At 55.7% G+C, this 57,671-nt stretch carries 48 protein-coding genes and 1 riboswitch (1 of these 49 running past the window's edge); of the genes, 23 read left to right on the top strand and 25 right to left on the bottom strand.

From position 1 onward, the window contains the following. Both thiB and ACR0MI_RS12860 read right to left on the bottom strand, forming a co-directional pair. Positions 1-418: the 5' portion of a thiamine ABC transporter substrate binding subunit gene (thiB, locus tag ACR0MI_RS12865; protein WP_170619319.1), read on the bottom strand. Its footprint begins 563 nt before the window's first position; only the first 418 of its 981 coding nucleotides appear in the window; its start codon is at positions 416-418; its stop codon lies beyond the left edge, outside the window. 32 nt (positions 419-450) lie between these two features. Further along, positions 451-555, bottom strand: a riboswitch (TPP riboswitch). An 85-nt stretch (positions 556-640) separates the two neighbouring features. Beyond that, positions 641-1,531 carry a LysR family transcriptional regulator gene (locus ACR0MI_RS12860; protein ID WP_170617134.1) on the bottom strand — a complete coding sequence of 297 codons (891 nt, stop codon included), beginning with the start codon at positions 1,529-1,531 and terminating at the stop codon, positions 641-643. Between the two features lie 115 nt (positions 1,532-1,646). On the opposite strand from ACR0MI_RS12860, the gene ACR0MI_RS12855 reads away from it, so the two are divergent. The 4 genes from ACR0MI_RS12855 to ACR0MI_RS12840 all read left to right on the top strand — a co-directional run bounded on the left by ACR0MI_RS12855 (position 1,647) and on the right by ACR0MI_RS12840 (position 9,728). Next, complete coding sequence (locus ACR0MI_RS12855) at positions 1,647-3,185, top strand: trimethylamine methyltransferase family protein (protein ID WP_170816995.1); 1,539 nt, start codon at positions 1,647-1,649, stop codon at positions 3,183-3,185. 61 nt (positions 3,186-3,246) lie between these two features. Next, complete coding sequence (locus ACR0MI_RS12850; protein WP_170816994.1) at positions 3,247-5,658, top strand: GcvT family protein; 2,412 nt, start codon at positions 3,247-3,249, stop codon at positions 5,656-5,658. Then, positions 5,655-8,066, top strand: a complete 2,412-nt coding sequence (locus ACR0MI_RS12845) for an FAD-dependent oxidoreductase (RefSeq protein ID WP_170619317.1) — start codon at positions 5,655-5,657, stop codon at positions 8,064-8,066. The genes ACR0MI_RS12850 and ACR0MI_RS12845 overlap by 4 nt, the downstream gene beginning before the upstream one ends. A 3-nt stretch (positions 8,067-8,069) precedes the next feature. After that, the gene (locus tag ACR0MI_RS12840; protein ID WP_170617142.1) at positions 8,070-9,728 is read left to right on the top strand and encodes a thiamine pyrophosphate-binding protein; all 1,659 of its coding nucleotides are present in this window, start codon (positions 8,070-8,072) and stop codon (positions 9,726-9,728) included. A 267-nt stretch (positions 9,729-9,995) separates the two neighbouring features. Here the strand turns inward: ACR0MI_RS12840 and ACR0MI_RS12835 are convergent, their stop codons facing one another. The 6 genes from ACR0MI_RS12835 to ACR0MI_RS12810 form a co-directional block, all read right to left on the bottom strand. Further along, on the bottom strand, positions 9,996-10,709 hold the full coding sequence (locus ACR0MI_RS12835; RefSeq protein WP_170617144.1) for a sulfotransferase family 2 domain-containing protein: 714 nt from the start codon (positions 10,707-10,709) through the stop codon (positions 9,996-9,998). Positions 10,710-10,867: 158 nt separating this feature from the next. Next, positions 10,868-11,458: a porin family protein gene (locus tag ACR0MI_RS12830; RefSeq protein ID WP_170617146.1), complete on the bottom strand. Its 591-nt coding sequence runs from the start codon at positions 11,456-11,458 to the stop codon at positions 10,868-10,870. 370 nt (positions 11,459-11,828) lie between these two features. Continuing rightward, on the bottom strand, positions 11,829-12,590 hold the full coding sequence (locus tag ACR0MI_RS12825; RefSeq protein ID WP_170617148.1) for an ABC transporter permease: 762 nt from the start codon (positions 12,588-12,590) through the stop codon (positions 11,829-11,831). Next, entirely contained in the window at positions 12,587-13,333 is a 747-nt protein-coding gene (locus ACR0MI_RS12820) for an ABC transporter permease subunit (protein WP_170617150.1), read from the bottom strand. Before ACR0MI_RS12820 ends, ACR0MI_RS12825 begins: the two co-directional genes overlap by 4 nt. A gap of 9 nt (positions 13,334-13,342) precedes the next feature. After that, positions 13,343-14,107 (bottom strand): transporter substrate-binding domain-containing protein, encoded by a 765-nt coding sequence (locus ACR0MI_RS12815; RefSeq protein WP_170617152.1) that lies wholly within the window; start codon positions 14,105-14,107, stop codon positions 13,343-13,345. Positions 14,108-14,145: 38 nt separating this feature from the next. Continuing rightward, a complete protein-coding gene (locus ACR0MI_RS12810; protein ID WP_170617154.1) occupies positions 14,146-14,937 on the bottom strand; it encodes an ATP-binding cassette domain-containing protein in 792 nt (263 codons plus the stop codon). Positions 14,938-15,029: 92 nt separating this feature from the next. Between ACR0MI_RS12810 and ACR0MI_RS12805 the strand changes: the two genes are divergently transcribed. The 5 genes from ACR0MI_RS12805 to ACR0MI_RS12785 all read left to right on the top strand — a co-directional run bounded on the left by ACR0MI_RS12805 (position 15,030) and on the right by ACR0MI_RS12785 (position 19,847). Beyond that, positions 15,030-15,677, top strand: coding sequence for a TetR/AcrR family transcriptional regulator (locus ACR0MI_RS12805; protein ID WP_480441181.1), 648 nt, complete (start codon positions 15,030-15,032; stop codon positions 15,675-15,677). Then, entirely contained in the window at positions 15,674-16,858 is a 1,185-nt protein-coding gene (locus ACR0MI_RS12800; RefSeq protein WP_170815850.1) for a pyridoxal phosphate-dependent aminotransferase, read from the top strand. The genes ACR0MI_RS12805 and ACR0MI_RS12800 overlap by 4 nt, the downstream gene beginning before the upstream one ends. Further along, the gene (locus tag ACR0MI_RS12795) at positions 16,855-18,459 is read left to right on the top strand and encodes a 5-guanidino-2-oxopentanoate decarboxylase (protein WP_170617158.1); all 1,605 of its coding nucleotides are present in this window, start codon (positions 16,855-16,857) and stop codon (positions 18,457-18,459) included. Before ACR0MI_RS12800 ends, ACR0MI_RS12795 begins: the two co-directional genes overlap by 4 nt. 3 nt (positions 18,460-18,462) lie before the next feature. Next, a complete protein-coding gene (locus ACR0MI_RS12790) occupies positions 18,463-19,245 on the top strand; it encodes an arginine deiminase family protein (protein WP_480854542.1) in 783 nt (260 codons plus the stop codon). Between the two features lie 413 nt (positions 19,246-19,658). Beyond that, the gene (locus tag ACR0MI_RS12785; protein WP_170617162.1) at positions 19,659-19,847 is read left to right on the top strand and encodes a hypothetical protein; all 189 of its coding nucleotides are present in this window, start codon (positions 19,659-19,661) and stop codon (positions 19,845-19,847) included. A gap of 226 nt (positions 19,848-20,073) precedes the next feature. Here the strand turns inward: ACR0MI_RS12785 and ACR0MI_RS12780 are convergent, their stop codons facing one another. Further along, complete coding sequence (locus ACR0MI_RS12780) at positions 20,074-21,141, bottom strand: ring-infected erythrocyte surface antigen domain-containing protein (RefSeq protein ID WP_170617164.1); 1,068 nt, start codon at positions 21,139-21,141, stop codon at positions 20,074-20,076. 204 nt (positions 21,142-21,345) lie between these two features. Here ACR0MI_RS12780 and ACR0MI_RS12775 point away from each other — a divergent pair, with 204 nt between their 5' ends. The 3 genes from ACR0MI_RS12775 to ACR0MI_RS12765 are packed head-to-tail and all read left to right on the top strand — an operon-like array spanning position 21,346 to position 24,004. After that, positions 21,346-21,957, top strand: a complete 612-nt coding sequence (locus tag ACR0MI_RS12775) for a hypothetical protein (RefSeq protein ID WP_170816992.1) — start codon at positions 21,346-21,348, stop codon at positions 21,955-21,957. Positions 21,958-21,995: 38 nt separating this feature from the next. Then, entirely contained in the window at positions 21,996-22,655 is a 660-nt protein-coding gene (locus tag ACR0MI_RS12770; RefSeq protein WP_170617166.1) for a response regulator transcription factor, read from the top strand. After that, positions 22,655-24,004, top strand: coding sequence for an ATP-binding protein (locus ACR0MI_RS12765; RefSeq protein ID WP_480854536.1), 1,350 nt, complete (start codon positions 22,655-22,657; stop codon positions 24,002-24,004). The genes ACR0MI_RS12770 and ACR0MI_RS12765 overlap by 1 nt, the downstream gene beginning before the upstream one ends. Positions 24,005-24,081: 77 nt before the next feature. Here ACR0MI_RS12765 and ACR0MI_RS12760 read toward each other — a convergent pair whose 3' ends face one another. Genes ACR0MI_RS12760 through ACR0MI_RS12750 form a run of 3 tightly spaced genes read right to left on the bottom strand, consistent with a single transcriptional unit; the run spans position 24,082 to position 27,055 of the window. Continuing rightward, positions 24,082-25,584, bottom strand: a complete 1,503-nt coding sequence (locus tag ACR0MI_RS12760) for a sulfotransferase family protein (RefSeq protein ID WP_170816991.1) — start codon at positions 25,582-25,584, stop codon at positions 24,082-24,084. Beyond that, a complete protein-coding gene (locus tag ACR0MI_RS12755; protein WP_480441185.1) occupies positions 25,581-25,838 on the bottom strand; it encodes a hypothetical protein in 258 nt (85 codons plus the stop codon). Before ACR0MI_RS12755 ends, ACR0MI_RS12760 begins: the two co-directional genes overlap by 4 nt. Beyond that, positions 25,838-27,055 carry an arylsulfotransferase family protein gene (locus ACR0MI_RS12750; protein ID WP_480854528.1) on the bottom strand — a complete coding sequence of 406 codons (1,218 nt, stop codon included), beginning with the start codon at positions 27,053-27,055 and terminating at the stop codon, positions 25,838-25,840. The genes ACR0MI_RS12755 and ACR0MI_RS12750 overlap by 1 nt, the downstream gene beginning before the upstream one ends. Positions 27,056-27,770: 715 nt before the next feature. Between ACR0MI_RS12750 and ACR0MI_RS12745 the strand changes: the two genes are divergently transcribed. The 3 genes from ACR0MI_RS12745 to ACR0MI_RS12735 all read left to right on the top strand — a co-directional run bounded on the left by ACR0MI_RS12745 (position 27,771) and on the right by ACR0MI_RS12735 (position 31,299). After that, positions 27,771-29,093 carry a mechanosensitive ion channel family protein gene (locus ACR0MI_RS12745; protein WP_170617174.1) on the top strand — a complete coding sequence of 441 codons (1,323 nt, stop codon included), beginning with the start codon at positions 27,771-27,773 and terminating at the stop codon, positions 29,091-29,093. Further along, entirely contained in the window at positions 29,090-30,712 is a 1,623-nt protein-coding gene (locus tag ACR0MI_RS12740) for a mechanosensitive ion channel domain-containing protein (protein WP_170617176.1), read from the top strand. The genes ACR0MI_RS12745 and ACR0MI_RS12740 overlap by 4 nt, the downstream gene beginning before the upstream one ends. An 86-nt stretch (positions 30,713-30,798) precedes the next feature. After that, the gene (locus tag ACR0MI_RS12735) at positions 30,799-31,299 is read left to right on the top strand and encodes a hypothetical protein (RefSeq protein ID WP_170617178.1); all 501 of its coding nucleotides are present in this window, start codon (positions 30,799-30,801) and stop codon (positions 31,297-31,299) included. 12 nt (positions 31,300-31,311) lie between these two features. On the opposite strand, the gene ACR0MI_RS12730 is transcribed toward ACR0MI_RS12735, so the two are convergent. From ACR0MI_RS12730 to ugpB, 11 genes are all read right to left on the bottom strand, one after another. Further along, entirely contained in the window at positions 31,312-34,020 is a 2,709-nt protein-coding gene (locus ACR0MI_RS12730; protein ID WP_480854524.1) for an AsmA family protein, read from the bottom strand. A gap of 148 nt (positions 34,021-34,168) precedes the next feature. After that, positions 34,169-35,623: a L,D-transpeptidase family protein gene (locus ACR0MI_RS12725; protein ID WP_480441192.1), complete on the bottom strand. Its 1,455-nt coding sequence runs from the start codon at positions 35,621-35,623 to the stop codon at positions 34,169-34,171. A 341-nt stretch (positions 35,624-35,964) separates the two neighbouring features. Further along, entirely contained in the window at positions 35,965-36,528 is a 564-nt protein-coding gene (locus ACR0MI_RS12720) for a molecular chaperone TorD family protein (protein ID WP_170617182.1), read from the bottom strand. Then, complete coding sequence (torA, locus tag ACR0MI_RS12715) at positions 36,525-38,990, bottom strand: trimethylamine-N-oxide reductase TorA (RefSeq protein WP_170617184.1); 2,466 nt, start codon at positions 38,988-38,990, stop codon at positions 36,525-36,527. The genes ACR0MI_RS12720 and torA overlap by 4 nt, the downstream gene beginning before the upstream one ends. A gap of 10 nt (positions 38,991-39,000) precedes the next feature. Next, positions 39,001-40,188, bottom strand: coding sequence for a pentaheme c-type cytochrome TorC (gene torC, locus ACR0MI_RS12710; protein ID WP_480441195.1), 1,188 nt, complete (start codon positions 40,186-40,188; stop codon positions 39,001-39,003). A gap of 31 nt (positions 40,189-40,219) precedes the next feature. Then, complete coding sequence (locus tag ACR0MI_RS12705) at positions 40,220-40,393, bottom strand: periplasmic nitrate reductase, NapE protein (RefSeq protein WP_170617186.1); 174 nt, start codon at positions 40,391-40,393, stop codon at positions 40,220-40,222. Between the two features lie 418 nt (positions 40,394-40,811). Then, on the bottom strand, positions 40,812-41,786 hold the full coding sequence (locus tag ACR0MI_RS12700) for a glycerophosphodiester phosphodiesterase family protein (RefSeq protein WP_170617188.1): 975 nt from the start codon (positions 41,784-41,786) through the stop codon (positions 40,812-40,814). Next, entirely contained in the window at positions 41,786-42,841 is a 1,056-nt protein-coding gene (locus ACR0MI_RS12695; RefSeq protein WP_170816989.1) for a sn-glycerol-3-phosphate import ATP-binding protein UgpC, read from the bottom strand. The genes ACR0MI_RS12700 and ACR0MI_RS12695 overlap by 1 nt, the downstream gene beginning before the upstream one ends. Positions 42,842-42,844: 3 nt before the next feature. Next, positions 42,845-43,681, bottom strand: a complete 837-nt coding sequence (gene ugpE / locus ACR0MI_RS12690) for a sn-glycerol-3-phosphate ABC transporter permease UgpE (protein ID WP_170617208.1) — start codon at positions 43,679-43,681, stop codon at positions 42,845-42,847. A gap of 20 nt (positions 43,682-43,701) precedes the next feature. Continuing rightward, positions 43,702-44,583 (bottom strand): sn-glycerol-3-phosphate ABC transporter permease UgpA, encoded by an 882-nt coding sequence (gene ugpA, locus ACR0MI_RS12685; protein ID WP_170617192.1) that lies wholly within the window; start codon positions 44,581-44,583, stop codon positions 43,702-43,704. A 60-nt stretch (positions 44,584-44,643) separates the two neighbouring features. Further along, complete coding sequence (gene ugpB / locus ACR0MI_RS12680; protein ID WP_170617194.1) at positions 44,644-45,954, bottom strand: sn-glycerol-3-phosphate ABC transporter substrate-binding protein UgpB; 1,311 nt, start codon at positions 45,952-45,954, stop codon at positions 44,644-44,646. A gap of 172 nt (positions 45,955-46,126) precedes the next feature. Between ugpB and ACR0MI_RS12675 the strand changes: the two genes are divergently transcribed. From ACR0MI_RS12675 to ACR0MI_RS12665, 3 genes are all read left to right on the top strand, one after another. Further along, the gene (locus ACR0MI_RS12675) at positions 46,127-47,041 is read left to right on the top strand and encodes a LysR substrate-binding domain-containing protein (protein ID WP_170617196.1); all 915 of its coding nucleotides are present in this window, start codon (positions 46,127-46,129) and stop codon (positions 47,039-47,041) included. Positions 47,042-47,429: 388 nt separating this feature from the next. Further along, positions 47,430-47,606, top strand: a complete 177-nt coding sequence (locus ACR0MI_RS12670) for a hypothetical protein (RefSeq protein WP_480813291.1) — start codon at positions 47,430-47,432, stop codon at positions 47,604-47,606. A gap of 85 nt (positions 47,607-47,691) precedes the next feature. Next, a complete protein-coding gene (locus ACR0MI_RS12665) occupies positions 47,692-47,862 on the top strand; it encodes a hypothetical protein (RefSeq protein ID WP_170619310.1) in 171 nt (56 codons plus the stop codon). A gap of 69 nt (positions 47,863-47,931) precedes the next feature. Here ACR0MI_RS12665 and ACR0MI_RS12660 read toward each other — a convergent pair whose 3' ends face one another. Further along, complete coding sequence (locus ACR0MI_RS12660) at positions 47,932-49,050, bottom strand: hypothetical protein (RefSeq protein WP_170619863.1); 1,119 nt, start codon at positions 49,048-49,050, stop codon at positions 47,932-47,934. Between the two features lie 163 nt (positions 49,051-49,213). Continuing rightward, positions 49,214-50,491 carry a tetratricopeptide repeat protein gene (locus ACR0MI_RS12655; RefSeq protein WP_480854515.1) on the bottom strand — a complete coding sequence of 426 codons (1,278 nt, stop codon included), beginning with the start codon at positions 50,489-50,491 and terminating at the stop codon, positions 49,214-49,216. A gap of 240 nt (positions 50,492-50,731) precedes the next feature. Here ACR0MI_RS12655 and gntH point away from each other — a divergent pair, with 240 nt between their 5' ends. The 5 genes from gntH to ACR0MI_RS12630 all read left to right on the top strand — a co-directional run bounded on the left by gntH (position 50,732) and on the right by ACR0MI_RS12630 (position 57,430). Beyond that, a complete protein-coding gene (gene gntH, locus ACR0MI_RS12650; protein WP_170617588.1) occupies positions 50,732-52,063 on the top strand; it encodes a guanitoxin biosynthesis MBL fold metallo-hydrolase GntH in 1,332 nt (443 codons plus the stop codon). 69 nt (positions 52,064-52,132) lie between these two features. Beyond that, positions 52,133-52,933, top strand: a complete 801-nt coding sequence (locus ACR0MI_RS12645; protein ID WP_480491956.1) for a hypothetical protein — start codon at positions 52,133-52,135, stop codon at positions 52,931-52,933. 40 nt (positions 52,934-52,973) lie between these two features. Then, positions 52,974-54,662 (top strand): hypothetical protein, encoded by a 1,689-nt coding sequence (locus ACR0MI_RS12640; RefSeq protein WP_170816987.1) that lies wholly within the window; start codon positions 52,974-52,976, stop codon positions 54,660-54,662. Positions 54,663-54,666: 4 nt separating this feature from the next. Next, complete coding sequence (locus tag ACR0MI_RS12635) at positions 54,667-55,926, top strand: HupE/UreJ family protein (RefSeq protein ID WP_170816986.1); 1,260 nt, start codon at positions 54,667-54,669, stop codon at positions 55,924-55,926. A 346-nt stretch (positions 55,927-56,272) separates the two neighbouring features. Then, positions 56,273-57,430 (top strand): MFS transporter, encoded by a 1,158-nt coding sequence (locus ACR0MI_RS12630; protein WP_170617594.1) that lies wholly within the window; start codon positions 56,273-56,275, stop codon positions 57,428-57,430. The last annotated feature ends 241 nt before the right edge of the window (positions 57,431-57,671 follow it).

Below are 57,671 nucleotides of genomic sequence, written 5' to 3'. Positions count from 1 at the left end.
AATTGGCCGGTGCTGCTGCGTCGGCATTATGGACAAACGCGAAATACCCCCAGTCGTAAGGCGCGAATACGTCATCGTTCCATTCTACGGGCAAAGTGTATTCGGCGCTGACCGAACTGGGCGCAAACAGGCCGGTTTCCTTTGCTGCCGCAATCAGGTTTGTGTCCAGACCCAAGACGACGTCTGCATCCGAGTTTTCACCTTCCAGACGGATGCGCGACAACAGGGCGGCACCGTCTTCCACTCCAACAAGGTTCAGTTCGCAGTCGCAGACCGCTTCGAATGCTTCCTTGACCTGCGGACCCGGACCCCAATCCGAGACGAAGCTGTCATAAGTAAAAACGGTCAGCTGAGGTTTGTCGGCGGCGATAGCCGAAGTCGCGCTCAGAATTCCCGCAGCAATCAGCAGATGTTTCATGTCATCCTCCATTGCGGCGAGAGGGCAAGGGTGGATGAAACCGTCACCTTTCCCTCCGCCGGTTCTAGCCGGTTCAGGTTCAACGGGTTCGCTATGGGCGTCTCAGCGCGGCATTCCGCGCACCCCGAGGTGAGGCCGTGATTAGGGTGATGTCGAAACAATTTCAACCAAATTCGCCCTTCACGCTTCACTGGCATGAAGGATGCTTCTCAACTGGCGGGATCAGGGCAGATCAGCCTGCGAGCCCAGGCTTTGAACCTGCAGCCATTCAATCGCGGCCCGGGTCTCGCGTCGCGATCGGCCAAGTCCTGTGCTCTCGACGAAGTAACCATGAGTGGGTGTTATTTTTTCATCAAACAGACGCACGACGCGACCTTCGGCCAGATCCTGATCGATCAAGGGCAGCCAGCCGACAATCGCGCCCTGCCCTTCTGCGGCACCCCGCAGCAGAACATTGGCATCTTCAAAGATCGGACCACGCAAAGGGCCATCAACCGGGACATTCATCGCCCGGAACCAGTCGAGCCAACCCCAGTGGTTCCTTTGATGCAACAGCGGACAGTGCAACAGGTCTTGGGGCTCATTCACCGGGCCGTGCTTCAGGACAAATGCCTCCGACGCTATGGCAACGGGGGCAAGCTCGATCAGCTTGATCGCATTTTCGGGCATCTCGGCCATTCGTTCCCAGCGGATCACGATGTCGATGTTTGCTCTGTTCAGCGTGCCGGGTTGATAAGAAGGAACCACCTCCAGCTCGATCTCGGGGTGGTCGTCCCAAAAATCACCGATCCGGGGCATCAGCCAGCGGGCGGTGAAAATCGGCCCCGCAGCAAGTCGGACCACTTTGCGGGAGCTGCGGCGAACCGAGCGCACCGCGTCATCCAGAATTTCAAATGCCTGAGCCGTTGCTGCCGCCAGACGCCTGCCATCTTCGGTCAACGCGACCTCGCGCCCGGCCCGTTCAAACAGCTTGACGCCCAGCTGCTCTTCCAGCCCTCGAATGTGATGGCTGATCGCCGTGGGTGTGACCGACAATTTCTCGGCCGCAATTCGAAAACTGCCCTGGCGGGCGGCTGCATCGAAGGCGCGAAGGGCGGGAAGAGAGGCGGTCACGAATTTCCCTAATGTAAGTTTTACTCATCAATTGCTGAGAAAACGGCTTTTGTAAACAAGCCCTATGGCTGTGTAGGCTGACTTTGAATGAAGCTGAGCTCATGATATTAGGCCCATGTCTACGCGCCGGCGCGGTCGCAAGGACCGTCTGACACAAGATAACAGCGACGAGGCCAGCCCTGCGGTATGGCCGGGTGTGATTGGCGGGTGCCTGAAACCGCTGTCCCCGAATGAAGTCGCTCAGACCGAGGAAGCCGCATTGCTGCTGCTTGAGACCCTCGGACTAAGTCAGCCGACCCCATCCATGGTCGACAAGGTGACGGCAGCGGGCGGGACGCTGGGCGATGACGGACGATTGTTGTTTCCGCGCGCCCTTGTGCGCAAGTCGATCAAGCAGGCAAGGCGGAATTTCGTCCTTTGCGGGCAAGTTCCTGAAAACGATCTGCGGATCGAAGGCACGCGGGTCCATATGTCAACCGGCGGCGCCGCGCCGGGTGTCTTCGACATCGATACGGGCCACTACCGCCCTTCAACCCTGGCCGACCTGTATGATGCCGCCCGACTGGTCGACAGGATGGAGAACATCCATCATTTCAGCCGTCCGGTCGTTGCGCGCGACGTTGACCCTGCTGCGGCAATGGACCTCAACACTGCCTATGCCTGCCTGATGGGCACGTCCAAGCATGTTTCCGTCTCGATTACCGAACCCGAAAACGTCCCGGCCATTGCCCGCCTTTGTTACAGGATCGCAGGTGACGAAGCCGCCTTTCGCGCGCGACCGTTCCTGACTGTCATGGTCTGTCATGTTGTGCCGCCCATGCGCTTCGCAGAAGAGGCTTGTGAAGTGCTCGAGGCCGCTATTCTTGCGGGTTTTCCGGTACAATTGATCAGCGCGGGACAGGCCGGGGCCACAAGCCCGGCCACTTTGGCCGGGTCACTTGTACAGGCCGTGGCTGAAACGCTCGCCGGATTGGTTTTTGCCCGCCTGGTCGATCCGCAGGTTCGCGCGGTTTTTGCACCCAAACCTTTGGTCGCCGACCTGCGCACCGGGTCGATGTCTGGTGGCGGAGGGGAACAGGCGATCCTGATGGCCGGTGCGGCGCAGATGGGGCGGCATTTCAACTTGCCGACTTCGTCCATAGCCGGGATTACCGACGCCAAGACACTGGATTCCCAATACGGGGCTGAGAAATGCCTGGCAGTCGCCATGGCGGCACATGCGGGATCGAACATTGTCACGCAGGCCGCTGGCAGTCATGCCAGTCTTCTGGGCGTTTCATTGGAAGGCTATGTCAGCGACAACGACCTTTTGGGCAATGTGCTTCGAACAATCCGTGGGATCGAAGTTACGACCGACAACATTGCAGCGCAGGTGATCGCCGATGTGTGTCGGGGTCCGGGTCACTACCTGGGTGAGGTTCATACCTACGACCGAATGAAATCGGACTATTTCTATCCTCATGTTGGCGACAGGCGCACACCGGTTGACTGGCAGGAAGACGGCGCGCGTCCAGTCGGTGAAGTTGCGAAAGCCAAGGCGCGTGAGTTGCTTGCAAATCACTTCCCCTCACATGTTCCGGATGCGGTCGATCGCGATGTGCGACAGCAATTCGACATTCGACTGAGCCGCCGCCGGATCGGGAGAGAGCCATGACCGATCGCACTGACGGCGCTTTCAGCGCGCTCGAAACAAGAACAATCCATGGGGCTACTGCATGACTCTGCCCCACCATGCCCGCACCATCGTGATAGGCGGCGGCGTGATCGGGTGCTCGGTCGCCTACCATCTGGCCCGTGAGGGTCGCAAAGACATAATCGTGCTCGAACGTTCCAAACTGACCTCGGGCACCACATGGCATGCGGCGGGTCTGGTGCGTCGCTTGCGCCCGTCGGCCACTCTGACAAAGCTGATCAACTATTCGATTGACCTATATGGGGCGCTCGAACGTGAAACCGGGCAAGCGACGGGCTGGGTTCAAACCGGGTCGCTGACGCTGGCCACAAATGATGATCGCCTGATCAACATCAAACGTCAGGTTTCACTGGGCCGTGCGTTCGGGCTTGAGGCCGAAGTGGTCGATACGGCCCGCGCGCAGGACCTATGGCCTCTGATCAAAGTGGACGACGTCCTGGGGGCAGTCTGGTCACCCGCCGACGGCAGGGTCAATCCAACCGATGTAGCGCTGGCGTTGTCGAAAGGGGCCCGGGCGCGTGGTGTGCAAATATTCGAGGACACCAAGGTAACGGGTCTGGAAAAAAAAGCCGGTCGGATTGCAGCCGTCGAAGTCGGTGACCACCTGATCGAAGCTGAGGAGGTGGTGATCGCATGTGGACTGTGGTCCCGCGAAGTGGCGGCCATGGCCGGCGCGCATATGCCCCTTTACGCCTGCGAGCATTTCTACATGCTGACCAAGCCGCTGCCCGAAGTGCAGGCGCTTGGGCCGGGCGCACATCTGCCGACACTCAACGATCAGGATGCGTTCCTGTACGCCCGCGACGATGTCGAAGGGCTTCTGGTGGGTTCATTCGAACCCCATGCCAAGGGCCTGCCGCTGGATCGCCTGCCTGCTGATTTCAGCTTCGACCTGCTGGACGAAGACTGGGATCATTTCATGCCAATGATGGAAAACGCGCTGCGACGCATTCCCGCGCTGGAGCGTGCCGAAGTGCGGATGCTGCTGAACGGTCCTGAGAGTTTCACCCTCGACGGCCAGTTCATGTTGGGAGAAAGCTCGGATGTTCCTGGCCTGTTTCTGATCGGCGGGATGAACTCCACCGGTATCGCGCTGGCCGGGGGCGCGGGCATGGCAATGGCCGAATGGATCATTGCCGGCGAGCCGACGATGGAACTAAGCGAAGCCGATATCCGGCGGTTCAGCCCGGAGATGAACGTACTGGGCGCGCTGGAGGCACGCATTCCCGAAGTTCTGGGACGCCACTACGACAATCCGTACCCCGGGCGCTCGATGGAGACTGCGCGGGGGCAGCGTCGCTCGCCTGTTCACGAGGGGCTGGTGGCCGCAGGGGCACGATTTGAATCCCGCGGCGGATGGGAACGTGCAGTGCATTTCGGCGGTGAAGCCGCCCACTTGCCGCTGACCTTCGGAGTGCCCGCATGGCGCGAGCAGGTCGGCCGCGAAGTGGCCGCCTGCCGCCAGGGTGCCGCCATTCTGGACCAGAGTGCGTTCGGCAAGATCATGATCCAAGGCCCCGATGCCTGCGCCTTTCTGAACCGGCTGTGTGCGGCGCAGATAGATGTTGCCGAGGGTCGGATTGTGTACTCGCAAATCCTGAACAAACGTGGCGGAATCGAGAGCGACGTGACGGTTCAGCGGCACGGCCCGCAAACCTTCCTGATGATCACGGGTGCAAGTGAAGTTGTGCGTAACCTGAAAAGGATGCGTGAAACGCGGGGCGTATTTCGTGTTGAGTTTACTGATGTAACAAGCGGATATGCCATCCTGGGTCTCGCCGGACAAAGGGCCTGCGATGTTCTTCAAGCGACCACAAACACTCCCCTGCCCGATCTTAAGAGATTTCAATTCAGGCCCGCTGAAATCGGCCTCGCCGGTAGCTGGGTCGGCCGCCTGAGCTTTACCGGCGAAGAAGGGTTCGAACTCTATATCCCTGCCGAAATGGCGATGGCCGCGCATGAGGCGCTGGTGAGGGCCGGCGCGACCCATGCTGGTCTCTTTGCTAGTGGTTCTTTGCGGATTGAAAGCGGCTTTCGGGTCTTTGGCCACGAACTGACCCCCGGCACCACACCCGTCGAAGCCGGGCTTGCGGCCTTTTGCGCCTTTGGCTCTGGTTTTGTGGGTGAAAATGCGCTGCTCGAGCTGGAGCCGAAAAAACGGATCGTTTCGCTGCTGTTTGATGATCCGGCCGCGATACCGATCCACGATGAGCCGATCTATCTGAACGGGCGCGCCATCGGGCAGATAACGTCGTCGGCCTGGAGTTATCGGTTCAACCGATCTGTGGCCTTGGCAGTTGTGCACGATATCCAGCGGTCTTTCGAAGAGAAATCCTGGACTGCGGATGGCACGCTGCCTGTTGAAGTTGAAATCGCCTGTGTGCTGTTTTCGGCGCAGGCCACTTTGAAACCCGCGAAGGAAGCATTTTCGTGACGGACGTGACGCGCACCACCCGTGTCGCCATCATTGGCGGCGGTATCATGGGGGTCGCTGCGCAATTTCAGTTGGCCGAAAACGGCTGGACAGATACGATTCTGTTCGAGAAAGCGGAATTGACAAGTGGCTCGACCTGGCACGCCGCGGGGCAGATCGCTCACGCCTTGAGCAGCCGTATCGCGGGATGGATCAACAAGACCTCGATCGCAACCTACAAGCAGGTTGAAAAAGAGACGGGCCAAAGCATCGGCTGGCATGAAGTCGGCGGTTTTCGCATTGCCACAACCGATGATGAGGTTGACTGGATGAAATCCATCATGGGTGTGGGCAAGATGCTCGATCTGCCGATGGAACTGGTCGGGCCGGATGAGGTTGCAAAAGGCAATCCGTTTTATAAGGTCGACAACGTCAAGGCGGCAGTCCGGACGTTCGAAGACGGACATATCGACCCGTCCGGCGTGACCCAGGCGCTGGCAGCGGCTTCCCGCGCGCGTGGGGCCAAAATTGACCGCCGCAATCAGGTTCTGGGCGCAAGCCGACGAGGGGACATTTGGCTGCTGCGCACGGAAAATGGTGAAGTACTGGCCGAACACGTGGTGATCGCCGCAGGCAGCTATGCCAATCAGGTTGGCGAGTGGTTTGGTTTGAAAATCCCCTCGGTCTCGTGCCTGCATCACTATCTGGTCACTGATGCCGTGCCTGAATTCGAAAACCGCCCGGAACTGCCGGTTATGCGCGACAACGCCTTTGGCGGGTATATCAGACAGGAACAGAAGTCCGGCCTGATCGGAATATACGAAGGCCATGTTTGCCCGACCGTCTGGACAATGCCGCAGGGTGCGACCTGGAAGGCCGAAAATGAACTGTTCGAGGCCGATTACGACTCGATTGGCGACTTCTTGATGATCGCCTTTGAAAAAATGCCTGTCCTTGCTGATCTGGGCATCAAGCGAGTGGTTCGGGGTGCAATCACACACACACCCGACGGGGGGATGCTGGTTGGGCCCTCGGGTGCGCCGAATGTCTGGCTGTCCTGTGGGTCGTCTATCGGCCTCGCGTGGGGCGGCGGTGCGGGCAAGGTGCTGGCCGACTGGATGGTTCACGGCGAAACGCAGATCAACACAAGGACGATGGACCCGCGCCGTTACGGCGATTTTGCCAGTGACACCTTTATCGTCGAACGCACCAAAGATGAATTCATGCGTCGCCATGACACGCCCTGCCCTGGCAAGCAGTTCACGTCCCTTCGCCCGATCAAGCGACATCCGCTGTATGATCGGTTGGCCGCCAAAGGCGCGGTTTTCGGCGAGATCGCAGGGTGGGAACGCCCACGGTATTTTGGCATGCCGGGTGAAGTCGAGCAGGTAGGCTGGGGGCACCAGCCATGGCACACCAACGCGATGACCGAGGCGCAAGCAACCCGTGCGTCTGCTGGCGTAATTGATCTATGCGCATTTGCTCAGTTCGAAATTTCAGGCCCGGATGCCTGCAATCTGCTGGACAGGTTGTCTGCAAACACAATCCCCTCCCGCGACGGAGGCATAAGCCTGAACCACCTGTTAACGCCCAATGGACGGTTCGAAACCGAGATGACGATCTGGCGCATTGCCCGGGATCGGTATTTCACAGGCTCCGCAATAGCCCGCGCCAAACCGGACTTTGATTGGATCCGATCGCACATTCGGCCAGGCGAGGACGTGCGGATGATCAACCGAACTTCGGACTGGGGGATGCTGGCCCTGTCCGGTCCGAACTCGCGCAAAATCCTGCGTGAACTTACCGACGCGGATCTGTCGAATGCCGCCTTCCCCTGGTTGTCGGGGCAGGAAATCACCGTGGCGGATGTGCCAGTCTATGCCCTGCGAGTATCTTTTGTTGGAGAGTTGGGTTGGGAGATTCACGCGCCGCTGCACCGGATCGCGGAGATGTATGATGCGCTCCACGCGGCAGGTGCCGGGCACGGCCTGATTGATCTTGGCAGTTACGCCTTCAACGGCATGCGAATGGAGAAGGCCTATCGCGCGTCGGGCGAACTGACCACCGATGTCGGTCCGCTGGATGTCGGTTTGGACCGTTTCGTTCGTGCAGAAGGGCGCGATTTCATTGGGCGGAATGCCTTGTTGGCCCACGTACCGGAATGGGAACTGCTTTATTGCGAACTGCACTCAGATCGTTTCGACATTCATGGCGGAGAACCCGTCTTGCATAATGGCGTTGTTGTCGGCCTGACAACGTCGGGTGGATATGGTTACACGATCGGAAAATCTCTGGGCTGGCTGTTCGTGCGCAGGGGTACGGCGCGAAGTGGGCTTTCGGTGCAGATTCTGAATCAGGACATACCCGTTACAGTCCATGACGAAGCGCTTTTCGACCCAAAGAACCTGCGCTCCCGATCCGAGGAGTAAATGATGACCACGATCAATGGCGGTGAGGCCGTCTATCGCGTTTTGAAGGCCAACCGGATCGACACGGTATTCGGATTACTCGGCGGCTCGATGCTGGAACTTTACGACGCAATGTATCGCGGCGGCGATATCGCCTATGTCGGCGCCCGGGATGAACGCGCGGCTGGGCACATGGCAGATGCCTGGGCGCGCATGACGGGCAAACCCGGGGTCGTCCTCGGCGCGCAGGCCGGCCCCGGCGTGGTCAATATTGTAACTGCCGTAGCCGAAGCTCATCTGGCCTATTCACCGCTTGTCGTCATAGCGGGGGCGATCAGCCGGTCCGATCAGGCCAAGGATACGTTTCAGGAAGTCGACCAGGTCGCGTTGTTTGCTCCGATCTGCAAGCGTTCGGTGATGGTGACCGATCCCAGCCGACTGGCGCCAATGCTCGAAGATGCGATCCGACTTGCAAGTTCGGGTAGACGCGGGCCGGTGGTCTTGCATGTCCCACGCGATCTTTTCGCGGCCCAGGTTCCGCCCATTGCGCCGGAGCCCGTCAAAATAGCCCGTCCCGGCCCGCCTGCACCCGAGGATGTGACCGCGATAACCAGACTGCTGTCCGGCGCAAAGCGCCCAGTGATTTTCGCAGGTGCCGGGTTTAAGTGCACTGCCGAGGATGACACGCTGACAAGGCTTGCCGAAACGCTCGAGGTTCCGGTGGTCGCTTCAACCGGGCATGCGGATGTCATGCGGCATGGTCATCCCTGGTTCGCCGGACAGGCGGGGCCACGTGGCAATCGCGTCGCCTCGCGCCTGACCAAAGAGGCAGACGTTATGGTCGTTTTGGGCGCGCGGCTTGGGTTCAACTCGACCTTTCACAGCAATGACTATGTCGGGGCCGATACCCGAATTGCCCATGTCGATATCGAAGGGTCCGCCGTCGGTCGCTATTTTCCGGCTGAGATCGCAGTTCAGGCAGACGCCTGCCAAACGGCCGTCGCATTGACCGAAAAATGTTCAAAGCCCGCCGCTGATCCATGGCGTATTTCTTTTCAGGACGACATGAAAACCTTGCGTGCTGAACGCGATGAAGAGGCCAGGATCGCCACGCGGCCAATGCACCCCAGACGCGCCTTGGCGGAAATTCGGAAAGTACTGCCCGAGAATGCAATTGTAACGCTGGATACCGGCAACACGTGTCTTCAGGCAGCGGACCGGCTGGCCCACTATGCACCCAGGTCCCTGATCACACCGCTGGACTTCGGATTGGTCGGTTTTGGTCTTCCGGCGGCAATTGGCGCCAAGGCCGCCGCCCCGGATCGACCGGTCGTGGCAATCATGGGCGACGGCGCGATCGGATACACGATGATCGAAATTCAGACAGCAATCTCATATGGATTGCCGATAGTGATCGTGGTCCTGGATAACGAGGCATGGGGAGCGGAAAAAGCATATCAACAGGAGTTTTTCGAAGGCCGTCTGCTTGGTGCCGAAATCGCCTCGCCCGGGTTCGACCGGTTCGCTGAGTTGTGTGGCGGCAAAGGAATCTGGATAGAGTCGCCGGAGGATCTGGGGCCAGCCCTGACCAGCGCATTTTCCAGCGGGGCAACAACTGTTATTCACGCCAAGATCGACGCCGAAGCCCTTACGACGTTGCGCAAGGATTTGTTTCAAAAGTGATTTGCAGAGGGTCGTTTGAAGCCAACCAATTTCCAGGGCTTAGCGAATTAATGGCACCAGTTTGGACCCATCTTGGTCTCGTGGCACTCCCATGACGGCGGGATCCAGACGCAAGGCTCTCGCGAGCCATTTGTTTGATCGTGTTGACTACGGTCGGGTTTGAACCTGCCTAAATTAAGGCATCGAGGCGGAGGATTCGTGCGCTTTGCGCGAACTCAATGCCCGGGTAGAAACCAACTCTATTTTACCATCAGTCACCCCTTGGGGCTACAACTTTCGAAGAGAGAAGTTCTTCTTGCGAACCAGGCCGTCGTTGAAATCATACCCGAAATTCTCAATGTCGCGGATGTAAACCTCACCAACCGCTTTACTGCTTTCATCGGAATAGTATTCCCGGTAATCTCGCCTTTTCGATTTCTTTCGATGCTTGAAGAACATACGCCTGCTGCCAATTTCCCGAAGCACGACTTTTAAGTCTTTATCGAGGGTTTCGAAGCGGCCCAGGAAATCCAACGGCATTTCACCGTCGTCATTTACGAGAAAACTGGATTGGGGTTTGAAGTAGGGTATGTCGAGGTACTTTGAAGGTTCTTCCGTGAATGAAGACAGGAAGCTCTCGAAATTGGGGTGACTGGCCACCAGTTCCAGTTCCTGACGCCGCGCGATGATATAGTGATAGGCCGAGACCAACCTGTCCCAAGGATTCCGAACAAAACTGAACTTGAAATAGTCTGCCGCCTCCGGCCCCAACTGCTCGAGATGCACAAATAAAGACGAGTGCTTGTCGATCGCAGGAGAAGGATCATGTTTCGTAAAATTCAGGAGGTTCGGGCGGCGCAAAATTGTTGAAACCGTCGATCCCGCAGTTTTTGGAATATGAATGAATACGGTCTTTAGCGTGGGATAGATTGGCACCGAATTGCTACGCCTCCTTGCAGACAACGCGTGGGGCGCAAGTGCTCCGAAGGACTCGCGCAACATGCGCAAGACCAATGGTACACTCCGACGGGTGGCAAGAAAAGCATATCGGTATCATGCAGATACCATGTGCCGCGCCTAACTAATGGGAAATCCACGCGACGCCCTTGCCGCGCTGCCCGGGCCGCATAATTGAATACGGGTCAGTGGCCTGTTCCGATTCAGAACCTGTAGTTCAAGGAAAACGAGAGTGTGGTTACACCCAAGTCTTTAAAGTCACGTTCAAAATCCGAGTACTCAGAATAGACCAACTCGGCGCCGAGCGTGACCTCCTCGCGGATGAAACGTTCATAACCAAGAGACACGAAATAACCATCGCCTTCGCCTGGATTGATATTGCCACTGGCGTGCGTGTCGAGCTCAGCATAACCGGCGCTGGCGTAGTACATGTTTAAGCCGCTGTCGATGCCGCCGCGCGCGCCAAAACGCTTGTACGAACCCAGTTCGAAACCAGGGTCAATGTCCAGATTCGTCCGGGTGTATTGCAGAAAATACCCGATTATGACCTTGCCGAAATCGTAGTCCCAGCCGAATTTCGCGCCGTAGATCGGACCGCTGGAGCCTTCCACGTCGGGGGCATAACCAAGTTCCAAACCAACGGAAAAACCTGTCCAGTCGACGCCTGATGCAGGGAGTACAGCTGGCTTTTGGAACGGCGCCATGACACGGGAAACTTCTGAATCACTCGCCATTGAAGCTGCCGGGTACATCGCAGCAAGGACAAGGGCGACGGCTTGGGTGCGAATAGTCATTTTGATCATATCCATAGCAACTGAATTAACACCTTACCTTAGCGCAGATGCCACGTAATGTTCCATGTGGGACCCTGAAATCCAGAAAATTTGCCATGGCTGTTGTGTCAATACGGCAATGGTCGCGAAACACAAAAGCCCCTGATGCGCTCTGCGTCCAAACGCTTACTCGAATGCCGTGTTGCCGCTGGGTCAGCAACCGTCATTCTTCAAAGAGTTGACCATTGTTCGGTTCTTTGCAGCCGCCTGGAAGTGAGCGGTTGTTTTCTTTGGCAGATCTTTAACGGACAAGACTTGGCAAGAAAACTGAAGCAGGCAAAACACTTACCTAGCCTAAAGTCGAGTTTAGGCTGAAAAGCGTCAAAGCGATTCAAACCCCTTCGAACCGCCGGAATGCCAGAGCAATCAGGCCCGCAATCGCCATATAAACCAGCGCCAGCAGCAGCAGTGGTTCGTAGACGATAAAGGTGTCCGCCCGGACCCGGGAAGAAACTGCATAGATTTCGACCACTGTTATGGTCGCCACCAGTGGGGTTGCCTTAAGTTGCAAAATTGTTTCGCCACCCAAAGTCGGCAACACGTTGCGGACTGCCTGCGGCAACCAGATTCGACGAAACATGGTGAAACGTGGCATGCCAAATGACTTTGCGGCTTCAAGCTGCCCTTTCGCCACCCCGGAAAATGCGCCGCGCATTACTTCGCCCTCATAGCCCGCGAATGACAAGGTCAGCGCGAGCACTGCATAGGGCCACGCCTGGCGCAGGTACGGCCATAGTTCCGATGCGCGGATCCAGGGAAACTGGGGAAACAGAGAGCCCAGCCCATAATACAGCAACCAAATCTGCAGCAGCAGCGGCGTGCCGCGAATTATGGTGCAGAATACCCGAGCTGGAGTGGCCAGATACCAAGGCCCGACCGCCTGCGCCAATCCAAGCGGCACAGCCAAAAGAAAGCCCAGAACAGTTGTAACAACCAGAAGCCAAACCGTGGTCCAAAGACCTTGCAGTGCCAAGGGCGCATATTTTGGGATCCAGTCCCAGCGCAGCGATAACGCGCACCAGATCACCAATGCCGCAAACAGAAGCATCATAACGATGCGGTGCGGTTGCATCAGGGCTTTGAATGTTGTCATGCGGCGTCCCCTTTCAGCGAAGGTTGACCGCGCCGTGCCCATTTCTCAATTCGGGCAAAAACCACACCCGAAAACAGGGTCACCATAAGATAGAGGAAGCCCGCCGCCAGAAAGAAAGTGAAATAGGCCCGGGTGCTGCTTGCCGCCTGCCTTGTTTCCAGGGTCAATTCACTAAATCCGACAACGGCCAGCAACGCCGTGTCCTTGGTCGCGATGAGCCACAAATTGGCAAGCCCCGGCACCGCAAACCCCATCATCGCGGGTATCGTTACCCGACGCATGATCATGAAAGCTGGCATTCCGTAAGACTTTGCCGCTTCGATCTGTCCCACCGGAACAGCCTTGATGGCACCGCGCAGAACTTCGGTGGCATAGGCCCCCTGCACCACGCCCAACACCCAGATGCCTGCCGCGATACCGTTGATTTCAACCCGGCCTCCGCCGACCGCCTCAGAAATCTTGTTGATGATATCACTGCCGACGTAATAGAGGATCAGGATCAGCACCAGCTCAGGTACCGCCCGGATCACAGTCGTGTAGATAGCGAGAAGGTCGCGAGTGACCTTCCCGCCGTATAGCTTTCCATAGGCTCCGAACAGCCCGATTACCAGCCCCATCCCAAATGCGCCGAAGGCGATCTGCAGCGAATTGGCAAGCCCGCGCAGCAGGTTGCCTCCCCAGCTTGACAGCGACAGCAACTCGGCGCTGGCGCCGAGGCCCAGTGTCTCGAACAGTCCGGTCACAACAGCGCCTTAGTAGATGCTGGTCGTGAAATAGCCCGCGGTGATTTTCTCGTGGGTTCCATCTGCCAGGATCGCCGCGATCCCTTTGTTGAGCGCCTCCAATAGCTCGGTATCGCCTTTGCGCACACCGGCACCAACACCACGGCCCAGGATCGCCGGGTCATCCGCAACGGCCCCCTTGATCTCGCAACAGCTGCCATTGTCCGAGTTCACGAAGTCGGCCATGGCAATGCTGTCCGCCTGGGTCGCGTCGATGCGGCCCGCGAACAGGTCCTGATTGGCCTCGTCCTGCGTTTGGTAGACCTTCAGCTCTGCGTCCTTGAAGTATTCCTGCGCGTAAGCCTGATGAATGGTCGAGGCCTGGATGCCGACAATCTTGCCCGCCAGCGACTCCGGGGTCGGTTCAATGTCCATCGACTTGTCCGCCACGATCACCGCCGGGGTGTTGTAGTAGGGGTCGCTGAAATCGATGGTTTTAAGGCGCTCTTCGGTGATCGACATCGAAGCCATGATGGCGTCGATCTGCTGGCCGGTCAGCGACGGGATGATGCCATCCCACGCAACAGGCGTGATCACGCAGTCCAGTTCCGCCGCAGCGCAGACGGCACCGATCACCTCAATTTCCCAGCCGACCCAATTGCCCGAACTGTCGGGTGAGGCAAACGGAGGATAAGGCTCGGCTGCGATGCCGATCTTGACCTGTTCAGCGGCAGCGGCGCCTGAAGTCAGAACGGCCACGGCAGAGGCCGCGGTCAGAAGTGCTTTGAGTTTCATAGGTTTCTCCCTGTTGATATTATTCGGTTTTTTGTGTGCTACCCGACAGAACTGAGGAACTGTTTCAGTCGTTCGGATTGCGGGTTTCCAAAGATCTCGGCAGGCTTCCCCTGCTCTTCAATACGGCCCTGATAAAGGTAGACGACATGGTTCGCGACTTCGCGCGCGAACTTCATTTCGTGAGTGACCAGCAGCATGGTGCGCCCTTCGGCGGCAAGGTCGCGGATCACTGTCAGAACTTCGCCCACAAGTTCAGGGTCCAGCGCTGATGTCGGTTCATCAAACAGCATGGCGGAAGGGTCCACCGCCAATGCCCGGGCAATTGCAGCCCTCTGCTGCTGCCCGCCAGAAAGGTAGGCGGGAAACGTGTCTTCCTTGCCGCCCAGCCCTACCCGACGCAACAATTCGTGTGCGCGTTCGATCGCCTCGGATTTCGGAACCTTCAGGACATGCACCGGCACCTCGATCACGTTTTCCAGAAGGGTTCGATGTGTCCACAGGTTGAACTGTTGAAACACCATCGCCAGCTTGGTTCGGATCCGTTCAATTTGCTTCTGGCTGGCCGGGCTGCCATCAGCCCGCATCGCCACTTCCTCACCGCCAATCACGATCTTGCCTGAGCTTGGCGTCTCAAGAAAATTGATACAGCGCAGCATGGTCGACTTGCCCGACCCCGAGCCGCCGATGATCGCCACGACGTCACCTTGATGCGCGGTCAGATCCACGCCTTTCAGCACCTCCAGATTTCCAAAGGACTTGTGCAAATCCTCGACCCGGATCGCCTCGCGGCGCGTGTCCGTCAGCTGAACTGATGCAGTGGCAGTGTCCATTTTCCGTGACCCCAAAATTCTGATTGCAGTAAGCCGTGAACCTAGTAATTATGCAAGTGTATAATTACAACCGCCAGAAAAAAGGAACTGTCGTGAGCGAAGAGCGCAAAAAATTCAGGCGGGAATCGGCTGAATCCCGGCAGGAGGCGCTGATTCTGGCCACGCTTGAGCTGGTGGCCGAACAAGGCGTGCGCGGGGCGACGGTGCGGGGAATCGCCGAGCGCGCAGATGTCACCCAGGGACTGATCCGGCATTACTTCAGTTCCAAAGAGGAACTGATCGTCGCCGCTTACGAGCACCACATGAACACAATGACGGATCAAACCTTTGCCCCGGCAAACGGCGCGGCGGCCAGCGCACGCGCCCGGTTGATTGCTTTTGTGACGGCGTCTTTGACAGCCCCGGTTGTCGACTCAAGGGCAATCGCGCTGTGGGCCAGCTTTCTGAACAAGGTGCAGCGCGACCCACAGATGAAGGCGACGCACGAACGCACATACGCCTATTTTCGCGACCAACTGGAGGGGCTGATCGCCGCTTCGATGAAAGAAGCGGGCCGCGCCCCCTCTCCCGCCCGCCTGCGTCAACTGGCCATCGCCTGCAACGCGGTTATTGACGGCCTCTGGCTTGAGGGCGGCGCGCTTCCCGATGCTTTTGCGCCGGGCGAACTGGTCGAAATCGGGCTGCAATCCGTTTCCGCCATCATTGATTTGGATCTAACGCAGGAGATTGAGCGCCAATGAGGCTGACAGCAATTACCGAACGGCTGGCCGGTTTGGGCGGCGGGAAATGGGAAGTGCATCTGAAAGCACGCGCTATGGTCGAGGCCGGGGCCGATATCGTGGAAATGACCATTGGCGAACCAGATGTTCCAACCCCAACTGAACTGTGCGACGCGGCAGCGGCCGCGCTGCAATCGGGTCGCACAGGGTATTCCAACGGACGCGGCGAAGCCGGACTTTGCGCAGCCCTGGCCGAGGCCTACACCGCAAGCCGCGGACGCCGGTTTCTGCCAGAGAACGTCCTTTGCTTTCCCGGCACCCAGACCGCCCTTTTCACTGTCATGCAGGGCGTCGCAGAAGTTGGCACCGAGGTTCTGGTGGGCGATCCAATGTATGCCACCTATGAGGGCGTGATCCGAGCGTCAGGTGCCGAGCCGGTGCCGGTGCCGCTACGCCCCGAAAACGGATTTCGGTTGCAGGCAGAAGACCTTGCCGCGCACATTACGCCCCACAGCAGCGCCATTCTTCTCACGACTCCGCACAACCCGACAGGCGCCATCCTGACGCCCGAGGACGTTCGGAAGATTGGTGAACTCGCAATAGAACACGATCTCTGGATAATCTCAGACGAAGTCTATGAGCATCTGATCTTTGAGGGTGCAGAGTTTGCATCTCCCCTCTCTGATACAGCGCTGGCGGACCGGGTCATTGCAGTCTCTTCGATCTCCAAATCACACGCCGCCCCCGGTTTTCGCAGCGGCTGGTGTGTGGGCCCGGCCGAGTTTTGCACCGCGCTGCTGCCAGTCTCGGAAACTATGCTATTTGGCAACCAGCCCTTCATTGCTGACATGACCGAAAAGGCCGTGCGCGAGGGGTCATCGGTGGCTGCCGGTATGGCTTCGCGCTTCGCGGCGCGTGCTGCACTGCTGGAAAGCCGTCTGCACACCGAAACCGGGCTGACCGTCCACCGGCCCGATGCCGGCATGTTTGCCTTGGTCAACGTCTCGGCCAGCGGATTGGACGGCGACGCCTATGCCTGGGACCTGCTGGAGCATGGTGTTTCGGTCATGCCCGGCTCTGCCTTTGGCGAAAGCCTCAGGGACTGGGTTCGGGTTGCTCTCACCATTGACGACGACAGTTTTGTCACCGCACTGGACCGCATCGTCGCCCACGCAAACCGCAAGAAACGGAGCGTTGCATGACCAACCAAACAGTCGGCGAAGCGCTGGTCGCCGAGTTGAAGCAAAGGGGTGTCTCTTGTGTTTTTGGCATTCCCGGCGTGCATACGGTCGAGCTTTATCGCGGTCTTGCAGCCTCTGGCATCCGTCACGTGACACCACGACACGAACAGGGCGCTGGCTTCATGGCTGACGGCTATGCGCGTGTCTCGGGGAAACCGGGCGTTGCCTTTGTGATCACGGGTCCTGGCCTGACAAACACGCTGACGCCAATGGCCCAGGCCCGGGCGGACTCAGTCCCAATGCTGGTGGTTTCAGGCGTTAACGAACGCAGCACCTTGAATCGGGGACTTGGCCATCTTCACGAACTGCCCGATCAGCACGCGCTGGCCAAAACTGTTGCGCTGGTTTCCGAGCATGTCGAGCAGGCTCACGACCTGGGCACCGCTCTGGACCGCACTTTTGCCCCCTACTCCACGGGTCGACCCGGCCCAACTCACATCCAGATCCCGCTGGATGTCGCAGGCCTCGCTGCGCAGAGCGCCGTGGCCCCGAGTGCCAAGGCCTGCCCGGCATTGGACCCAACTCGGATTCAAGACGCGGCAGACCAATTATCGGCGGCGAAGAAAGTGGTCATCCTTGCTGGCGGCGGAGCAAAATCGGCCGGATCGCAGTTGCAGGCTCTGGCAGAACGCCTCGATGCGCCGGTCGTGCAAACCGTGAATGCCCGCGGGTTGATGCATGGCCATCCTCTAACCGTACCGGCCAGCCCCAGCCTGAAGTCCGTCCAAGCACTGATCGAAGATGCCGATTGCGTCCTCGCTCTGGGGACCGAACTGGGCCCCACCGATTATGATATGTATGCAACTGGGAAAACGGCGGCCATGTCCCGGCTTATACGCGTTGACATTTGTCCGCACCAGTTGGCTCGCCACGATGTCGCGATTGCTATAGAAGGCCGAGCTGACGAAGCTATGACCGCGTTGTTGAAAGCCCTGCCTGGCAAATCAAACCAAAATGCAGGGGTGGCCAGCGCCGAAAAGACCCGCGCCGCCGCGTATGAAGAGATAGGTCCGAACTATCGTGCTCAGGTCCAAATTCTGAACGAAATGCGCAATGCAGTGCCGGGCGCGCTGATGATTGGAGATTCCACTCAGCCGATCTATGCGGGCAACCTCTACTACGACCACGACCGCCCCGGCGGCTGGTTTAATGCGGCCACCGGATATGGCGCGCTGGGTTATGGTATACCTGCTGCCATCGGCGCTGCGATCGCCGCCCCGGACGCCCATGTCCTTTGTATCGCTGGCGATGGCGGTGCTCAGTTTTCGCTGCCCGAGATCATGGCGGCAGTGGACGAAAACCTGCGCATCACCTTTGTTCTGTGGAACAATCATGGTTACAGCGAAATCGAGACCTCGATGGAAGCCGTGGATGTAAAGGTGATCGGGTGCGACCCGACCCCGCCTGAATTTTCCGCCGCGGCTGCCTCATTCGGCATACCCTACACACGCGTACCACCAGACCCGAGTGCCATTGCGACCGCTCTGACAGCGGCCAGCGCACAGAATTGCCCCTCCATTTTGGAAATTGACATTGCCGGACGCAATCCGGATCAGGAGTGACCAATGCGAAATCCGACCTTTGAGTTTACCCGGGCCATCACCCGTCGGCCCGCCTCGACCATTGCCGACGGTCTGCGCGCCGAAGACATCGGCAATCCCAGCCTTGACGGTATGCTGGCTGCCCATTCATCTTATGTCGAAGCCCTGCGCAGCACCGGGGCCGAGTTGATTGAGCTTGAGCCGCTCGACGCATTCCCGGATGCCCAGTTTGTCGAAGACACTGCGCTGTGCCTGCCGCAAGGTGCCATCCTGATGCGACCCGGCGCGCCGTCGCGGCTGGGTGAGGTGGCTGAAATGGCACCAACGATCCGTACCTGCTATGACGATGTCCGCGAAATCAAAGGCCCCGGTCACGTCGAAGGTGGCGATATTCTGGTGACCGGACAGGAAATCCTTGTCGGCCGCTCCGACCGCACAGATGCTGCAGGCGTGGCAGAACTGGCCGAGATCGCCAGTGAATGGGGCCACGTCCTGCGCGAAGTCTTCACGCCGGCCGGCGTCTTGCATTTCAAAACGGATTGTTCGTTGATGGATGCCGAGACGATCCTGTCGACCAGGCGCCTTGATGCGTCATGCTGTTTCGAAGGCTACAGAGTCCTGCATGTGGCCGATGGTGAAGAAGCCGCCGCTAATGCTATCCGTTTCAACAACCTTGTTCTTATGGCCTCCGGTTTTCCTCGCACGGCAGAGATGTTGGACAAGGCGGGATATGAGGTTATCCAGATCGACAACACCGATTGTGCCAAGCTGGACGGCGGCATGTCGTGCCTGTCCCTGCGGTTTTGATCAGTCGGGCAACGCGTCAAGAATAGAGTCTCGGTCCAAGGCACCGTGCTGGCAATAGCACTGGCGGAACTTTCCGCCTGTGTCGGAGCCCTATCGAAACGGAGACTATACAGTCGGCGATGATAGCTTCACCATAGGCGACCTCGCGCTGAACCGTGTTTCAATTACCCTCACGAGTAATTAACGGGCGGGTTGTAACAGTCGTAAGGGAACTCAGTTTCTCGAAAAAACCGTCTACGCACAACAAAATTGCGAGCGAAAAGGACTACCTCAGGTTCTTTGTTTACAACCTGACAACAACATTAACTGAAAGTGAACAATGTATTCTCTATGTGTTCAACCGTTTTCGACCATAGTGGGTTCACTAAGTCGGGCGGAAAGAAATGCGTCCGGTTTTATGGAAGGGAACATGCATGGAAAAAACTACCACAGCGATTGCGATGCACACCCCCCCCGCGGCAAAGCAATCATCCAGCGCTGTCGTCTGCAGCGGCGTGTCGAAAAACAAAGATTCGAGCAGCGGTCGCTTCCCTCCTATTGAAAACGCACTCATCAATATTGTGAATAACAAGCGACTGATTGAGGCGATGAGGGACGTCTGAGTTACCGCAGACGATCTCTCGGTTCCCTTGGGTGTCGTCTTCCCCGGGAACAATACGAAGCTAAAGCCCGCTCTGCGCCAGAGCGGGCTTTTTCTTTGCATATTCAGATGTGATCCGAGTTATGTCTTGGCGTTCAGTAGGTGATGGGCCAGCCAAGGGGTTGGAAATGATTTGGCTGGCCCGACCTCTCGCGCCTCCGAATTCGGAAAGGCGCGAAACTCCTGATTTACAACCCCAGCAACGCCTTGACCGCCGCTTCGACTTCATCTGTGACCGGCTTGTTGGCCGCATTCTCCAACGCCTCACGTTCCCTAAGCGTCTGATCCTCCAGCTGGTCCTGCAGGTCCTCAACTTCAGAAACAGCGTCGTCGTAATTGCTGGCAGCTTCCTGTTCGGCTGCTAGCTCGGCAGCGGTGTCCCTGGACTCCTGCAGTTCGGCATTCGCCTCGTCCAACTGCGCTTCGATATGGGGGTCTGTACCCCCGGCGTCGGCAAGTTCCTGTTCCAATTCCGCCACGCGCTCTTCATCCGCGCGCACATCAGCTTCGGCCGCTTCGAGATCATCTTCGATTTCACCTATGGGACGTGAAGGCGGTTCCAGCCCGTCCAGAAGATCTTGGGCATCTTGCAGGTCGTCGCGCAGTTCGTCTCCTTCCAGAACCGTATCGCGGTATGTTGCAATACGACCGACACGCGAGTTGGGCGCGGCGTTTTTCAGAGCGGTCTCACTGGCGTGAGCAGCATTCAACGCACCCAGTTCAGAGGGGTGTGCGCCCAGAATTTCAGCCCATGATTCGTCTTTTTTGCGGGACAGAGGCCGAACGGATTTTGCAACCTGCACGGTAGACTCGGTGCTCCGCGCCACGCGCTGCGATTTCCGCTTGGGTTTTTCTGTTCGGTCGCTGGATTTCTTGCCCGTGAACAAATCTTTCAGAGAGAAATTGCTGCTCTTTGACGTGTTCGATTTCCCGCTTCCGGAAGCGGACTTTCTGCCACCTGTCTTCCCGGCGGACTTCTTGCTGCCGCCTTTGGAAGTCACTTTGCCTTTGGCGTCTTGACCCTTTCCGGCACCTTTGTTCCCCTTTCCGGCGCTGTCGTTGCCCTTGCCGCCACCTTTGCCGCCGTCGTTTCCGCCGCCTTTTCCTCCTCCTTTGCCGCCGCCATTTCCACCACCTTTTCCTTCTTTCGCATAAGCAATGTCGGGAAACGTGAACGTCGCGACGATCGCGGTTGACCCAATCAGGGAGATCGCGACTGCGGAGGCTTTCAGCAGACCGGAAAATTTGGTTTTCATAACGGACCTCACGGGCTCAGTGTTGCTTCAGGCGTCAACATTCTATGTTGGACGCAAATGTATTTGACCCCATTTGACCATATTATGGTTGAACTCACGCCTAACTGCTGGTTCATCACCAGTTCACATTGAAGCCGGTAGAGTTTGAGTATGTTTGTGCGGCTAAGACTTTCAGGATTGGGGAACCTGCTTGCAACTGCGGGATTGATTACCTGGTTTTTGACAGGTGATGGCAACGCTGCTGTGCGCGAGCTTAAACAATCCGAATTGCGGCACGCCACAACATCAGGTGGTGCCATTCGCCTGAAGAGGGTTATCAGAGGCGTTGAAAAGGTTTTCGGCGGAACCCCCGTCGACGCCCGCGCCTTTGAATCCGACAAGGTTTACTATCGTATCCTGGTCAAGAAACCTGACGGGAAGATCATCAGCGTCATCGTGGACGCCCAGACGGGTGTCGTCGTGTCCAACCGGTCTCGCGTCAGCCGCGAGATTACAAATGCAGCGCGGGCGAAACCCGGCAATTCGGCCAATTCCGGTAGCGGAAGCGTGCAGAATACCAATAGCAAAAGTGCCAACAGCGACAGCAGAGGTAATTCCGGCAACAATCGCGGCGGCAATGGAAACGCTGGTGGCAACGGGAATGGAAACGCCGGTGGCAACAGTGGCGGTAATGGCGGCGGCAACGGTGGCGGCAATGGCGGCGGCAACGGTGGCGGCAATGGCGGCGGCAACGGCGGCGGCAACGGCGGCGGTAATGGCGGCGGTAATGGCGGCGGCAACGGCGGCGGCAACGGCAATGGCGGTGGCAAGAAATAACTGATGATCCGTCATCAATTCGCCTGTAGTTTCAAATCATGAGAATCCTACTTGCAGAAGATGAACCGCGCCTGTGCGAGCAGATCAAAAAACTACTGAGCGCCGAAGGTCGGATCGTCGATGTAGTCCATGGCGGGGTTGATGCTCTGCATATGGGGTCGACTGAACCCTACGACATGATCATTTTGGACATCGGCCTTCCGGAACGTGACGGGATTTCCGTTTTGCGAGATTGGCGCAGTGCCGGAATAAGGACGCCTGTTCTGATCCTGACCGCCCGAGACGGCTGGAGCGAGCGGGTGGACGGTCTGGATGCAGGTGCGGATGACTATATGACCAAGCCTTTTCACATGCCCGAACTGGCGGCTCGCGTCCGTGCGATTTTACGGCGACAGAGCGGACAGCTGAACCCGGTCATCGAAATGGGAAGCGTCCTTTTGGACACAAGAAACGGGCGTGTCTCCGTGGACGGAATTCCGGTTGATCTGACCGCACAGGAAATCGCCGTCCTCACCTATCTGGCCCATAACCCCGGGCGCCTGATCTCGCGCACTGAATTGTCGGAACATATCTATGAGTATGACAAGGATCGGGATTCCAACACAATTGCCGTATTTATTACGCGCCTGCGCAAGAAGCTGGGACCGGACCTGATCACAACGGTTCGGGGTCGCGGATACATGATCGATTCTGCCTGATGCTTTCGCTGCGACAACGGGCATTGCTGGGCGGAATATTGTCCGGAGCGATGTCTGTGGGTGTGGGCACGCTGGCGGTTTTTTCCTACATCGATTCCCGGGTTTCCCAGCAGTTCGATACAACGCTTCGGGACCGGCACACACAACTGATCGTTGGACTGAGTGTCACCACCGACAATCCCGAAGCACTGCGTGATCTGATTTTCGATCCGGCATACAGTACGCCATATTCCGGGCGATACTGGCAGGTGACAAGCGAGGCAGGCGAAGTTTACTCCTCGGCTTCCCTTTTCGATGAAACCCTCGCCGAGCCGCAAGATGCACCCGACACAGTTATGCTGTGGAACACCGATGGGCCTGAGAATGAAGCGGTCCGCGGCATATATCAGAAGATCGCCTATGAAGATGGCACGATCTGGGGCATCAGCGTCGCTGAAAACCGCGACAAGCTCATCGCGGAACGCCGGGCCGCACAACGCAGCCTAATCCCGGTTTTTGGGCTGGTTGGCCTGATAGGCATCGCCGGTTCGCTGTTGCTGATGTCGGCCATTCTTGGGCCGCTTCGCAAACTGCGGTCAGATGTGGCCCAGCGTTGGGACATGGACGAAGACCTCAGACCGGAAGACTACCCCGAGGAAGTGTCGCCGCTTGTCCAGGACCTCAACCAGCTATTGCAACGCAACCGCGACATCGTCTCCGGGTCCCGCAGGCAGGCGGCTGATCTTGCACATGCGCTGAAGACACCGGCCGCGATTTTGCAGAATGAACTGGATAGTTTGTCCGAGGCCGGGGTGGACATCAAAACCGCACAGGAATCTCTGGATCGGATCGATGCGCAACTTGGCCGCTCTCTGGCGCGAATGCGCGCGATGAACACTGCGGAACTGACCCATTCCCGTACAGACCTGTCAAATTCCATCGACCGGCTTGCAAAGCTGTTTTCCCTGATGGCCGAGCGTGAACAGAAGACATTAAAGGTGGCGACCATTCCCGGCCTGTGGGTTCGAATGGACAAGCAGGACATCGAAGAGGTTCTAGGAAACCTTCTGGACAATTCAATGAAATGGTGCCGGCAGATTGTGCAGGTGACAACGACGTGGCAGGACAAGTTTATCGAAATTCGGATCGAAGACGACGGACCGGGAATTCCCGAAAATGACCGACGCGAAGCGCTTCGTTCCGGGGGGAGGCTCGACACCTCCGTCACCGGCAGCGGCTTGGGGCTGGCAATCGCAGTGGATCTGCTCACGGCATATGGTGCCAGTCTTGATCTGGGCAGGTCGGAAGAACTCGGTGGTCTGAGGTGCAGCATCGTGATCCCATTGGGTTCTCATGCTAGCGCCAGTTGAAGCATGGCGGTCCAGCTTACGGGAACGGGTAAAATTCGAATTTGCTTAGTTAGCCCTTGGTGCTTAGACCAGTTGCTTCAAGCTCGATTGGATGCAACTGCCGATCCGGTGGTGATGGAGTGATCCCTAAGAGCAGCATAGATTTCATGGGCATCTCGCAGTCGCGAAAGTTCAAAGTTATCGGTCCTGACCAGGTCGGGTTTTGAATGAAAATACTGTTCAAAGCTTTGGGCGGCGGGTGACAGCCCAAGCAAGTCATACAAGGTTTCCATGGTTGCCTGTGGGGCGCTGCGCAGGTCGTCCTGAAACAACAAAATGCACTGATCCTTATGTTTCAGAAGCGCCTTGAAGGCGCAGATCCAGTAGTCCAGCCAATAGTCCAGACTATGTGTGTCTTTGCCGACCGGATCGAAGTCCTTGAACAAGAAGGGTTTATGCAGATCCCCGAACTCGAAATGTCCGATATCGGCCATGTATCGGGTTACGAAACTGTCCCGAGCCTGAAGCTTGCTGAAATTGTTGTGCTGGCGAAGCAGAGACTCGGCATGGCATTCCGGTCGCCGAACCGGAACCACGATCCGGCAATCCGGGAAGGATTTGAGCAGATAGGGAATTCGGGCAATGTTCGCGTTATTCTTGGAGCAATAGCGCGTTTTCGGCACGTCATTTGGACCCGCCTGACAGTTCCGCGCTCTGATGATGCAGTTCATGTGCTGTCGCAAAAACTGGTCCGCCCGAGGGTCTGTGGCGTCAACGTCCCAAAGTGGAATCGAAGTCCCCCGGTAGCGCTCTGGCCAGAACGCTTTCCAAAGCACTTCCTCGAACGCTTCCGGGCTATCAAGGTCGATCTCCATCCCGTCGCCGTGGGCGCGCTGCTGCCGCCGGACGCCGCGCTGCTGACCGCCGGCTATTTTGTTCCACATAACAGGAGCCGTAATAAATGGCATATCCCGGTACATATGCGTAGCTACTTCGGGCGCATCGTGCAGTGCGTTAAGGACCGCCGTTGTGCCGCCGCGAGCGAGAGAGGTTACGAATACCGGTCGCTGCCCATCCGACGTGGAAGATTGCCTTACCAGGCGATCTTCTAGCCGCGCGCCCAGTTTCAGCACCGCCGGGCCTGAAAATGCAAGATTATGCACAAACTGGTCGATCGACGAGTACTGACCCCCTTCAGTATCTTCCGAAGCATCGGCACGACGTAGCCAGCTGACAATCTTGACGCCCGCAAAGGCAACAACCGATACCACAACGATGTAATCCAGGCGAAGCATGAGCCCAAGTACCGCTTCACCTGCCACAACGCCCGCCCAATCCGCCGATGCAATCGGCAGACCCGCCGCAGCCAGGGCCAGCGCGATGCGCCATGTCAGATTCAGACCACCCGCCAACAGCTTCAACCCCGCCTGCCTTGCAGCCTTTTCCTTGGCGTCGTCCGAAAGCTGATTGTCAAACAGTGCAGTGACACCCGCCATGCAGGTGCTCACAACGTTTTGGGCCGTGCCTGCAATGTTTGTTAGCCACAGGGCCAGAATGAACCCTGCAACCGCCAAAAGAGAAACAGCTAACGCTGACGTCATGGTGTGGAGTCGTTTTCGGAACCGGCCCTTTTCTTCCGCCCCCCGACCCACCGCTTGAGCGGGAACCAGACCAGACCAACGATCAGAAAAATCACACCCAGAATGACAGCAACCGTAACGGCTATCGCGCCCAACCCTGCTCCGGGGCCGATATAGGCTTGTGCCGGGTTCGGCAGCAGTAATAAGACGGTGCAGATAACCAACATAGGCTGGGCGATGCGGCATACGAGCGTGTGTTTGCTAAGCCGGTTCATTATGCGCATTCCTTCCAATCGACTTCAAAATAGTCCGGTGGATAGAGTTTCGAATTGGTGATCTCACCAACAAATTCGTCATCATATTCATTTACATATTCCCAGATCACCTTGCCTGTTCTGTCCACTTCCAGAACCCGCCCGGCGTCAAACTCGGTGATCAACATGCCGCCGTTTTCCAGAATTTCATGCTGCCCGCGCACGACCGACAACATCTCCTGCCCCGGTTTGCTTCCGAATACGACTTCCGTTTCGCGGCTTACCGGATCAATCGCCATGATATTGGTCTCGCGGGGCGCATCCAGCCGGGTTTTCTCGGTTGGCGTGTAGGACGTTAGGTAAGCGTTGTTGTTGAAGATCGAAATTTTCCCGTCCGAGCGGAACTCGGGATCGTGCTGCCGGACCCAGGGACCCGTCTGGTGCCACTTTACTTTCCGGGTGGTCGCATCAACCACCATCACAAGATTGAGCCCCCGCATAGAGATCACCCAATCTCCTGCGCTGAACGATGGAAACTTGTCCGCCAATTCCAAAGGCAGCTCGTCAATTTTGTTGGCATGAACCAACTCATTACGCGCCACATGCGATGGCTTAATCTCCTGTCCGTTGGCAGTCAGCAACGCGGACAGCCCGCTGTCGATAATGATGCCTGGGATCGAAATGCGCTCAAGGACCTGACCCTGTTGATCGAGTCTCAGGATGGTGTCTTCCAGTATCGTCTCGTTTGTTGCGGGGGTCGAAAAGGGTGGAAAGCGATCAACGACTTCAGATGCCATCCATTCGTCCCGGCCAAGCGTCAGGTATCCTCCGTTTTCCGATGTAACTATCGAGTGGTGGGTTTTTTCGTTGAGCGTCCAGACAACCCCGGAACATCGGTCCAGCTTGACAGCCCCGCAATACTCATAACTGAAGACAAGCTCGCCTTTCTCGGTCAGCAATGCGCCATGAACGTCCGTCATCAAAGGGTTGTTGAGATGACCGCAAGGGCGTGTGTCGGCATCGGGAAAATGCTCAGTGTAATTCAACGACCACTTGCGGATGACGCTGCCGTCACGGTTCACAAGCCTGGCCTGGTTCTCACCGTCAAAGAAACCCATCAGCAGAATGGTGTCCTGACGGCCCGGCTGACGATTGATTACAACACCGCTGCCTTGTTTGCGCGTCGGCTGAAGATGTTTATGGTATGCCCGCGCCTCTCGTGTCAGCGATTTGTCCACGAACAGGACTTTGTAAACTGAGCGGAGCTGTGGAACAGGCGGCCAGCTCTTTCTTTGCGCGACTATCCCGAAAAGCACCGAAGAAAAAACAACGGTGATGAACAGACAAGCCCAGAACATCCGTTCGGGCAGCTTTTCGAACTTAGGTTTCTTATTGCCCACTTTACTCATTATCAACAAACTCAATACTCAAACATGGCACCGGACACGCGGCTCAGCCTCATAGCCCAACGTTCTGTTAGCCAGTTGAACTCGCTTCCATTGAGGCCCGGAGAAACTTCTGACGTTCAAACCTGTAGTTAGCCCCCTGGAAGTTCGAGGCAGAGGTCGAAGACCGTATCTTACCAACAACCCAGCCTTCTTCGAACGTTTTGTTTCTCCCCTCAAAACACGTGCATTTCACTTAGCTTCACAGCCTCAAGGTGACTATGCTTGACCAGCTTTGAACGCACTGAAAACGCCCCGTTCATCTTCAGTTAATTTTACTGTTTGAAAGCAAACGGATACGCCTTTCTTGGAAGCTCATCCAAAACTAGCACTACTGAAGTCACATGGTGCTATCTTGTGGAGCTTTCCAGAGTTGCATCGTTTTGGTTCGACAGGGCCCTCGTGCAACAAGTTCATCACACCAAAATATTCGATTTCGAACATGAGTGTAGATTTCTTGCGTCTCTGTGTGCTCGTTTTAACCGTTAAAGAGGGAGGGGACAGATAAATGAGACGACCACTCGGAGCCGGGCTTATTTGGCTATTCCTTTGGTTCGCAGCGATTTCAACTACGTTTCCTGCCAGCGCGCAAGAAACGACGGCCAAGCCGGAAACCGTTGAAGTTGAAGATAGTAATCTTCTGGATGAGGTCGTCGATCAGTCAATATCGGCGGATGACTTGGAAGTCCTGCTTGTCCCCTTGACCGCTGAGGAGCTTAGCGAGGTCGCAAACACTTGGCAGGGATATGTGCGCTCTCAACTCGAGGACATCGCTCAGGTTAATCTGAAACTCCGATCAGCAAGCGAAACTCAGGAGGATGGCTTGAGATCGCAGTTGTCATCCTTGAATGACACCGGATCCGAAATTTTGGACAACTATCGCGTGGTGCTCGAGGCATGGGCATTGAAAGGTGCGAAGGCCGAAGATCTGACGCCGCACAGCGACTATATTCTCGCTCTGAAAGCCGGCGCGTTAAAAACAACTGATCTTCAAACGCTTTTCCAGAACGCCTGGGCCTGGCTGATTTCCTGGGACGGGGGCATCGGTCTGCTGATGGCTGGTCTGGGCGTCTTGCTGGCCGTCTGGGCCATGATGTTCATCGCCCGAATGGTGCGACGCGTCACCGAGCGTGGGCTAAACAAAATTCCGACGATTTCGAGGATGCTGAAAAGGTTCGTGGCCACAACCGTTTATTGGGCTGTTTTTGTCCTTGGCATATTGGTCGTTTTGGCGCTGTTTGGCGTTAACGTTACACCCCTGTTTGCAATACTGGGCGGTTTGTCCTTCATCCTGGGCTTTGCGTTGCAAGAAACGTTGGGCAACCTGGCAAGCGGCCTGATGATCATGGTCCTCAAACCGTTCGACACTGGCGACTATATACAGGTCGGCGGTTCATCGGGCTTTGTGGACGAGATGTCCGTGGTTTCAACGAAAATCAGAACATTCGACAACCAGATTATCGTGGTTCCGAACAGCAAGATTTGGGGCGACGTGATAACCAACGTAAGCGCGTCGGAAGAACGTCGCGTCGATCTGGTTTTCGGCATCGCGTATTCGGACAACGCGGCCCGGGCAATTGAGGTTCTCAAAGATCTGGTGGCGCAGCACAAGCTATGTCTGAAGACGCCAGAACCCGAGGTTTTTGTAGGAGAGCTGGGAGACAGTTCGGTCAATATCTTCTGTCGCCCATGGTCCAAGTCCGAAGACTATTGGACAGTCTATTGGGACCTCACTGGGCAAGCGAAAGAGAAGTTCGACCAAGAGGGCATTTCGATCCCCTTCCCACAACGGGATGTACATCTGATACCCGCAGAGGGAGCAAAGTCATGAGAGCTGTATCGCTTTGGTTCGCGTCCCTTCTACTTGTGTGTGGTGTCGCATTTGCCCAGTCAGAAGAAGCACTTACCCCACAGGAAGAAAGAGAAGATCCTGAATTCGTAGCTCCGGTCGTTGTCGACGGTGAGGAGTTGTTCGTGGTTCGAGGCTCAAGCGCTTTGCCTGCCACGGAACGAGCCAGAAAAATCGAAGAACGGATAGCCCAGGTCGCCGATGCTTCCAACAAATCAACTGTCCAATTGCTGATTTCGGACGCTGAATTCGGGAAGCTGATCCGCGCCGACGGGCAGATGGTTACGATAACCACCCAAGCCGATGCCGAGCATGAACAGATGGCGATTGAAGTCCTGGCCGGGCTGCAAGCAGAGGCGATCGAGGCTGCGATCCTGCAATATCGGGATGCCAGGTCCAATGAGGGCAGAGTCGACAGCGCGATGGCTGCATTTGCCTGGACGGTGATCTTTGCCCTTGCGTCTTATGGGTTTTTTGCAAAGCGGCGAAAGCTGTTGAGATATATCAGAAATAACCTGAAGAAGAGAGCAGAAGGCGTCGAGGAAGCCACCAAGTCGATCTTGAGAAGCAGGGCAATTGCCTCGATCATCGTTTACTCGATCCACATATTGATGTGGGTCCTGTTTTTGTTCTTCTTTTACTATTACCTTTCATTGGTGCTGCTGTCTTTTGCGGAAACACAGGGCATCGCCCAGATCCTTTTGAAATACATCAGCGAGCCGCTCATCAGTGTCGTGTTGGCTATCGTGGGGTACATCCCAAACCTGATCATGCTTGTGATCATTGCCGCTGTGACGCGGATGGCAATTCGCGGCATCGACCTGTTTTTTGAAAACCTTGAGAGCGGCGTGTTCGAGCTCAAGGACTTTGAAGATCACTGGATTGCACCCACGAACATGTTGGTCAGGGCATTGATCATCGTGATCGCACTTGTGTTTGCGTACCCCTATATACCGGGATCTGACTCCCGTGCCTTTCAGGGTCTGACAATTCTGGCCGGCATCATGGTTTCGCTTGGCTCGAACACCGTTGTTTCAAACATGATGGCTGGTCTGTTCGTTATCTACAGGCGCAGTACAAACGTAGGTGATCGCATTAAGGTCGGCGACAAGATCGGGGACGTCACCGAAATAAAGCTGATGGAAACTCTCATCAAATCCATCAAAAACGAAATGATAAGTATTCCAAACGCGCAGCTTCTCAATTCCGAAGTCATAAATTACTCGCGAAAAGTGGATGGTCGCGGGATATTGGTGCATACGACGGTGGGAATTGGATACGAAGAGCCGCCAAAGAAGATCAAGGCGATGCTTGTGGAAGCAGCCCATCGCACGCAAGGATTGAAAAAGAACCCTGAACCATTTGTGCTTTGGACCCAGTTGGCCGACTACGCAATCAACTATGAAATCAATGCGTACACGTCTCGTGGATCGAGCCTGCCCAAGATACTGTCCGATCTTCATGAGAACATTGTCGACGTGTTCAATGAAAACGGAACGCAGATAATGACGCCGTCCTACATTGCCGACCCGCCAGAACCGAAAGTTCCGACAGAGGAATGGGACGGAAAGCTCGCGAGTACAGCCGAACAAACCAAGTGACCTTGCCCACTATTGGAGCAGTTGGATCGGGGCCGCGCAACAGGTAGAGTTACAGATGTAGTCTTCAGAACGATTTGAGGTTTCAGATGATCAAGTGGGCACTGTCCGCAGCTTTCGTGCTTAGTGGGAGCTTTGCTTTCGCTGCCGGTATGGAACAATGGGGTGAGTCCGGAGACTGGAAAATCCTGATTGATCCTGAGAAAGGCAACGGGTGTCTCGCCTGGAAACCCTTTGAAAACGATATGACGGTCGAAATAGGGGCCGCCCCCAAGCAGGGTGGTGGCTTTTTCGCAGCCTACAATCCGGCCTGGGTTCAGATCGAGGATGGGGCGACGGGGATTGTTAAGTTCGATTTCGGTGACGCGAAGTTCGAAGGCGAAGCGGTCGGTGTTTTCAAGAATGGCGTCCCCGGAGGTTACGCCTATTTCGATAACCCTGCATTTGTAGGTGAATTCGGAAAGCGCCAAAGCGTCACGATCATTGGTGAAAGCGGAGCCGAGGTAGAACTCGATTTGAGTGGGTCCGCAAAAGCCATCGAGGCCGTTCTGGCGTGTCAGGCCGAACAGCCGCAACGGCTAAACGAATAAGACCACGCCAAGCTATTCCAATTGGGAAATATCCGGAACGCAAGGTTGCCTGTCCGCCGGCATTTCGTCTGCACCATCAGGTGCTTCACTTCTTGATCCACCCACATCCAGTTTGAATTTTGGCGACGAAAGCTGACCGGTCACGTCGAACGGCCATGCGCTTCGGGACAAAGGTTTGCCAACCCGGCGCGGCTCCGCCCTGATCGCGATTGTATCGTTCAACCAGTCCACCTGCCCCCTGGCCACCAATTGGACCGAGCCCGTCTCAACCACTATGGAGTTCGAGCTTACCTGCCCGGCTTCAATGCGTACCGGTGCCACCACGCAGGTGATGTCGGTGTACCCTTGACGAAACTCCTCGGAGAACAGCCACGGGAAAATACCAAGCCCTGCCAGTTCCAGCAGGCTGGTGCTGACATAGCCTTGCGACATCGACAAAAAGGCGTCGCCGCGCATGGAATTGATGAAGGCTTTGCCAGACGCCGTACTGCCCGAAACGTTGAACTCGCCGCTCAAACGCCCATAGGCATCGATTCCGATACCCAGTTCATCAAGGATCTCACCGAATTCCCATCCTGACGTGGAACCGGACAGGGAAAGCCAATCAGGTGAGTCAATCAGGTCCATCACCGCCCGCAGGCTGAAGTTTCCACCACCATAGGCCATCTGGAGCGGGCCAAAATCGACCGTCCCTTCCTTTGCGGACAATTGGCTTGAAACAGATGTTACCCCTTGTTGGCCTACAATCTCTTTGAATTCGATCTGTACCTCAAGATCAGCCTCTTGCAGCACACTCTGCACATCCAGAAGATCAGCAGGCTTGCCTTTCTCCTTGGGCAAGACCAACGGCTGGACATCCGTTTCCTTCGGCAGAACCAGGGGCTGTACGTCGGTTTCAACTTCTTTCGCGGCCTCGCCTACCAGGCTCTTAAGTTGGTTCAGCGTCGCAGTCAGGTTCTTCAGGTCGCCAAGATCGAGCCTTTCGCTTGTAACGTTGCCACGAACGACAGAAGCGCCCTCGGGGAACTTTGCGCCCAATGCGGCCAGAAGGTGTGACGACCCGGCTTCAAACTCGATCGAGGCATCGAAATCGTCGCCCTGTTTCGATGTTTCTGCATCAATGGCGAGCGCTCCAACTGGGACAGGTTCCAGATTGAGCGCGGTCAGAAACTCGGCCCCGTCACCCACATCCAGTTCAACGTCGAAATCGAGACCTGCCAACCCTTTGATCTCGTTCACAGACAGCGCTAGATCGAGCGCCCAGAGATCTGTGCCGTAGGTGGTTGCGTTGAACCTGTCGAGAGAAACCGGCCCACCCTTGTTGGACAGGCTGAAGTCGGCGTTGATACCACCAAACTGGTCTACGAAATCTTCATCCAGATTTGGCAGAATCAATCTGGCAGGTCCGTTCAGGGTTCCCTCAAACGTCACATCCTGAAGCTGAAGCAGGTCGAGGATTTCACCTTCCGCCTTGAGAACCGGATCCTCGACTGGCCCGGCTTGCAAGGTAATGCCCAACATCGCAAGCCGACCATCTGGCATACGGCGAATGCGTTCGATGGAGGCTGGCCCGATAACGTCCAGTCCTTGGTCAAATGCGTTGGTTTGAAACAGAAGCTCTTCAAACTCGAATGACGCCAGCGATCCAACCATGTGCATTTCAAAGGCCGTGAACTTCAGTTCCCGGATACTTTTGGCTGCTTGCGGGGGCTGTCCTTCGGGATGAAGCCGCGCATCAAAAAGCAGATCGACGCCTTGGGCTGCGTAGAGATCTTCAATGGACCCCTCAGCCGAAAGCTGCTGTCCCTCCGCAAGGCTTATCGTGGTTGCGAAGCTCTCGATTTTCAGAGTGTCCTGCGACACAAGCTCGGCTTCAAGTTGGCCATTCCCCTCTAGAACGCGCTCCAGCCCGATGACTTCAAGAAAATCACCGAATTCACCAGTGTCCATCTGCAGAACAGCGCGATAGCCTCCGCCTGCGCTCTCCGACAATGGCTCGCCATCGTAGTTGACCGTCATCTCCCCGAAATTGGCGCGCGTTGTAAACGGCGCACCGTGCGGATAATCGCCCTCTATCTTGAAACTTTGGCCATTGACGGCACCTGCCCCTGAGACCTTTGTTCTTTGTCCGTCATCCACCTGCTCGAGGCCGAGCGACTGAAGGTCAAACACAAACGAAAAGCCCGAGACTTGGTCATCAATGGTCAGCCCTATCGAACTGAAACTCACGTTCTTGTCGCTGAGAAATGCGAGGATTCCGCTGCCTTCCGCGTCACTCTCGGCGGGCTCCTCGACTTCGGCCAAAGCGTCTTGATTGTCCTCTGACTGAGCGCTTGCGGGTTTTGGCTTTGGTGGCGTTCGACCCTTTTGCCAGCTTGTCGTGCCGTCAGACGATGTAAGAAAATTTGCCTGAAGGCCGTCCACCACGAGATTATCAAACTGAATTCGTCCGTTGGCCAAAGCCGCAATATCCAGTTCCAGTTCCAGGCGACTTAGCTCGGCAAGCGATGTATCCGCCATTGTCAGGCTGGGGATAACCACGCCGCCGACATAGATGTGCGTGATACGTCCAAGCGCGACGCTCACATCGTCGTTGACCAAAAGTGGTCGCCCGATCTGTTCCGAAAGAACTTGTTCGACAAGGCCGCGCCGCATGTCTGAAAACAACGGCGCAGCCAGCAACAACCAGACAAAGGCGATTGCTGCGAAAACGAGAAACACGACAATGCCGAATATTCTAAATAGCCAAGTCCTCATGCGTTCCCTTGTCGCCGCTCACACAGGCCAGTTTACCTCGAAAACGGAAATCTCCAACCATTCTGGCAGTTTGGCCCGAAAACAAGGTTTCCTTGTGCCGCGCTTTGCGCACTCAGCGGTCCAAAGCCGCAAGGATGCGCGCATCCCGTTCGTATGGGTCTTCGCGGAAGTGAACGACCCCGTCCTCAACCCACGCTGTCCAATAAGTCAGGAGAACCGGCATCGGCTCGGGCAGGTTGATGCGGGTTGTCTTTCCGCTATCCAGAATGGACTGCATTTTTTGTCGGCTCCAGTCCGGCTCCCCTTCCATCAGAAGGCTTGCGAATTCGAATGGATACTCAAGGCGAACGCATCCGGAACTGAGGTTTCTTTCGTTTCGGTCAAAAAGACTGGCGTCGTTGGTGTCATGCAAGTACACCGCGTACTTGTTGGGAAACATGAACTTGACCAAACCCAACGCATTGTCCGGGCCCGGTTGCTGAACCAGCGTGACGCCGGGGTTCTTTGCCCCCCAATTCACAGTATTGGCAGGAATTGTCTGCCCGTCTTTGTTCCGCACCACATAATTGTTACGCGACAGATAGGTCGGATCCTGGCGGATGCGAGACAACTTGTCTTTGCGAAAAATCGAAGCGGGAACGGTCCAGGTCGGGTTGAACTCCATGTATTCGATTTCATCCCGGAACACCGGGGTCTTTCTATAGGCTGACCCCGTAATCGACCTGGTGGTCCAAAGCGTACCATCCGATTTGACCATGTATGTGCGGGCGCCGGCAATGTTCACCAGCACGAACTCGTCGTCGATTTCCCGCATCAGCCAACGGCCTCGTTCCAGACTGAGACGCAGCTTGTTTACACGGTCTTCTACGGGTTTATTGAGTGAATTGAACGTCTTGCCGCCAATAACCCCGTCTGCTTCCAACCCGTGGCGACTTTGAAAGTTCTTGACCAACTCGACCAGGTTATCATCGTAAACCCAAGCCGGATCTTCACCATCTTGACTGGTTTTCGACGATGCGCCAGCTCCTGCATAACCCTCTGCCACAAGCCTTTCGCGTAGTTTTGCAACGGCCGGATCCACCATTTCCGGCTTCAAAACAGTGTCTTCGGGAACTTTGGTCCAGCCCCCTTGCGATGCGATGGATCTGTATTTGCTCAGCGCTTCAACAAGCATCGCATATTGGGCGTTGTCGATGTCGATGCGTTCAACTAATGCGCTAAAGCCTTCCCCTTGAAGAAACTGGTTCAACACCTTGGCTGGATCTTGTTGAATAACCGGCTTTGAGAAGTTCCAATCGTCGTCCAGTGCGTTTGGGTCAACTTTCCCAAACACCAGATGGTGCACAAGCTTCACGGCGGCATCGGTCGCCAGAATGTCGAAGTAAGCTTGATCCGAGGCATCCCTACTCTGTGAGGCTTTCAAAGCGGCTAGAAGTTCCTCTAGTTTGAAGTCATCGGGTCTGAACCCCTGATCAATGGCCCCATCCAACTCTTCAAAAAGTTCGTCAACCAGTTCATTGCGTGTCCATACCGGTGCAAAGCCCCGTTCTTCGTAAAAACGCGGCACTAGGATTTTCGCATTCAGGCTTTTGCTGTTGGGAAGTGCGCTACCAGCGTTGTCGCTTGACACCAGCAACGCTTCAATCCGTTTCGAGACTTGATTTGCAACACTCAGGTTAGGACATACCAACAGCATTGCAGTTAGCGTCGTTGCGAGCATCGACTTAAAATACTTCACCATCCCCTCCCGTGGCGCCCATCAATATTTGCCCATTGAGGAGAAGGATACTACAATATAATGTATATTCAAATTCCAATTCTTGGTTTTTCAACTCTGCTGCCCTCACGGAAGTGGCCCCCTGGACCAAGCCCTTGAGGTCTACGCAGTCCGTCGAATTATTGGATGGACTATGAAGCGCAGTCCTCAACCACCGCTTCGGTGAGGCTAACGAGCGACACGTAAAACGGTGCCGACAAATGATGCCCTTGGACCCTTGTCGAGAAGCCATTGTACCAGGGCAGTATGTCTTCAGCAGCAAATCGCGCGGCGTCTATTGCGCCGGGGCGTCCTTCCAAACACATCGCCAGATATTCGAGCATTATGGCCAGGTGATCGGCCGGTTCAGAGAAGCCATTGGCCACTTCTGTTCCGGCTTGCTTTAGCAATGATTGCATTCTGCAATGTGGGGCAGACATGAGGTTCCCCGACCCTTGCCAAGCAGAGGCATATAGTGGGGCGGCTTCCCTGCCACAGGCCAGAAATACGCTTCCGTAACTGATTGCGAGTTCTTTTTGGGTGGTCTGCGGGTCAAACCACTTTTTCATTTCCCGGATCAGTTGATCTGATCCAGCGACATCACTCAAAAGCTCGTCAGCGACCCCGCCATGGCATGCTTTGATGGTTGCCACGTCAAGTTCGCGCGCGAATCCCGTCGACAGAAAGCGCATCAGATCCGGAGAAACTTCCTTCATACGGTGATGGGTCCGCCAAAAGCTGTTACCGGTGGAACTTCTCCTTCAAACTTCTCCATCTCTACGATGCAGGTATTTGCAGATGTCGCTTGTGACAGTTTCGAGGCGCCCACATCCAAAGTGACCGTGTTTGGGTCGCCATACGTGTCGAGAGCGTTGGGTGTGGCATCGACCGGTCCATACCAGGCACCTTCATGAATGCGGATTACGCCTCTTGGATAGTCATCGCTCAGAACAGCGCCGGCCAACAATTGACCGCGATCATTGAAAACCCGCACGATATCGCCGTCTTCAATTCCTCGGTCGGCCGCGTCTTCGGGGTTTACATACACAGGCTCTCGATCCTTTACCGCATATGTTGCGCGGTACGGGTCGCTCTCGCACATTTGCGAATGGAGGCGCTGATCCGGGTGACAGGATTGCAGCCACAGCGGAAACTTGTCGGACCCCGGCCCACCATGAGACCGTTCGACTTTTTCCATCCACTTGGGGTGTTCTCCGCAATCGTCATAGCCATAGTTGCCGATTGTCCGGCTGGAGATTTCGATAAATCCTGAAGGCGTACCAAGCGCATTTATTTCAGGGTCTTCGCGGAAATCGGCGTGTCTGACCCAAGGTTCGCCCCGTTCAAATCGAACCATGCCCTTTTCCCAGAACTCTTCGAAAGGTGGCATCTCATAGCTACCTTCGTTTGCGCTTCGGGTCGTCTCATAAAGGCTCTCAACCCACTCCATTTCGTCCCAGCCGCGGGTGTATTCTTGCTCGCGACCGAAGCGTTGGCAGAACAGCGAAAAAATCTCAAAGTCGGTTTTGGAATGGAACAGCGGATCGACCAGCTTCTTCATGGCGATTACGCCGGAACGAGAATATGAGCCGTAGCTGTCTATGTCGTTCCGCTCAAATTGGGTGCAGGCAGGCAGGACCAAGTCGGCGTGTCTGCACGTAGCGGTCCACGCATAGTCAATCGCAACAATGGTCTCCAGCTTTTGGATAGCCACGCGCATCTTGTTGTGGTCCTGATGATGATGGAACGGATTGCATCCGGTGAAAATTGCCATTCGGATGTCCGGATACGTAACTGTGTGCCCGTTGTGTTCGACTGTTCCACCAGGGTTCATCAGGCAGTCGATCCATCTGGCGACAGGAATTGTACTGCTGGCACCCAGGAAATTGTCGTCGGACCGCACAGGATCAACGCCAATATCCAAATTCAGAGGAAAAGCCCCGGGCATGCTGGCGCCCGATGGCGCCACGCCAATACCGCTATAGTGATGAGAGTAGCTGATGCCGCCCCCGGGCAGTCCGATTTGGCCCAACATGGCCGCGATGATCGCACCCATCCAATACGGCTGTTCGCCATGCTGTTGCCGCTGCACGGACCAACCGAAGACGAGCTGCGTTCGGTCCGATGCAAGCAATCGGGCAAATTCTTTGATCGTATCAACCGGGACACCGCAAATCGGCGCTGCCCAATCGGGCGTCTTTTCGACACCATCTTCAGCCTCGCCCATGACGTAGGCCATGAAAGGCTCGAACCCGAGCGTGTAGACATTCAGAAACTCTTCGTCGTGCAAACCTTCGGTATAGAGCGTGTGCGCCAATGCCAGCATGAAAGCCACATCTGTCATCGGGTTGATGTAGAGTTGCTCGGCCCCAATGTGCTTTTGGGTTTTGGTTCGCACCGGGTCCACGCTGATGGCCCGGATGTCGCCTGCCGCGATTTTGTCCCGCAACTGGTCAAAATACTCAAATGGTTCGTGTGTTTCGCAGGTCCAGCCGACTTGCAGGTTTTTCAGCGGGTCATTCGCCCAGAAAACGATGGTCTTGGCGTTATCCAGGATCAGTGGCCAACTGGTTCCCTGCGAATAAACTTCGGTGGACCCAAGCACGTAAGGAAGGATGGTTTGGCCTGCGCCAGTTGAATAGTCGCCCGCCTTTTTCACATAGCCGCCGTACATCGAAACGGCACGGTTCATGTGATTGATGCAGGAATGGAACTGGCCGGTCTGCCGCCAGCCCGTCGCCCCAGCGTAAAGCCCCGAAGGTCCGTGCGTAGTCTGAACACGCTCCATTTCCTCGAAGAACAGGTCCAAAGCCTCATCCCAGGTCAGACGAACAAAGCGGTTGTCGCCCCGTGTGGTCCGGTCCGCGTCCTTTCGGTTATCCAGCCATTCTGCACGGGCCATCGGGTAGCGGACGCGCGACGGCGAATAAATCAGGCCCTGGATGCCGTTCACCATATCGGTCGGGTGCGGATCGTCGGCAAGCGGGCGAACCTCGGTCACCTGACCACCTTTGACAAGGGCCTCGATCGCACCCCAGTGTGAGCCTGATGTTTTCCAGATACCGGCAGATGTCAGTTGCTCTGCACGAGCGGTCGCTGGTTGAAGCAGGCTGGGCCCCAATAGTGCGGACAACCCTGTTGCTCCTGTGCCTTTCAGAAAATCACGACGCGTTGACATGGTTTTCTCCTCAGTGAGAGCCGCCATAGTCAGCGGAATGTTTTTGCAGGTAGGTCAGCACCAAATTGGCCTGGGCTTCGTCCATGTTGGTAAACCCGACCATACCGTTAAACTGCGCAGGCCAGGAGTTGGTCCCGAAGTGATCCGGGTCCGGCTGTGCGTGGCAAGTGGAGCAGTTGGCGGTGTAGCTTTCCTCAGCCACCGTCCAAAGTTCGTCAATCTCATCCACATATCCCTGTTTGTCCGACCAAAGCGTTACCGTGACAGGCGCCCAGTCGAGCCCCGTCGCATCATCCGTCTGAGGTGCGGAAGCTTCGACCAGTTCGGCGTTCTGAGCCGTGTCCTTAGACAAAACGGCAACCCGAATATTGTGCCCGAATTCATCAAATATGACGCGCCCAAACCCCTTATCCTTGCGCCACGCCTTAAGTGCGACTTGAACACGGTCCCCGCTTTCATCCAAAACTTCGACGGCAGCACCGAGTGTCAAGTTACCCACCGGCTCCGAACCCTCGGCGCTGTCATAAACAGGGATGTCACGAATGGCGAAGTAGTCTTCGCCGACCGAGACGCTGCCTGAATTGGCTTTGTTTTCAAGCTTGGCCATGGCCGGGCTGCCCACGGCCACATTGTCAGGCAGGTGATGAGCTATGCCCTTGTGACACTCGATACAGCCTGTATTCAGTGCGGCTGCCGGTTTCATATAGAACCGCGCTTCGGCCGACATCGCGTCCCAATCCATGCTGTCGTAATCATGACAGTTCCGACATTCGAGCGAGTTGTTTGCCTCCAGCCGGGCCCATTCGTGTCTTGCCAATTCCGCGCGGCGTGCCTCGAACTTTTCGCGGGTGTTTATGGTGCCGAATACAGCCGCCCAGACTTCCTTCGACGCTTGCATTTTTCTGGCAACCTTGTTGGTCCACTCATGCGGTACATGACAATCCGGACATGTGGCACGGACCCCGGTTCGGTTTTCCCAATGGACCGTGGACTGAAGCTCTACATAGACATTGTCACGCATCTCGTGGCAGGAAACGCAGAACTTTTCCGTGTTGGTAAACTCCATCGCGGTATTGAAGCCGCCCCAGAAAATTATCCCGGTAATAAAGCCACCCAGACTGATCACGCCCAGACTAATCGTTGTGGCAGGTCGGGATACCGTATTCCAGAAGGATGACAATGTAGACTTCAGAGACATAAGAACGTGCTCCTCGGTTCATTTTCTGGGTTTAAAGAGATCCAGTTGGCGGGCCGTAAATGATTTGAAGGATCCATACGGTGAACCCGTAAGCCCCGACCCCAAGGACTGTAATTCCGGGCAGAAACACCAACGTAATAAACAAGAAGGACAGCCATTCACGCTTGGCTGCGTCTTTCGAGCTGCTGATGGATTGATCTGTCATATCTATCTCGCTCGCCTAAGATGAAAACGCTCACGGCAATGTTACTACCATAGATATACCTGCTTGAATCAAAGGTCGCGGCGGAATGTCGCATCCTGAAGCTGATCTAGAGCGCTGTATTTACGTCTTTTTCCGGCAAGGTTTTCTGCTTTGGGTCCATCTTAATCATCTGAAAATGCGAGAAAGATGCCCCTTTTCCACCCAATGATGGGCAAGCCCAGGGTATGATCCAGCGCTCCGTAGCACGAGACGCAGTGAGGGGGACTTCGAGGCCTTCACAAAAAAGTTGCACGGTCAAAGCTGAGGCTCGTTTCGTTTGCCCAGCCAATATGGGTTTCGCCCCTAAGGCGACTTTAACTGGTGATCTATCCAATCCATTCAGATCGTGTTTCTCTGGAATCCAAGAATTGCCAGGTGTCTATGGCGTCTGTGTCCGGTCAAGTTGTGCCGGTGTATCGACATGCCATCTCATGCCTAAATCCGAGAGATGCCTTTGAACCCGGCCCGGATAATCAGACACAATTGCGTCCACGCGCAGATCGATCATTCTGCTTATTTCTTCAGGGTCATTGACTGTCCACACAGCAACACAAAGGCCCAGTTCTTTCGCAAGTGACACATTTTCTGCGGTCACATCCGCAAAATAGGGGCACCAAAGCGCACCCCCGGCCTGTTTGACCAGTTTTGGAATTTCATCCCGACGGCCCCGAAAATCCGGGCAAACAGCTTTCGAGGAATCCTCACCGACATCGTCGGCATTTTCCGGGAGCTGAGTCAGGTAGGAGGACGGCAGATCAGGCGCCTGACGCTGACATTCTTCCAACAGGTTCCAATCGAAACTGTGCAAAACAGCCCGCGATGCTAAGCCTGTGGCACGAAGCTCCTGCAGCACACGTTTAACGAATTTCCGCCTGTAAGATGAATCGTGGGCCAAATCGGGGTCAGATTTTAGTTCCAGCATAAGATTGGCATCACCGTATCTCGGTTCACCAACAAGTTTCAGCAAGTCCGACAGCGTGGGAACGCGAATGCCGTCCAGTTGGGCTTGATCAGGGAACCGACGACCATAAGCCGATTGCCCGTTCAACCGTCCGACGTCGAATTGCTGGATCTGTTCGACGGTCAAAGAGGAAACCTTTGGCTCTTCCCCCACCAAGAAACGGCCACTGGCGTCCCGAAAAGTCGGCGCGTGAAGCCGGTGGTTATGTGTGATGACGGGGACATCGTCAGCCGTAAGAACGACATCAAACTCAAGAAGCGGGACGCCAATGGAAAGTGTGAAGTCAAAACCGATCATGCTGTTTTCAGGCAAAACGCCCCGCGCACCCCGATGACCTACGACCCGGATCAAATCCTTGCCGCCGCGAAATGCTTCGACCTGAGGGAACACCATTAGTTTTCCAGTCTTTTGCCCGTTGCGTGGTCAAACAAATGCATATTCTCTGGTGCAACCGAGAACCGCATATTCGGATGACGACCCTCGATCGGGTGAACACCCGGAAGGCTGATCGTGATCGTGTCGCCAGAACCCGTAAGGTGGCCGTGCAACAGCGTATTTGCCCCAAGCGGTTCCGCCATCTGAATCGCAGCTTCCAGCGGACCGCTTTCATCCAGCAGCAGGTGCTCTGGCCTTATGCCCAGCTTTACGGCGGCATCTGGACCTGTAGACGGGCCAACCGCGATGTCGCCGATCCGGACTGTCCCGTTTTCGCGCCGCGCTTCAAAAACATTCATCGCCGGGCTGCCGATGAATTGCGCCGCGAACAGCGTCTTAGGGGTCTCGTAGACCTCCAGCGGCGTTCCTATTTGCTCGGCGATGCCTCCATTCATTACGATCATTCTGTCCGCCATTGTCATGGCTTCGACCTGGTCATGTGTAACGTAAAGTGAGGTAATACCGAGTTTTTCCTGAAGTTCGCGGATTTCAAGACGCATCTGAACGCGAAGCTTGGCGTCAAGGTTCGAGAGCGGCTCATCAAACAGGAAAACCGCCGGCTCGCGGACGATGGCCCGCCCCATCGCCACCCTCTGACGCTGTCCGCCTGACAACTGTCTGGGCTTACGGTCCAGCAAGGGTTCCAACTGCAGCAGCTTTGCGGCGTCAGTCACTTTTTGATCGATCTGATCTTTGGGCAACCCGGCAATTTTCAGGCCATAACCCATGTTCTGACGCACCGACATATGCGGATAGAGCGCATAGTTCTGGAACACCATGGCAATGTCCCGGTCCATAGGCTCTTTTTCGTTGGCCCGTTCATCACCGATCCGGATTTCTCCTGACGTGACAGTTTCCAGCCCCGCCACCATCCGCAACAGTGTGGATTTACCACAGCCAGAGGGGCCGACGATCACAATGAACTCACCATCGGCGATATCGACATCAATACCGTGGATCACATCCGTCGGGCCAAAGCTCTTTTTGACATTCTCTAGGGATACTGTTGCCATTTCTTACTTCTCGCTATCGACAAGGCCGCGGACAAAGAGCTTTTGCATCGACACCACCACGATGACCGGCGGTATCATCGCCAGAATGGACGTCGCCATGATGACCGGCCATTCGGCCACATCATCGCCGGACGGGAACATCTGCTTGATACCCATCACGATGGTATTCATCTCTGGATCAGTCGTGATCAGCAGCGGCCACAGGTATTGGTTCCAGCCATAGATAAACAGGATCACGAACAACGCCGCGATGTTGGTGCGGCTCATGGGCACCACGATATCGATGAAGAACCGCATCGGTCGGGCCCCATCTACGCGGGCGGCTTCAGCCAGTTCATCCGGGATTGTCAGAAAGAACTGGCGGAACAGGAAGGTTGCGGTGGCCGAGGCGATCAAGGGGAAGATCAGCCCATAGTAGCTGTTGAGCATTCCGAACCCTGCGACGACCTCAAAAGTCGGCACGATACGAACCTCGACCGGAAGCATAAGCGTCAGGAAGATCAGCCAAAAGAAAGTCGTCCGTCCGGGAAAGCGGAAATAGACAATCGCAAAAGCAGAGAGCAGTGAAATCACGATTTTGCCCACTGCGATCCCAATGGCCATCACGAGGCTGTTGAACAACATCGTGGCAACCGGGACATTCACGCCGGAAAACAGCGCGGCCTTGTAGTTCTCCCAGAACTGATCACCCGGTACCAACGGCATGGGCGGTGACACGATTTCAGGCTGGGTGACGGTAGAGGCGACAAATGCCAGCCAGATCGGGAAGAAGATGATCAAGACGCCAAGGATCATCATGGCATGAGTCAACCAGATCCCCATGCCGCGTTTTTCGACCATTCCGTGTTGTTGGGCTGCCATCAGTAGTGCACCCTTTTTTCCACGTATTTGAACTGGATGACGGTCAGCAGGCCCACGACGATCAGCAGAATGACAGATTGTGCCGAAGACGAACCAAGATCCTGTCCGACGAACCCATCCGAAAAGACTTTGTAGACCAGAATAGTCGTCGACTGCTGTGGCCCGCCGCCGGTGATTGTGTGAATGACGCCGAATGTTTCAAAGAAGGCATAGACGACATTCACCACCAGCAGGAAGAACGCGGTTGGTGACAAAAGCGGCAGCACGATCGTGAAGAATCGGCGCCAGAAGCGTGCGCCATCGATGGCGGCAGCCTCGATCACCGACCTTGGGACCGACTGCAACGCTGCGAAAAAGAACAGGAAGTTATAGCTGATGCGCCCCCAGGCAGAGGCGACGACCACAAGCCCCATGGCCTCGGTGCCGTTCAGAACGTGGTTCCAGTCATAACCAAGCTGGCCGAGGTACCACGATACGACACCCACGCGCGTGTTGAACATAAACAGCCACAGTACACCTGCCACCGCAGGCGCGACCGCATAGGGCCAGATCAGCAGCGTCCGATAGACACCCGATCCCTTGATCAGGCGGTCTGCGATGACCGCCAGAAACAAGGCCGGGATCATCGAACACAGCGTGACGAGCGTCGAAAACACGGCTGTTGTCACGAAAGAGGCGCGGTAGAACTTATCGCTCAACAGGAACTCAAAATTGCCGAGCCCCACAAACTGGGACGACAGCCCAAACGGATCAGGTATGAACAGAGATTGCCAAACGGCCTGACCGGCAGGGTAGAAAAAGAATACAGCGGAAATGATGACCTGAGGGGCGATCAGCGCCAATGGCAACAGCCAGCCGCGAAAGGTGACGCGTTTTTCCATCCTGATGGTCCACCGAAGAAAGAGAATGCGGGCTCTGTAGAGCCCGCATCGGATTGTGGTTTATTGATTGGCGGATTCGAACCGGCGCAGCAGCGCGTCACCGCGTTCTTTTGCGCTGTCCATCGCTTCCTGAGCGGTCTTTTCACCGGACCAGACAGCCTCAAGCTCTTCGTCGATGATCCCGCGAATCTGGTCGAACGACCCCAGACGCAGACCTTTCGAATTTGCGGTCGGCTCCTTCGCAGTCATCTGGATCACCGCGATGTCGGTTCCCGGGTTTTCGTCATAGAAACCCGCAGCGCGGGTGGCTTCGCCAGCTTCAGCCGTGATCGGAAGATAGCCGGTGTCCTGGTGCCAGGCGGCCTGCACGTCGGACGACGACAAGAAGCTCAGGAATTCGCCGACGCCCTTGTATTCTTCAGGGTCATGACCTTCCATCACCCAAAGCGATGCGCCACCGATAATGGTGTTCTGCGGCTCGCTCGTGACAGCTTCCCAATAGGGCAGCGGGCGCACATCGAAATCGAACTCAGCCTCGGAACTGATGCCAGCGTAACCGGCCGAGCTTTCCGTAAACAACGCGCATTCGCCAGCCCGGAAGTTTGCCCCACCTTCGTTCCTGCGCCCGGTGTAGATGAACTTGCCATCCTTGGCCCAGTCGCCCATTGCCGTCAGGTGCGCGACCTGCGCCGGGCCGTTCAGCATCAGCTCGGTATCCAGACCGGCAAAACCGTTGTCCTTCGAGGCGAACGGAACGTCGTGATAGGCTGACAGGTTCTCAAGATGGATCCAGCTTTGCCATGCAGTCACCAGCGGGCAGTCTTCACCACCAGCCTTGAGCTGCTCGAGAACGTCGCCAACTTTTTCCCAGGTGGACAGATCCGTATCCGGGTCGACACCGGCCGCTTCCATGGCGTCGCGATTGACCCACAGAACCGGCGTGGAAGAGTTGAACGGCAACGACAGCATGTCACCGTCAGTTGTCGTGTAGTATCCTTTGACCGCCCCAATATATGCGTCGGGATCGAAGGAAGCGCCGCTTTCAGCCATAACTTCATAGACCGGTTTGATTGCACCTTCGGCCGACATCATCGTTGCCGTGCCCACTTCGAACACCATCAGGATATGCGGCTGTTCACCGGCACGGAATGCGGCGATCCCCGCATTCAAGGTTTCCGAGTAGTTGCCCTTGTGGCTTTCGACAACGACAAACTCATCCTGGCTGGCGTTGAACTCCTCGACCTGCGCTTTCACAAGTTCACCCAGTCGACCGGTGAAGGCATGCCAGAACTGAACTTCGGTTTGCGCCATTGCCGCCACCGGGGACAAGGCAGTTGTTAAGGCAAGAGCGCCTAGCAGATTCTTATTCATGATTCCTCCCATGCATCAGGTTCGATGCTTCGTTGAATACCGACCGCTACGCGTAAACGGCACACATGACGATTTCACGACGTTAGCGTTACAGAAATATAATTCAAGCTTTATCTGCTGGATAAAAAAATAACACAATGTTATGCACAAGGACAGCAGACTAGGATCGGAAATGAGTCAAATTCTGAGAGTCCGGCAAATGGAAGCCCTTATGGCAGTGACCACCAATGGCTCTGTCACAGCGGCCGCAAACGATTTAGGGGTAAGCCAGCCTGCTGTCAGCAGATTGCTGTCGGATCTTGAAAAGTCACTTGGGTTCCAGCTTTTTGATCGCAGGGAAGGCAGATTGGTGCCAACTCAGGAGGTTCGTTACCTTTTGCCCAGCGTCGAGCGTGTTCTCGAGCTTATGAGACAAATCTCGGATGTCAGCCAGGACATCACAAAACGCAAAGCAGGGCACATCCGAGTCGCTTGCCTGCCCGGATTTGCCACCAGCCACCTACCCGATGTCGTCTCCAGATTTCTGGAAAATCGGCCTGGTGTCACCCTGACAATCGAACCAGACAGACCAGAACGCATTCTCGAATGGATGATCGGCGAGCAGTATGATTTCGGAATCACAGACAGCTTTAATGGTCACCCGGCGGTCGAAAGCACAAATATCGACGTCCGGACAGTTTGCGTATTCCCGACCGGACATGACCTGGAAAACCTCTCCGAAGTTACGCCTGCGGACCTTGAAGATAGCAAAATCATCCACACGCGACGCGACAGCGACTTTTTCGGTCGGCTTTCGAAAGCGTTTCAAAATGCCAATGTCGAATTGAGTTCCCATATTGAAGTCAGGCAGTTCACGGCGGCCTGCGAGTTGGCCGTCAAAGGCGTTGGCGTATCTGTCGTGAGTGAACTTGACGCCGTCCAATACACATCTCGGGGCTTAAGCTATCGGCCATTCAAACCACTGTTGCCGCACACCCTTTCGCTGGTGCGCCCGATTTTAAAGCAACCGTCACTGGTGACTTTGGAATTCATCGAACAGTTTAGGGAAAGCCTAGACCCGTATAAGGCAGAGAAGGTCAGTCGATGAGCACAGAAGTATGAAAACGAAGTTGGACTGACAGCAAACTCTGCGCTCACCAATTGCCTAAGGTCCGCACTCTATCCTCGTGACCTGATCCTGAACCCCGCGGTTTCCTCCTTACGAAGTTTGTCAACGCAGGCCGCCATCGGCGCCCAACGGCAAACTTGTACCTCTGCCCGCAGCGAAAAACCTTCAGAAAAAGATCATTTTCTGTATTTGCGAAAAAGCCAAAGCGCAATTATGGAAGCATACCTTCATTTTGTATTAAGCCGTCTTAGCGTCACCTCAAGGCCAGCGCGAACTTAACATGCCTGAAGCTGTGTTGCCCTCGTCTGACTTACTTTCACCGAACCGAGGTTTGAATGCCGGCGCCTCAAGACTGCGCCCCGTCGTATTGGCCGCGGCAACCACGGTTCTGGGTGTCATACCGCTGCTGCCGGACGTGTTTTGGGTGGGTCTTGCTGTCACGATCATGGGCGGATTGACGGTGGGCACGATGCTCACAATGATCCTCGTCCCGGTTTTGTTCGCCACGCTGAATGGTATCCGACAATCACCACAGGCCGTTTAACATGGCCTTTCGAACCACGGTCGGATCAGTTTTTTCCGAGTGAGATAGATGGTTGCGCAATTGATTTAGCGTTTGGGGGGATAAGGTGGACAATACAATACTGTATTTCTTGGTGGGAATATTCGTAGTTGGCCTGCTTTCGATGGGATATTTTGCCAAGGGCAGCGGAGCACTTTGGGTCATCGCAATACTGGTCGGCGTATTGCTGGCAATGGTCGCATTCTTTGGAGGCTACTTTGGTGAAGCACCAAAGTGAACCTTGAAGGCCTGAGTTTTGCCAAAACCATCATGCTTAGTGTCGTTTGGATACTGAAGGCGTCTGTTTTCAATCAGTTGGTGCAATCTTGGTTTGGATGACGAACCGCGTCAGTGGATCAGGTTCTTCATTTTCCAGTACTGCCTTAAGTAGGTGATCCAAACGGTTTTCCTGCCAGTCGCGCGCCGCAATCGCGATGTTCAATGCCAACGCGCTGTCGTCGGTCAGGGCTCTGGAAAAAACGTCGATGATCGAATCTCTGAGGTTCGGAGAAGCTGTGCCAGCGTCAGTCAACGCGCGTATCAGGCTCTGCCTGTCTTGCAATTTCCGTCCTGACTTTTGAAGCGCATTGTCGATGGTTTGCACCGCAACTGATCCGTCCACCTCCAAACCGGCAAGAGCCCAATCGTAAAGGTAACCGCTGCGGCTGCTTACGGCGCGCGGGTAACGTGCCCGTACGATCCCGACCGCCTCCGCATCGTCCTTTTGCAAACCCAAGAGACGAATTGCAATCGGAACAAAGCTTATGCGGTTGATGTTGCGAAGCTCCTCCATCAGCCGGTTGGTTGGAACCTTTGGGCGCAGGGCTTGAACCGCTGGATACGGGGCGCGATCCAGTTCGATCAACGCCGTGTCACGCAGGACGGGATCCGAGGAGTTTAGATACCCGGCGAAGAACTCAACACGCTCCGCAACGTTTTTGCTGCCGAAAGACCAGTATTTTGCCGCGTCCTCGAGACTTGCCAGAAACTGTTCCCGGTCCGGGTTCAGAATGAATATCCTTTTCCATCTGCGCGAGAAACCGCGCCCGGCCGCGTCCCTGTCCACCGCTCCATAGGTAAAGAGAATGCTCTTGTCCGGGTAATTTCGAAATGTTGCCCGGGTCGCACTGTCGACGAGAAACGGAATCTCAGGCGATCCTGCAAGATCCTCAGATGTGCCTTTGATCAGCTTTTTCGGATCAAATCTGAATGGGTTGTCCTGTGCAGGTCCGGCCAAAACAATGATTTCGGCCGAAATCAGATGATCAGCAAGTGATGCGTCCGGCAGTGTTATGCACACCGTGCATGCGCTTGTAAGGCGGGGTTGAGATGCAGTGGCAATCAATACGGCAACGACCAATAGGGGGATGCCAAGGGAACGCGCAAAGCGGTCCTGAAAGGCGCGAGGCCGACCAAAGCTGAACATTCAACACACCCTTTCAAATTCGAACGGTAACGCGACAGCCCCTCCTTTGACTGTCTGTTCATTGATCACTTCCAGCCTTCAGTTCGCACCGAACAATATGCTGACTGACTTTTGCTCAGAAGGCTTGCGCCGGTATAGTCTGCCACACGCGCAATGAGACAACTCATTGCTGGACTTCTTCCTGCTCGGCGGGACTGACCCAGCCCTGCTTTCGCAGTTCATGCAACACGGCTTCGGCGTTTTTGTCGTCTCTATGAATACTTTTCAGCATCGCACCAATTGGTGCGCCTGGCCAGGCGCGCTCAAGCTCTGCCAACTTTGCCTGGGCAGCTTGATCGCGTCCCATCGCAGACAAGGCAGCCGTGACATAAGCCAGAGAAGGTGCACTCAGCGGATCCCCAAGTTGCTTGGCCTCTTCAAAGCGCTGAACCGTTTTTTCATACTCACCCAGATGAAAGTAGGTCGCGCCTGAAATGTTGCGATTGGCAAACCTTTGGTTGCTGGAATTCATAAGGGAAAGCCGGTCAGCTGTTTCGATTGCTTCCTCGAACTCGCCGGAAAACAAAGCGACAGCCCCAGAAAAGTCGAGGACTGCGCCATCATTCGGGTCAAGTTGTGAGGCGCGCCTGCCGAGTTGTAACGCAGCATCGTAATCGCGATTGGCGAAATAGGCCCAGCTTTCGGCGGACTGGCTCCAGGCTTGGTCTGGCGCAAGGCTAACGGCCTGGTTTGCCAATTTCATGGCAGCATCGGCATATTCCGCTTTGGCGTCTGATGGTGGAGAAATCACTGAGAGCGACGCCAATGCCTGTGCTGCACCCGCGTAGCCACCAAAGTAATCAGGGTCCATCTCAATCACACCTTCAAACACAGAAAGAACCAGTAACTGGCGCTGCCGGTCGAAGATCGGAAAAATCATTGTCCGTGCTAGTTGCGCCAGATTGAAGGCTTGCAAAGCGGCAGGGGACTTTTCGTAAATTGCGGCGCGCTGTAAAAATGCGTTCGTGTTCGTCTCAGGTGGATTGCTTAGTTCTGCCGAAGTGGGGTCTTTTCTGTCCGGAACAAGACTGACTGCGATCAGTGCGCCAACAACAGCCCCAAAACCGAACGCGCCGATAGGAAGGCCAAAACGTTTGGTGTCAGTCGAAAGCGATGCCGAACCCACTCTGGTGGCCGCTTCGAACCGTGGCCTGTACCCGCCGCTGTCGATATGCAGGCGTACCGGGTCTTCTTTTCCAATGCCCTCGTAATGCAGTTCCAAAAATTGACGAAGCCGTCTGGCGTCCACGCGAACAACGTTTTCCGGATCGGTCCCTTCTGAGGTGTCGCGGCCATAGACGTCTTGCGCTATTGTTTTCCCACGAATTTTTTCGCCTCGCCCGGCGAGTTCTTCGTCAACAATGTAGGTCAAAAAGGCCTGAAGTCTTTCGGACCCATCCATGTGCGCGTCCGCAAGCAATCTGCTTAGGGCGGCACGCTTGTCATTATCCGGGATGTCTTCGGAACGCCTTACCATATTCTTATTCTTGCAATTATCGGAACGTGAGTCACGCCAATAGTCACCGTGAGTCACTTACATTCGTAGTCACTAAGTGTCAGTTTGATAAGCATAACAGCGGGATGATGTGCGCCTTTGCGCTACGCCCGCCTACCTCGCTGCTAAGCGATTGGAGGACGGTATATGGCCTATCATTCGAACTACAGAAGATTGAGTAAGCATTTCGCAATTGGTGTGCTTTTCGGCGCCTGGGCCGTTTCTCCGCAAGCGTTTACGGAAGCACTAATTGGTGTTGTTACACCTTCGGCGGCATATGCGCAGGAAACGGAAGACGTTTCTCCGACGATGGTGCGTGATCGTCCGCGGGATGTGTACTATCCAAACACCGAAGACCTGGCCGAAGATGAGATGCGGGTCATCGCGTGCGGGACCGGAATGCCCACAACACGGGCAGCGCAGGCTGCCGCGTGTTTCCTTGTGGAATTGGGCAACGGGGACAAGTTCCTGTTCGATATTGGCTCGGGGTCGGCCGAGCGGATTTCGTCGCTGCAAATCCCCTACAACTACCTCAACAAAGTGTTTATCGGACATCTGCACACCGACCACTTTGGTGCGCTGCATGACCTGTTCATCGGCGGCGCATTGATGGGGCGAAACGTGCCGTTGCGCGTCTGGGGCCCGAGCGGGCCAGCCGAGGAACTTGGCACGGCCTATGCGTTGGATCATATGCAGAAGATGCTGACCTGGGATCTGGCCGGTCGCGCTGGTAACATTGATTTTCGTGGGTATTCGATGGAAGTTAACGAATTCGACTACCAACTGGAAAACGAGGTTATCTACGACGAGAATGGAGTCCAGATACGCACTTTCCCGGCCATTCACTCGATCGACGGTGCAGTCAGTTACGCGCTCGAATGGAACGGCCTGAAATTCGTATTCAGCTCGGACACCTATCCAAACACATGGTTCAAGGAATACGCAAAGAATGCCGATCTAGCGATCCACGAGTGTTTCATTGCGGTGCCAGAACTCGTCGCCAAGATGAAGTTTACGCCCGAGTCGGCTTTGTTAGTCGGGACACAAGTTCACACTGCGCCCGAAGCGTTCGGCAAAGTGATGAGCGATATCCAGCCTCGCATGGCTGTCGCGTACCATTTCTTTAACGACTTCGACACGGCTAATGGCGTGTATGAGAGAATTCGATCCACGTACGACGGCCCCCTGAGCATGGCGGATGATTTCATGGTCTGGAATGTGACTAAAGACGATATCACCGTTCGAATGGCGGCCACTGAAGAACGAACATGGTCGCCGCCGCTTGCCGCTCCAGCGATCGCGCCGGACCCGGCAGACAAAACAGCTTATGCCGAGCAGGTGGGCTTGGCCCCGGAGGTTATGGAATTTTCCGATTTTACAAAGGGTGGTTTTGATGATGTCGACGATGTCTTGAGACCCATCTACGAAGAAGCTTCGGAAGCCTTGGGGCAGGAGTTCCCGTATCCCGGCGACAACTAAAATCAAATTTGACCGGTACGTGCTGAGCAGCACGTGCCGGTTTTTTTGAATAATGCAAGGGGCGTTGCGATGCGAAATATCACGAATAAACTGATCTTGACTGTCGCGCTGATCGTAGGTTTTGCGGAAACCGCAAGCGCTCAGTCCCTTGCCAGATCAGAGAATGATGAAGGTGGTTGGCGGCACTCGATCACGCCTTATCTGTTCCTCCCGCTCAGCACCACGGGCACCTCGACCATTGATGGTACAAGCGTCGATCTGGACTTGAGCCTGAGTGAGGTTCTGGATGTGCTGCAAGGGGCCGCTTCGGTGCGCTATGAAGGCTGGAACGGAGATTTCGGGATCATCTCCGAGGTCTACTATGTGAGGCTTGGCGGCGACGGCACCCTGCCCGGCGGAAGGGTGGGTGTCGATGTTGATGTCCGGCAAACCTTCGCCAATGTTCAGGGTGCTTACCGATTTGCGAACGGGGTCAATGCCTCTGGCAGGCGCTACGCGGCAGACGCCGCAATCGGTGTTCAGTGGAACCGGTTAAAGCAAGAGATCGACATTTCCGGCCTTGGCCCGGGCATGACGCTGGGCGGAACCGAAGACTGGTTCGAGCCAATGATCGCGCTGCGCTATGCGGTGGAAATCAACGACAAATGGAGCTTTGCCAGCCGCGCCGAACTAAGCGGATTTGGTGTGAATGGTGATGACCTGCAATACCTGCTTCTTGCAGGCTTCGACTGGAAAGGTTGGGAGAACACGTCCCTGCGGTTTGGCTATCAATTCTACGGAATTGACTATTCCATAAACCGTTCGGGTGGGGAGTTTGCCTATGACGTGGATCAGAATGGCATTTATGCTGCCGTCGCGTTTCATTTCTAAGTCTGGCGCTGCTTGCAACATTGGGGTCTTTTTGAGCTCGATGCTCGCGGGCCTTATGTTCAGCGCAAACCAGTCGGTTGCTGATCTTGTTTCACCCTACGGCGGCGAAACCGCGCCAAACTTCGTCGAGCTTTCGGTAGAGCCCGACCATGTGCGGGTCATCCTCGAGATAGATCTGAGTGACTATCCGGTCTTTGTCGTCCCAGATGACGGCTCGGGTTTGTCTTTGGCCGAGCGGACGGGGCAAAACCTTCAGGTTTGGGCGGACGGAGAAGAACTGACCAGCTCAACAAATACGATCGATGTGCGACCCAGGACACCCCGGCAAACAGCCGCCAGCGCGCAATATCGACCGCGACCGCGCAGTGACAACGTCATCTACGTGGATATGGAGTATCCGTTTAATGGTAAGCCCGAACGGATCAGGTTTGTCCCTCCGCTGAGTGCTGACGGTATTCCTTTGGCTTCTATTGGCGTGGTGGCCGAACATATGGGCGTTCCGGTTACAGACTATCGCTATCTTTCGCAGCCCGAGACGATGATCCCGGATTGGAGTGACCCGTGGTTCACCACATTTGAAAACCCCAATCTGACCCGTCACCACAAATCCCCGATGATGTCGTTTCTGGCCATGGAACCGCGGGTCGTCCGGCACGAGATCATCTTGCGTTTGAAAGACTTCGAAGGTTGGGCAGATCTGAACCTTGGAAACACAGAACGACTGACGGCGGATCAGGTCGCGGGCATTAAGTCTGAGGTTTCGCAGTTTTTTGCGAACAGAAACCCGATCGCCATCGATGGCAAGCAAGTGAACCCTGATACTGTGCAGGTCTCACGTATCCAGATTGGGGCCGAAGGTTTGCGCGTCCTTCCGGATGAGGCGGAAGCCAACCGAAATACGATGCTGCTGGGCGTTGTGCTGTCCTACCCGGTCATGACATTACCCAATCGTGTTGATGTGGCGTGGGAATTGTTCCCGGACAATCTGGACGTCATACCAATCACCCTCACCGATCCGGCCGGGGCGGTACCATCACAGATTTACGCGTCCGATCCTGTTGTTAGTTGGAATAACCACCTGACGACCTGGGCAGACCCGAAAACGAGCGCTGTAGTTGTCAAAACTGCGAGCCTGACACAGGTGCCGTTGTTTGCCATTGGCCTGGGTCTGCTGGGTATCATTTGTGCTTGGGTTTCGTCTAAACGTACCGGGGGCCAGCGCTTAATTTTGATCAGCCTGACCGGTGCATTCGGGGCCGCCGCAATTGTCGCCTACCCCGTAAAAAGCCCGATGCCCTTCGCGATGACGACGGAACCGGATGAGATCGCCACGCATCAGGTTGTGGAAGGACTGCTGAGCAACATTGGCACTGCGATGCTTGAGACGCAAAGTGACAAGACTGCGGCAGCGCTTGAGCCATTCGTTGAGGCGGGCAATCGCGATGACGTACAAGCCGAGATGAAGCGAGGTTTGTCGGTTACGTTACCATCCGGCGCACTGGCGCGCGTAGAGGAAATTGTTGATTTGAACGTCGAAAGCTTTGCGGTCGGTGATGCAAGGAACCGACACCAGGCGCTCGCCAATTGGACAGCCCGTGTCAGCGGCGGCCATTGGGGGCATTTTCACAGGCAGGCGGTCCTTTATCGCGGAGTGCTCGACGTCTCGCGGCATGGCAACCAATGGATGCTTGATGGGTTGACAATAATCAGTGCAAAGGCAGGGGGTTAACATAGTGAAACCTGTGCGGCTGTTCATTTTTGCGTTGCTGTCAGCCTTGATCTCATTGTGTGCAGAAAGCGCCAAGGCGCATTTCAATCTGAACCAGAATGTCCGTATTCATCATGTTGCCCACTCGGAAGATGGTCTTGATGTCTACGTGCGCTTGCCGATGCCATATCTGGTCGCGGAACTCGTCGGACCGACAGGCGCCGATGGGCTGCCCGCTCCGGCACCTTATACATACAATCAGATCGAAGACGGCGTGCTGATGCATTACGTGGATCAGGCCGCCTTGCGTCGTGACTCAAGCGGTTTGGCCCGTATCGCTGCCGACAGCCTGTTGTTGTCAATCGAAGGTCAGCAACAAAAGGCAAATGTCGTTTCTATCAGGTTGCACCCGCTGGGGCAGGAGCCCGGATTTGCTACGCTGGATGAAGCCCGGGCTGCACTTGCACCCGGCGATGTTTTCCCCACGACCGACGAGACGTATGTGGGTGCCGTGATGGTGGACGTGCATCTGCGCTTCAATACAGGACAAGTGGGAACCTACAGTCTGTCCTATGCCTCTGATCCGGGACTTGAGGGACAGAAAGACACCGCGAACCTGATCCTCGACTACAACAGGCAGGAGGTTCGGACTTACCGTGCCAGGGGCCTGATGCATAACCCGGTCGAGGTATCGGGATCAGCGACCTCAGCGGCTTCGACTTTCTTTGTCGAAGGTATTCGGCACATTCTGGAAGGGCCCGATCACGTGCTATTCGTGCTTTGCATGATCATCGGGGCTCTGAATCTTCATAGCCTGCTGGCGCGCGTCACGGGGTTTACCCTCGGCCATACAGTAACGCTGATCCTTGGCTTTTTTGGTTTCGCACCCAGTGGCGCATGGTTCATCCCAACTGTTGAATTGGCGATTGCGCTTTCCATAATTTACGCTGCCATGATGGCGGTCTGGCCACTGGAAAAGGGACACGGTGACCTGAAGGCCTTTGCAATCACGACAGGGATCGGTTTGTTGCACGGATTTGGGTTTTCCTTCATGCTGCACCAGATCCTGCGCGTCGACGCACCGAACGTTTGGCACAGCTTGCTGGCCTTCAATGTTGGTGTGGAGGCCGGGCAAGTTATGATCGTTCTATTGGTCTGGCCGCTGGTGCTGTTTCTGCGCAAACAGCCGGGGCGGATCTGGGTTGGCTCCCGCGCCGCCGTCGCGGCATGTGCAAGTCTGGTCGCGATGGTTTGGGTGGTCGAACGGGCAGAGGCGTTACTCTGACTCCGGCTCTGTTTGGGCGACTTAAAATATCGAAACGTGGAAAAAAAAGCGGCTTTGTAACTTTAGTTCCATTTAGCGAGTTTCGACTAAGTAACAACTTTGTCCGTAACGCGGAGTTTAGCAACTCGTAGGTGCAGTGTAATCCCTGCGCACAAAGCGGTCTTTCGCCGCGCGTCGACAGCTTTAGAGATCCGAAAACTCTGTTCACGTTGACGGCTCGCAATTGATTGCGAGCACGGATCGTGCCAGCTTCGCAGTTGAGATCTCTTACTGCTCGCCAGGAGCCGACGTGGAAAGCACTTCCCCTACAAAAAGCCAGTTGAACGCCGCAGTTTTTGCAGGATGCATGGTTGCCTTTCTTGGCTTCGGGTTCTCCGCTACATTTGGTGTGTTCTTGGCACCTATGTCTTCCGAACTTGGTTGGGGTCGCGAAGTTTTTTCGTTGTCTGTTGCTGTTCAGGCTTTGATGTGGGGGATCGCTCAACCTGTCGCAGGCGCTTTTGCAGATCGCTATGGAACAGCGCGCGTGATTGGTTTCGGAGCTGTTTGCGCTGGGATCGGTTTCCTTTTCAGGGGCCTCGTTACTGATCCGATTCCGTTTATCCTTACGGGTGTCCTTGTCGGGATTGGAACGGGCGCGGCATCCTTTCCGATTGTCATCGGAGCACTGGGAAAAGTTGTAACACCGGAGCGGCGGAGCTTCATTCTTGGTCTGGGCACCGCCGCTGCCTCTCTGGGGATGTTCGTGGCCGCGCCATCAGCCACCGCCATGATTGGCGGGGTCGGATGGCAAACCGCGCTGATTTTGATCGCTTTCAGCTTTGCACTGATCCTGCCATTTCTCGTTTTCATTTCTCGCGTCTCCGTTCCCAGCGCCGCTGGCAGCAGTGCAGGCGATTTTGGAACCGCCATATCAATGGCCTTTTCCGACCGAAGTTATGTTTGTCTTTTCTTCGGGTTCTTTGTTTGCGGATTTCACGTGGCTTTTATTCAAACGCACTTGCCAGCCTATGTCGTGGATCTCGGCCTTGCGTCTTGGGTTGGTGCGTGGTCGCTGGCACTTATTGGATTGTTCAATATCGCCGGGTCGTTTCTCTCGGGTTGGTCCGGCCAGGTGTATTCAAAGAAGAAGGTCCTCAGCGGTATTTATTTTACGCGATCCCTGGTCATCACCCTTTTCGTTCTGTTTCCAATTAGCGAGACAAGCGTTCTGGTCTTTTCCGCGTTGATGGGCCTGCTCTGGTTGTCGACAGTTCCGCTGACCATGGGGCTGGTCGCACAAACACAAGGGTTGAAATTTTTGTCAACGTTGGCTGGTCTTGTTTTCCTGAGCCACCAGACCGGCAGTTTCGTGGGGGCGTGGCTCGGTGGCCGCATATACGACCTCAACCAGGACTACACGCCAATGTGGTGGTCGGCAGTCGCGCTTGGCTTGCTAGCAGGGTTCATTCATCTTCCAATACGGGAAGAACCCGGACCGCTGGCGAGAGTTGAAGCGTCATAGAACACTATCAAACCGTAAGTTGATGACCGTTATTGGGTCAAAGCGGGCGGTAAAAGCCAAAATATGAAACGAATGCTGGCTAAGCGGAGTCAGCCGTCTTCCGCTGCATCGCCGTGATAGTTTCAGGACAATCAATTGGTGCTAGCCGCAAACCCGCGAGACACGATCTCAGGGAAGCAGGCTGACAATTTATCTGCTTCATTGAACGCGAAACTGAGTACGCAATTCGCACGAACCGAAG

Source organism: Ruegeria sp. D4, assembly GCF_056534475.1.
This window is presented reverse-complemented; position numbering and strand designations above follow the sequence as displayed.

Bases quoted from the DNA above. Each gene is read 5' to 3' on its own strand.
- ACR0MI_RS12645 (WP_480491956.1), top strand. From the start codon at position 52,133: ATGCGAAATATCACGAATAAACTGATCTTGACTGTCGCGCTGATCGTA.
- gntH (WP_170617588.1), top strand. From the start codon at position 50,732: ATGGCCTATCATTCGAACTACAGAAGATTGAGTAAGCATTTCGCAATT.
- ACR0MI_RS12855 (WP_170816995.1), top strand. From the start codon at position 1,647: ATGTCTACGCGCCGGCGCGGTCGCAAGGACCGTCTGACACAAGATAAC.
- ACR0MI_RS12850 (WP_170816994.1), top strand. From the start codon at position 3,247: ATGACTCTGCCCCACCATGCCCGCACCATCGTGATAGGCGGCGGCGTG.
- ACR0MI_RS12765 (WP_480854536.1), top strand. From the start codon at position 22,655: ATGCTTTCGCTGCGACAACGGGCATTGCTGGGCGGAATATTGTCCGGA.
- ACR0MI_RS12695 (WP_170816989.1), bottom strand. From the start codon at position 42,841: ATGGCAACAGTATCCCTAGAGAATGTCAAAAAGAGCTTTGGCCCGACG.
- ACR0MI_RS12630 (WP_170617594.1), top strand. From the start codon at position 56,273: ATGGTTGCCTTTCTTGGCTTCGGGTTCTCCGCTACATTTGGTGTGTTC.
- ACR0MI_RS12800 (WP_170815850.1), top strand. From the start codon at position 15,674: ATGAGGCTGACAGCAATTACCGAACGGCTGGCCGGTTTGGGCGGCGGG.
- ACR0MI_RS12640 (WP_170816987.1), top strand. From the start codon at position 52,974: ATGCTCGCGGGCCTTATGTTCAGCGCAAACCAGTCGGTTGCTGATCTT.
- ACR0MI_RS12815 (WP_170617152.1), bottom strand. From the start codon at position 14,107: ATGAAACTCAAAGCACTTCTGACCGCGGCCTCTGCCGTGGCCGTTCTG.
- ACR0MI_RS12720 (WP_170617182.1), bottom strand. From the start codon at position 36,528: ATGAAGGAAGTTTCTCCGGATCTGATGCGCTTTCTGTCGACGGGATTC.
- ACR0MI_RS12675 (WP_170617196.1), top strand. From the start codon at position 46,127: ATGAGTCAAATTCTGAGAGTCCGGCAAATGGAAGCCCTTATGGCAGTG.
- ACR0MI_RS12835 (WP_170617144.1), bottom strand. From the start codon at position 10,709: ATGTTGCGCGAGTCCTTCGGAGCACTTGCGCCCCACGCGTTGTCTGCA.
- ACR0MI_RS12780 (WP_170617164.1), bottom strand. From the start codon at position 21,141: ATGAAAACCAAATTTTCCGGTCTGCTGAAAGCCTCCGCAGTCGCGATC.
- ACR0MI_RS12755 (WP_480441185.1), bottom strand. From the start codon at position 25,838: ATGAACCGGCTTAGCAAACACACGCTCGTATGCCGCATCGCCCAGCCT.
- ACR0MI_RS12660 (WP_170619863.1), bottom strand. From the start codon at position 49,050: ATGTTCAGCTTTGGTCGGCCTCGCGCCTTTCAGGACCGCTTTGCGCGT.
- ACR0MI_RS12840 (WP_170617142.1), top strand. From the start codon at position 8,070: ATGACCACGATCAATGGCGGTGAGGCCGTCTATCGCGTTTTGAAGGCC.
- ACR0MI_RS12740 (WP_170617176.1), top strand. From the start codon at position 29,090: ATGAGAGCTGTATCGCTTTGGTTCGCGTCCCTTCTACTTGTGTGTGGT.
- ACR0MI_RS12735 (WP_170617178.1), top strand. From the start codon at position 30,799: ATGATCAAGTGGGCACTGTCCGCAGCTTTCGTGCTTAGTGGGAGCTTT.
- ugpE (WP_170617208.1), bottom strand. From the start codon at position 43,681: ATGGTCGAAAAACGCGGCATGGGGATCTGGTTGACTCATGCCATGATG.
- ACR0MI_RS12785 (WP_170617162.1), top strand. From the start codon at position 19,659: ATGGAAAAAACTACCACAGCGATTGCGATGCACACCCCCCCCGCGGCA.
- ACR0MI_RS12655 (WP_480854515.1), bottom strand. From the start codon at position 50,491: ATGGATGGGTCCGAAAGACTTCAGGCCTTTTTGACCTACATTGTTGAC.
- ACR0MI_RS12700 (WP_170617188.1), bottom strand. From the start codon at position 41,786: ATGGTGTTCCCTCAGGTCGAAGCATTTCGCGGCGGCAAGGATTTGATC.
- torC (WP_480441195.1), bottom strand. From the start codon at position 40,188: ATGTCTCTGAAGTCTACATTGTCATCCTTCTGGAATACGGTATCCCGA.
- ACR0MI_RS12760 (WP_170816991.1), bottom strand. From the start codon at position 25,584: ATGACGTCAGCGTTAGCTGTTTCTCTTTTGGCGGTTGCAGGGTTCATT.
- torA (WP_170617184.1), bottom strand. From the start codon at position 38,990: ATGTCAACGCGTCGTGATTTTCTGAAAGGCACAGGAGCAACAGGGTTG.
- ugpB (WP_170617194.1), bottom strand. From the start codon at position 45,954: ATGAATAAGAATCTGCTAGGCGCTCTTGCCTTAACAACTGCCTTGTCC.
- ACR0MI_RS12705 (WP_170617186.1), bottom strand. From the start codon at position 40,393: ATGACAGATCAATCCATCAGCAGCTCGAAAGACGCAGCCAAGCGTGAA.
- ACR0MI_RS12830 (WP_170617146.1), bottom strand. From the start codon at position 11,458: ATGACTATTCGCACCCAAGCCGTCGCCCTTGTCCTTGCTGCGATGTAC.
- ACR0MI_RS12770 (WP_170617166.1), top strand. From the start codon at position 21,996: ATGAGAATCCTACTTGCAGAAGATGAACCGCGCCTGTGCGAGCAGATC.
- ACR0MI_RS12795 (WP_170617158.1), top strand. From the start codon at position 16,855: ATGACCAACCAAACAGTCGGCGAAGCGCTGGTCGCCGAGTTGAAGCAA.
- ACR0MI_RS12810 (WP_170617154.1), bottom strand. From the start codon at position 14,937: ATGGACACTGCCACTGCATCAGTTCAGCTGACGGACACGCGCCGCGAG.
- ACR0MI_RS12745 (WP_170617174.1), top strand. From the start codon at position 27,771: ATGAGACGACCACTCGGAGCCGGGCTTATTTGGCTATTCCTTTGGTTC.
- ugpA (WP_170617192.1), bottom strand. From the start codon at position 44,583: ATGGAAAAACGCGTCACCTTTCGCGGCTGGCTGTTGCCATTGGCGCTG.
- ACR0MI_RS12825 (WP_170617148.1), bottom strand. From the start codon at position 12,590: ATGACAACATTCAAAGCCCTGATGCAACCGCACCGCATCGTTATGATG.
- ACR0MI_RS12790 (WP_480854542.1), top strand. From the start codon at position 18,463: ATGCGAAATCCGACCTTTGAGTTTACCCGGGCCATCACCCGTCGGCCC.